Source organism: Arenibaculum pallidiluteum (genome assembly GCF_017355985.1).
In the GTDB taxonomy this organism is placed as follows: Bacteria; Pseudomonadota; Alphaproteobacteria; order Azospirillales; family Azospirillaceae; genus Arenibaculum; species Arenibaculum pallidiluteum.
In genome coordinates this window covers 115,344-172,595 of sequence record NZ_JAFIQU010000002.1, presented here as the reverse complement: position 1 = coordinate 172,595, position 57,252 = coordinate 115,344, and the positions used below count along the sequence as shown (strand labels likewise).

49 protein-coding genes (2 of these 49 running past the window's edge) are annotated in these 57,252 nt (G+C 69.6%); 27 read left to right on the top strand and 22 right to left on the bottom strand.

What is annotated here, in order from left to right:
* Positions 1-25, top strand: partial view of a sulfotransferase family protein gene (locus JUB13_RS04840; RefSeq protein ID WP_207477592.1) — the 3' portion only. Its footprint begins 731 nt before the window's first position; 25 of the gene's 756 nt are visible here — the last part of the coding sequence; its start codon lies off the left edge, out of view; its stop codon occupies positions 23-25.
* Positions 26-65: 40 nt separating this feature from the next.
* On the opposite strand, the gene JUB13_RS04835 is transcribed toward JUB13_RS04840, so the two are convergent.
* On the bottom strand, positions 66-1,067 hold the full coding sequence (locus JUB13_RS04835) for a Gfo/Idh/MocA family protein (RefSeq protein ID WP_328702884.1): 1,002 nt from the start codon (positions 1,065-1,067) through the stop codon (positions 66-68).
* A gap of 313 nt (positions 1,068-1,380) precedes the next feature.
* Here JUB13_RS04835 and JUB13_RS04830 point away from each other — a divergent pair, with 313 nt between their 5' ends.
* A complete protein-coding gene (locus JUB13_RS04830) occupies positions 1,381-2,025 on the top strand; it encodes a class I SAM-dependent methyltransferase (protein WP_207477590.1) in 645 nt (214 codons plus the stop codon).
* A gap of 186 nt (positions 2,026-2,211) precedes the next feature.
* Here JUB13_RS04830 and JUB13_RS04825 read toward each other — a convergent pair whose 3' ends face one another.
* The 6 genes from JUB13_RS04825 to cysD all read right to left on the bottom strand — a co-directional run bounded on the left by JUB13_RS04825 (position 2,212) and on the right by cysD (position 8,321).
* The gene (locus tag JUB13_RS04825) at positions 2,212-3,015 is read right to left on the bottom strand and encodes a polysaccharide deacetylase WbmS family protein (protein WP_207477589.1); all 804 of its coding nucleotides are present in this window, start codon (positions 3,013-3,015) and stop codon (positions 2,212-2,214) included.
* Complete coding sequence (locus JUB13_RS04820) at positions 3,012-4,625, bottom strand: tetratricopeptide repeat protein (protein ID WP_207477588.1); 1,614 nt, start codon at positions 4,623-4,625, stop codon at positions 3,012-3,014. The genes JUB13_RS04825 and JUB13_RS04820 overlap by 4 nt, the downstream gene beginning before the upstream one ends.
* Positions 4,622-5,626 (bottom strand): NAD-dependent epimerase/dehydratase family protein, encoded by a 1,005-nt coding sequence (locus tag JUB13_RS04815; protein ID WP_207477587.1) that lies wholly within the window; start codon positions 5,624-5,626, stop codon positions 4,622-4,624. The genes JUB13_RS04820 and JUB13_RS04815 overlap by 4 nt, the downstream gene beginning before the upstream one ends.
* A complete protein-coding gene (locus tag JUB13_RS31980) occupies positions 5,623-6,102 on the bottom strand; it encodes an acyltransferase (RefSeq protein WP_207477586.1) in 480 nt (159 codons plus the stop codon). The genes JUB13_RS04815 and JUB13_RS31980 overlap by 4 nt, the downstream gene beginning before the upstream one ends.
* Entirely contained in the window at positions 6,102-7,364 is a 1,263-nt protein-coding gene (locus JUB13_RS04805; RefSeq protein ID WP_207477585.1) for a DegT/DnrJ/EryC1/StrS family aminotransferase, read from the bottom strand. Before JUB13_RS04805 ends, JUB13_RS31980 begins: the two co-directional genes overlap by 1 nt.
* 165 nt (positions 7,365-7,529) lie before the next feature.
* Entirely contained in the window at positions 7,530-8,321 is a 792-nt protein-coding gene (gene cysD / locus JUB13_RS04800; RefSeq protein WP_207477584.1) for a sulfate adenylyltransferase subunit CysD, read from the bottom strand.
* 133 nt (positions 8,322-8,454) lie between these two features.
* Between cysD and lptE the strand changes: the two genes are divergently transcribed.
* Positions 8,455-8,955, top strand: coding sequence for an LPS assembly lipoprotein LptE (lptE, locus tag JUB13_RS04795; protein WP_207477583.1), 501 nt, complete (start codon positions 8,455-8,457; stop codon positions 8,953-8,955).
* Between the two features lie 180 nt (positions 8,956-9,135).
* Positions 9,136-9,987: an AraC family transcriptional regulator gene (locus tag JUB13_RS04790; protein ID WP_207477582.1), complete on the top strand. Its 852-nt coding sequence runs from the start codon at positions 9,136-9,138 to the stop codon at positions 9,985-9,987.
* Positions 9,988-10,039: 52 nt separating this feature from the next.
* Here JUB13_RS04790 and JUB13_RS04785 read toward each other — a convergent pair whose 3' ends face one another.
* The gene (locus tag JUB13_RS04785) at positions 10,040-10,222 is read right to left on the bottom strand and encodes a hypothetical protein (RefSeq protein WP_207477581.1); all 183 of its coding nucleotides are present in this window, start codon (positions 10,220-10,222) and stop codon (positions 10,040-10,042) included.
* 38 nt (positions 10,223-10,260) lie between these two features.
* Here JUB13_RS04785 and JUB13_RS04780 point away from each other — a divergent pair, with 38 nt between their 5' ends.
* Entirely contained in the window at positions 10,261-11,049 is a 789-nt protein-coding gene (locus JUB13_RS04780; RefSeq protein WP_207477580.1) for a class I SAM-dependent methyltransferase, read from the top strand.
* 167 nt (positions 11,050-11,216) lie between these two features.
* Here JUB13_RS04780 and JUB13_RS04775 read toward each other — a convergent pair whose 3' ends face one another.
* The 5 genes from JUB13_RS04775 to JUB13_RS04755 form a co-directional block, all read right to left on the bottom strand.
* Positions 11,217-13,478: an LPS-assembly protein LptD gene (locus JUB13_RS04775; protein WP_207477579.1), complete on the bottom strand. Its 2,262-nt coding sequence runs from the start codon at positions 13,476-13,478 to the stop codon at positions 11,217-11,219.
* A 106-nt stretch (positions 13,479-13,584) separates the two neighbouring features.
* Positions 13,585-15,507 carry a polysaccharide biosynthesis protein gene (locus JUB13_RS04770; RefSeq protein ID WP_207477578.1) on the bottom strand — a complete coding sequence of 641 codons (1,923 nt, stop codon included), beginning with the start codon at positions 15,505-15,507 and terminating at the stop codon, positions 13,585-13,587.
* 59 nt (positions 15,508-15,566) lie between these two features.
* Positions 15,567-16,547: an NAD-dependent epimerase/dehydratase family protein gene (locus JUB13_RS04765; RefSeq protein WP_207477577.1), complete on the bottom strand. Its 981-nt coding sequence runs from the start codon at positions 16,545-16,547 to the stop codon at positions 15,567-15,569.
* A 1-nt stretch (position 16,548) separates the two neighbouring features.
* Entirely contained in the window at positions 16,549-17,559 is a 1,011-nt protein-coding gene (locus tag JUB13_RS04760) for an MraY family glycosyltransferase (RefSeq protein WP_236024743.1), read from the bottom strand.
* A 13-nt stretch (positions 17,560-17,572) separates the two neighbouring features.
* Positions 17,573-18,556: an SDR family NAD(P)-dependent oxidoreductase gene (locus tag JUB13_RS04755; protein ID WP_207477576.1), complete on the bottom strand. Its 984-nt coding sequence runs from the start codon at positions 18,554-18,556 to the stop codon at positions 17,573-17,575.
* 421 nt (positions 18,557-18,977) lie between these two features.
* On the opposite strand from JUB13_RS04755, the gene JUB13_RS04750 reads away from it, so the two are divergent.
* From JUB13_RS04750 to JUB13_RS04725, 6 genes are all read left to right on the top strand, one after another.
* Complete coding sequence (locus JUB13_RS04750) at positions 18,978-19,259, top strand: hypothetical protein (protein WP_207477575.1); 282 nt, start codon at positions 18,978-18,980, stop codon at positions 19,257-19,259.
* 321 nt (positions 19,260-19,580) lie between these two features.
* A complete protein-coding gene (locus tag JUB13_RS04745) occupies positions 19,581-19,850 on the top strand; it encodes a DUF1127 domain-containing protein (protein ID WP_207477574.1) in 270 nt (89 codons plus the stop codon).
* Between the two features lie 373 nt (positions 19,851-20,223).
* Complete coding sequence (locus tag JUB13_RS04740; RefSeq protein ID WP_236024772.1) at positions 20,224-21,150, top strand: cytochrome-c peroxidase; 927 nt, start codon at positions 20,224-20,226, stop codon at positions 21,148-21,150.
* On the top strand, positions 21,150-23,684 hold the full coding sequence (locus tag JUB13_RS04735) for a two-component system VirA-like sensor kinase (protein ID WP_207477572.1): 2,535 nt from the start codon (positions 21,150-21,152) through the stop codon (positions 23,682-23,684). The genes JUB13_RS04740 and JUB13_RS04735 overlap by 1 nt, the downstream gene beginning before the upstream one ends.
* 113 nt (positions 23,685-23,797) lie before the next feature.
* A complete protein-coding gene (locus JUB13_RS04730; protein ID WP_207477571.1) occupies positions 23,798-24,517 on the top strand; it encodes a response regulator in 720 nt (239 codons plus the stop codon).
* A gap of 219 nt (positions 24,518-24,736) precedes the next feature.
* Complete coding sequence (locus JUB13_RS04725) at positions 24,737-25,084, top strand: cytochrome P450 (RefSeq protein WP_207477570.1); 348 nt, start codon at positions 24,737-24,739, stop codon at positions 25,082-25,084.
* A gap of 229 nt (positions 25,085-25,313) precedes the next feature.
* Here the strand turns inward: JUB13_RS04725 and JUB13_RS04720 are convergent, their stop codons facing one another.
* Positions 25,314-27,467, bottom strand: coding sequence for a hypothetical protein (locus JUB13_RS04720; RefSeq protein ID WP_207477569.1), 2,154 nt, complete (start codon positions 27,465-27,467; stop codon positions 25,314-25,316).
* Between the two features lie 201 nt (positions 27,468-27,668).
* Entirely contained in the window at positions 27,669-28,991 is a 1,323-nt protein-coding gene (locus tag JUB13_RS04715; RefSeq protein ID WP_207477568.1) for an MATE family efflux transporter, read from the bottom strand.
* Between the two features lie 344 nt (positions 28,992-29,335).
* Between JUB13_RS04715 and JUB13_RS04710 the strand changes: the two genes are divergently transcribed.
* Positions 29,336-30,436: a glycosyltransferase gene (locus JUB13_RS04710; RefSeq protein WP_207477567.1), complete on the top strand. Its 1,101-nt coding sequence runs from the start codon at positions 29,336-29,338 to the stop codon at positions 30,434-30,436.
* A gap of 6 nt (positions 30,437-30,442) precedes the next feature.
* Complete coding sequence (asnB, locus tag JUB13_RS04705; protein ID WP_207477566.1) at positions 30,443-32,401, top strand: asparagine synthase (glutamine-hydrolyzing); 1,959 nt, start codon at positions 30,443-30,445, stop codon at positions 32,399-32,401.
* Here asnB and JUB13_RS04700 read toward each other — a convergent pair.
* The 5 genes from JUB13_RS04700 to JUB13_RS04680 all read right to left on the bottom strand — a co-directional run bounded on the left by JUB13_RS04700 (position 32,398) and on the right by JUB13_RS04680 (position 36,624).
* Positions 32,398-33,561: a glycosyltransferase family 4 protein gene (locus tag JUB13_RS04700; RefSeq protein ID WP_236024742.1), complete on the bottom strand. Its 1,164-nt coding sequence runs from the start codon at positions 33,559-33,561 to the stop codon at positions 32,398-32,400. The genes asnB and JUB13_RS04700 overlap by 4 nt on opposite strands.
* 4 nt (positions 33,562-33,565) lie before the next feature.
* Positions 33,566-34,246 (bottom strand): hypothetical protein, encoded by a 681-nt coding sequence (locus JUB13_RS04695; RefSeq protein WP_207477565.1) that lies wholly within the window; start codon positions 34,244-34,246, stop codon positions 33,566-33,568.
* Between the two features lie 227 nt (positions 34,247-34,473).
* Positions 34,474-34,923, bottom strand: coding sequence for a GtrA family protein (locus JUB13_RS04690; protein ID WP_207477564.1), 450 nt, complete (start codon positions 34,921-34,923; stop codon positions 34,474-34,476).
* Complete coding sequence (locus tag JUB13_RS04685; RefSeq protein WP_207477563.1) at positions 34,924-35,649, bottom strand: glycosyltransferase family 2 protein; 726 nt, start codon at positions 35,647-35,649, stop codon at positions 34,924-34,926. It abuts the gene before it with no gap.
* Positions 35,650-35,784: 135 nt separating this feature from the next.
* Positions 35,785-36,624: an FkbM family methyltransferase gene (locus JUB13_RS04680; protein ID WP_207477562.1), complete on the bottom strand. Its 840-nt coding sequence runs from the start codon at positions 36,622-36,624 to the stop codon at positions 35,785-35,787.
* Between the two features lie 226 nt (positions 36,625-36,850).
* Between JUB13_RS04680 and JUB13_RS04675 the strand changes: the two genes are divergently transcribed.
* The 13 genes from JUB13_RS04675 (at position 36,851) to JUB13_RS04615 (ending at position 54,727) form a co-directional block, all read left to right on the top strand.
* A complete protein-coding gene (locus tag JUB13_RS04675; RefSeq protein WP_207477561.1) occupies positions 36,851-37,732 on the top strand; it encodes an FkbM family methyltransferase in 882 nt (293 codons plus the stop codon).
* 184 nt (positions 37,733-37,916) lie between these two features.
* Positions 37,917-38,783 (top strand): ABC transporter permease, encoded by an 867-nt coding sequence (locus JUB13_RS04670; protein WP_207477560.1) that lies wholly within the window; start codon positions 37,917-37,919, stop codon positions 38,781-38,783.
* Positions 38,784-38,786: 3 nt separating this feature from the next.
* The gene (locus tag JUB13_RS04665; protein ID WP_207477559.1) at positions 38,787-39,554 is read left to right on the top strand and encodes an ABC transporter ATP-binding protein; all 768 of its coding nucleotides are present in this window, start codon (positions 38,787-38,789) and stop codon (positions 39,552-39,554) included.
* A gap of 171 nt (positions 39,555-39,725) precedes the next feature.
* Positions 39,726-43,064 carry a hypothetical protein gene (locus JUB13_RS04660; RefSeq protein WP_207477558.1) on the top strand — a complete coding sequence of 1,113 codons (3,339 nt, stop codon included), beginning with the start codon at positions 39,726-39,728 and terminating at the stop codon, positions 43,062-43,064.
* A gap of 139 nt (positions 43,065-43,203) precedes the next feature.
* The gene (locus tag JUB13_RS04655; protein WP_207477557.1) at positions 43,204-44,493 is read left to right on the top strand and encodes a glycosyltransferase family 4 protein; all 1,290 of its coding nucleotides are present in this window, start codon (positions 43,204-43,206) and stop codon (positions 44,491-44,493) included.
* Positions 44,490-45,827 (top strand): FkbM family methyltransferase, encoded by a 1,338-nt coding sequence (locus JUB13_RS04650; protein WP_207477556.1) that lies wholly within the window; start codon positions 44,490-44,492, stop codon positions 45,825-45,827. The genes JUB13_RS04655 and JUB13_RS04650 overlap by 4 nt, the downstream gene beginning before the upstream one ends.
* Positions 45,828-45,969: 142 nt before the next feature.
* Positions 45,970-46,845, top strand: a complete 876-nt coding sequence (locus JUB13_RS04645; RefSeq protein ID WP_207477555.1) for a class I SAM-dependent methyltransferase — start codon at positions 45,970-45,972, stop codon at positions 46,843-46,845.
* 41 nt (positions 46,846-46,886) lie between these two features.
* Positions 46,887-48,350 carry a UbiA family prenyltransferase gene (locus JUB13_RS04640; protein ID WP_207477554.1) on the top strand — a complete coding sequence of 488 codons (1,464 nt, stop codon included), beginning with the start codon at positions 46,887-46,889 and terminating at the stop codon, positions 48,348-48,350.
* Complete coding sequence (locus JUB13_RS04635) at positions 48,347-48,799, top strand: GtrA family protein (RefSeq protein WP_207477553.1); 453 nt, start codon at positions 48,347-48,349, stop codon at positions 48,797-48,799. Before JUB13_RS04640 ends, JUB13_RS04635 begins: the two co-directional genes overlap by 4 nt.
* Positions 48,796-49,542, top strand: coding sequence for an SDR family oxidoreductase (locus tag JUB13_RS04630; RefSeq protein ID WP_207477552.1), 747 nt, complete (start codon positions 48,796-48,798; stop codon positions 49,540-49,542). Before JUB13_RS04635 ends, JUB13_RS04630 begins: the two co-directional genes overlap by 4 nt.
* A gap of 54 nt (positions 49,543-49,596) precedes the next feature.
* Positions 49,597-50,601, top strand: coding sequence for a sulfotransferase family protein (locus tag JUB13_RS04625; protein ID WP_207477551.1), 1,005 nt, complete (start codon positions 49,597-49,599; stop codon positions 50,599-50,601).
* Between the two features lie 111 nt (positions 50,602-50,712).
* Positions 50,713-51,801, top strand: coding sequence for a CgeB family protein (locus JUB13_RS04620; protein WP_207477550.1), 1,089 nt, complete (start codon positions 50,713-50,715; stop codon positions 51,799-51,801).
* A 67-nt stretch (positions 51,802-51,868) separates the two neighbouring features.
* Positions 51,869-54,727 (top strand): hypothetical protein, encoded by a 2,859-nt coding sequence (locus JUB13_RS04615; protein ID WP_207477549.1) that lies wholly within the window; start codon positions 51,869-51,871, stop codon positions 54,725-54,727.
* Between the two features lie 11 nt (positions 54,728-54,738).
* Here the strand turns inward: JUB13_RS04615 and rfaE1 are convergent, their stop codons facing one another.
* Positions 54,739-56,223, bottom strand: a complete 1,485-nt coding sequence (gene rfaE1 / locus JUB13_RS04610; protein ID WP_207477548.1) for a D-glycero-beta-D-manno-heptose-7-phosphate kinase — start codon at positions 56,221-56,223, stop codon at positions 54,739-54,741.
* 10 nt (positions 56,224-56,233) lie between these two features.
* A complete protein-coding gene (locus JUB13_RS04605; RefSeq protein ID WP_207477547.1) occupies positions 56,234-56,809 on the bottom strand; it encodes an SIS domain-containing protein in 576 nt (191 codons plus the stop codon).
* Positions 56,810-56,946: 137 nt separating this feature from the next.
* Here JUB13_RS04605 and rfaD point away from each other — a divergent pair, with 137 nt between their 5' ends.
* A protein-coding gene (gene rfaD, locus JUB13_RS04600; protein ID WP_207477546.1) for an ADP-glyceromanno-heptose 6-epimerase crosses the window boundary here: on the top strand, positions 56,947-57,252 show its 5' end (the start). Its footprint extends 678 nt past the window's final position; the window shows 306 of its 984 coding nt (coding positions 1-306); it begins with the start codon at positions 56,947-56,949; the stop codon falls past the right edge of the window.

Genomic DNA, 57,252 nt, shown 5'->3' with positions numbered 1-57,252 from the left:
GCCGGATTTCAGGATCTGGACCTGAGCGATCCGCAGCGCGGGCGACCCGCGGGCCGCGATGACGCCTACTGGGCGGCCGCGACGCGGCGGAGGCTTGCGTCGAGCGCCTGCTGGGCACGCTCCAGCGTGCGCACGACGCGCAGGCCCATGTCCGCTCCCATGATCGGCTGCTCCTCGCCACGGATCACGCGCGCGAAATGCTCGACCGCCGCCGCCAGCGGTTCGTGGCGCGGCAGGCGCGGCGAGAAGACGTCGCCTGTGCGATAGTCGGGAACGATGATCGACCGCTCACTCGGCGGCTGGAAGCTGATACCGCTGTTGTAGACCTTGAGTTTCTCGTCCGGGTTCAGGTCGTCCCAGACGAGCATCCGCTCGTTTCCGCCGATCACCATGCGACGGACCTTCACCGGCGACATCCAGCTCAGGTTCAGGTGGCAGACGGCCTGGCCGAAATACATCGTCAGGTAAACGATGTCGGGCAGGTCGGGGTTCACGTGGCAGTAGCCGGAGGCTTCCACGTGCTGTGGGTCCATCCCAAGAAGATGGTCGAGGATTGCAAGGTCGTGCGGCGCGAGGTCCCACAGAACGTTCACGTCGGGCTGGAAGAGGCCGAGATTGACCCGCATGCCGTCGATATAGCAGATCTTTCCGAGCTGACCCGAAGAGATCGTGGATTTGATGGCTTGGACGGCACCGGTGAAGAGATACGTGTGATCGACCATCAGCGCGCGGCCGGCGCGGCGGGCGCGTGCCGTCAGATCCTCGGCCTCGAGGCTCGATGTGCACATCGGCTTCTCGACGAGAACATGCTTGCCGGCGTCGAGTGCCATGGCGGCAAGCTTGTAATGCGTACTGACCGGCGTCGCGATCGCGATGGCGTCGATGTCGGGCGACCGTATCAGTTCCTCGGCATCCTCCACGATCCGGAGGGGGCGTCCAATGTTGGCCCCTGCGGCCCGACGCGCGGACTCGCTGCGGTCCGCGGCCGCGACCAGCGTATAGCTTGAGCTTGCGGAAAAATTCCGGACGAGATTTGGGCCCCAATAGCCAAGACCGGCAACCGCCACCCTTATGCTCAAGCCCGTCTCCTCTGCCTAAATTTGACCGAAGGTGGCCATTAACTGGCACTTAACCGCTTTCTAGCCACGATCCCTGCCGATCTGTGGAGAGTGTGCTGCATGGTCCTTCAACAACTCGTTAATCTGCGTTGCCCGGCCTGTGCGCCTGCAGGGGGAGGGGCGCTGAGTGAGGTGGCGGGTGACCTCGCCTGCAATGACTGCGGGCAGACCTATCCCGTGGTCGAGGGCGTTCCGGTCATGCTGACCGAAGCCACGGACCACTTCGGCCTGCTCAAGGAAATCGCGAATACGAGGGGGAGCAATGGGACGTCAGCTTAACCTGCTGGTCGATCTTCCCCGCAAACCGCCGTCGGGAAAGCCGAAGGCGTCCGAAGACGACGTGCGCCTGGCCCAGCAACTCGGCGAGGCCTATTTCGACGGGACGCGCGAGCAGGGCTACGGCGGTTATCGGTATGACGGGCGCTGGCGCGCGGTGGCGCGGCGCATGGCGGCCCATTATGGTCTGGGGAAGGGGAGCCGGATCCTCGATGTCGGCTGCGCCAAGGGTTTCCTGGTCAACGACTTCCTGGAGGAGGTTCCCGGTATCGAGGCCATGGGCGTGGATATCTCGCTCTATGCGCTGACCCACGCGGTGGAAGGGGCGAAGCCGCATCTTGCCCTGGCCAACGCTGCGAAGCTTCCCTATCCGACCGGCCACTTCGATCTCGTAATCTCGATAGGGGCCCTTCACAACATCCTGGATCCCAAGGGCGCCAAGGCCGCGCTGGCCGAACTGCAGCGCGTCTCCCGCGGCCCGGGCTTCCTGGTGGTTGGTGCCTGTCGGAACGACGAGGACCGCGCGCATTTCACGGTGGCGCAGTCCGTCCTGTCCCCTGATGACTGGGTGTCATTGTTCGAGCAGGCCGGGTACACCGGGGACTATGACTGGTGGTTCCCCGCCGGGTGAGCGTCGCGAGCGCCGAGCGGCCCGCCCGTCTTTCCGGCGCAACCGCATAAGGATCCCTGGTCCCACCGCCTTGCGCGGCGGGACCAGTGCGCCACCGAAGGGCAAAACCGAACCGGGCAGGATCCGGGATAGCCGGTGTGTGTCCGTGACTGGAGGGCGCCTGAAAGGGAAGGGGGCGAGTGCGGCTCAGCGCGATCGTGGCCAGGGGGCGACCGATTGGCGCCATTTCCGCGAGACGTCACCCATCAGCAGGCAGGGCAGCTGTTCGGATACGAGCCTGTCCAGCAGGTCGAGTACCAACGTGCGGATCCCGGGGCCGTCATGGCGCGCTTCGAGCAGCCGTGCACTGTCGTGATAAAAGGATTTGGTCTCTAAGTAATGCGCGTTGTCGCGCGCATTGATGAAGACCATGTTCGGGTGCAGCTCGATGATCTTCAGGCCGGGTTGGTCGAGTTGCAGCGCTGACGCATCGAAACCCGTGGCGCCCGTCTTCAGGTCGAAATGATCGTTGTAGTAGACGGGCATTTCGAGGACGCCATACTCCTTCCAGATCGGGTGAAGGCCGTTCGTCAAGGGCAGGGCGTAAGTTCCGTCATATAGAAGGCCGAGCGTGGAATAGATTTCCAGGATCTGGGAATCGTAGAACAGGCTGTGGCTTCGCACGCCCTGCGCCTCGGGGGCAAAGGTCTTCGTGATCTCGAGAACGCGTCGGTAGATGTACTCCTCGGCATCGGGCGCCCCGGCGGCGATCTCCTCTCGGATTCGGCGCATGGTATGCCCATTGCGGCGGTAGTTCGGATGGAGGCCACGCTCATGGCCGGACCCTACATGCACACCGTCGTGGGTGCAGAAGAAGGTCGCCGGCAGTCCGCGCTCGTCGAAGAGCCGGATGAGGTCCTGCAGCACGTCGGCCGCGGCCCACTCGACATCGACGCTGAGGCAGACGGTGCGCGGATCGAGGTCCTTTGGCCAGTCGGTCGGACCCATCATGCTGCTCCCTCCAGACGCCGGCGAATAAGGTCGAACCAGATCGCTTCATAACGGGCCACGCTTCGCCAGGGCTGGCCGTAGACTTCATGCACCTGGCGCTGGCAGGCCTTTCCGAGCTCGGTCCGGAACGCAGCATCGCTGCCCAGGCGATCAACGAGGCTGATGAAGGCGTTCCGATCGCCCAGCGGGACGCGCAGCTCGGGCAGCTGCAGCACCATCCCGTTGTCGCCGTGATCGTTGTGGTCGTAGAAGATCATGGCCGGCCGGCGGAAGCCGATGCACGGCTTTCCGAGCGCCATGGCTTCCGCCAGTGTTGCACTCCCGCCGATCGGGAAGGTGTCGACGACGACATCGGCCAGGGAGATGAACGACAGCGGCGTCGGGGTCCAGGGAAGGAACCGGATCCGCGTCAGCACGTCTTCGGGAGCGGAAAGGGGAACCTGGGGCGTGGAACCGTCCGGCGTTCCTGGACCGATCGCGACGAACCAGGCATCCGGCCGCCGCATCAGCGCGCCGGTGATCATGTCCCAGTATTGTGGCGAGGCGAACTTGACCGTGCGGCCGCTTGCCGCAATCACGAAGGCATCTTCGGGGACGCCGATATCCCGCCGGCTTGCCGGGTGGACCGAGGCGAGGTCCGGCAATTCCATCTCGTGCGGGATATGGGCGCATTCGCACGGACAGTCGAGCGCGTACTCGGCGCGGCGAAGAATTGCAAAGTCAGTTTCCGGCGACGTGTAGATCGGTATCTGCCCTTGGACCAGCGCGACGTTCACATGAGCGGGGCGCAGGGACTGGACGAAGTAGAGTGCCGTGGATGCGAGCACCGCCGTCGTGAAGAGGATGTCGGCGCCCCAGCGCGCGATGCCGTGGCCGAGTGCGACGAGAGCCGTGTCGCCTGCGTCCGATGGCGCGAACTCGACCGCGACGCCCTGTTCCGCGGCGCGCGCAAGCTCGGCGAGGGAGGAAGGCGAGACTCGCTCCCGGGGGACGGGCACGTAGAAGCGCAGGTCCACGCGGTTGCGGTCGTGATGCGATGCGAACGCGACGGCCTCGCGCGTGATGATCGAGCCCACATGGTCCGCACCGTAGATGAGTATCGCGACTTTGAGACGGCGACCCTCGAGCGGCTCTATGGGGCGCCTCGGGCAGGCCCACCTCTCGGCGAGCGCGCGCAGGGATGCCAGGGCGTCCCAATCGAATTCGTACCAGTTGTCGTGCCCGTTGATGGCACGAAAGTGGGTGTAGTGGTCGAGGAGCCCGATCGTAGCGCCGATCTGCCCTTCCCTTGCCGTCCGTCGCGCCGCATCGCGCAGCGACTTCCGTTTTGCCTCGAGGTCCTGCCCGAGCGTCGCATGAAACAGGTCGAGAAGCTGGGGCGCATGCCGAGAGAGGGTCCATGCGCGCTCGGCGAAACGGCGCGCGTCGGCAGCCCTCCCGCTGGCAAGAAGCGAAAGAGCGATCCGTGCATTATTGGCGATACGTTCGCCCGGCGGGCCCACTGTCAGATGCAAGGCCATGTCGTCGGGCGATACGGGGGCGCCCGACTGGAGCCGATCCAGAATTTCATCCAGGGATGGAGGAGGGGCTGCAGGTTCGGGGCCGCTCATTCCGGCATCTTCCAGTTCGCGACGTCTGCTTCGAGCATTTGCGAGGGATCGGGACGGTGCGCCCGGAACCAAGACACATAATCGCGCAGGCCATCGTCGAAGCCGACACGAGGGGCGAAGCCGAGGGTCTCCGCAGCGCGCTGCGTGCCGGCCGTCAGCCGGTAGACGTCGCCGGGGCGCGGAGCGGCGAAATCCACTGCAAGATCATTGCGGCCACAGGCGCGGATCACCGCTTCTGCGACCTCACGGACCGTGACGAGGCGGCCGTGGCCGATATTGACGGTCCGGCCGGTCAGCGCCGCGCAGTCCGCCGCAAGGCGCAGCCCGCGCGCCGTGTCGGTCACGTGCGTGAAGTCGCGCCCCTGGCTCCCGTCGCCGAAGACCACCGGTGGCAGGCCATTCAGGACGCGGATCACGAAACGGGGGATCACCTCGGCCATGTCGCCGCGGTCGTGCTCGCGCGGGCCGAAGGCATTGAAAGGCCGGACGACCACGGTCGAAAGGCCGTAGGTCTGCCCGTAGGCCAGCGTGTAATGCTCGCCGGCGAGCTTTGCCGCTCCGTAGACGGTAACGGGAGCGCAGACGGTGCGGTCCTCCTCGAGGATGCCGTCCGAGGCGTTGCCGTAGACCTCCGAGGACGAGCAGTAGACGAAGCGGCCGATCCCGTGCCGCCGCGCCGCCTCCAGCGTCAGCAGCGTTCCGGTGGCGTTGACCTCGTGGTTCTCCACGGGCCGGCCGAGCGAACGCCGTACCGATTGCACCGCCATGTGGAAGACGGCTCCGCAGCCCTCCATGGCCGCGTCCAGCGCATCCTGCCGGAGCACCGATCCCTCGATCAGCCGGACGTCGCCGCGCGCCTGCGCCTCGGCCAGGTTCTCGCGCTCGCCGGTCGAAAGGTCGTCCAGGACCGTGACGGCCCGTCCCTCCGCAACGAGCTGGTCGACCAGGTGGCTGCCGATGAACCCGGCGCCGCCGGTGACGAGGATGCGGTCACCGCTCATGATGCCCCCGCAATCCGGCGCAGCATGGTCCGCGCGGGCACGCCCGCGACGGTCGTCCCTGGCGGCACGTCCTCCGTCACCACGGCGCCTGCGCCCACGAGGGCGCCTGCGCCCACGGTGACGCCGCACAGGATCACGGCGCCGCTGCCGACGGAGGCGCCGCGGCAGATGCGCGTCGTCTCCATCGTCCAGTCCTCGGCCGTCTGGAGGCGCCCGTCCTTGGCCGCCCGCGGATGGCGGTCATTGATGAACATGACGCCGTGCCCGACGAAGACCTCGTCCTCGATGGTGACGCCCTCGCACAGGAAGCTATGGGACGAGATCTTGCAGCGCGCTCCGATCTCGACGCCGCGCTGGATCTCGACGAATGTCCCGACCTTCGTGTCCGGGCCGATGCGGCAGCCATACAGGTTGACGAGGCTCGGATGGGGAATCGCGACGCCATCGGCGAGGACGACGTCGGGAGCGATCGGCATCAGGCCGTCTCCATGGTGGGGGCGAGGACTTCCCGAAGGGCGGCAGCGACCCGGCGCTGGTCGTCCGCGCTCAGGCGGTGGTGGATCGGCAGCATCAGCCCCTGGTCACGCCACGCCACGCTCTGCGCCAGGGCCGCGCAGGCGCGTTCCTCCGAACATCCGCAGCCGTAATGCCCGGTGCAGCGCCAAGTTCCGCTGGGCCAGGCCGGTTCCAGATGCGCGCACATGACACCACGCCGCGTGCTGATTCCGCGATCCAGCAGCGCCTGCATCACGCGTCGCTGGTCCTGGCCGCCGCTGAGGCGGACGCAGTAGCTCTGCCAGTTCGTCCGTGCCCAGGACGGCTCACGGGGCAGGTCCAGGCCGGGGATCCCGGCCAGCAGATCGGCGTAGCACGCGGCTTGCTCCCGCCGCAGCGCCAGGAAATCCGGCAGCCGTGCAAGCTGCACCCGGCCGATGGCGGCCTGGATGTCGGTCATCCGGTAGTTGTAGCCGACTTCGTCGTAGCTTTCGAAGACGACCTCGCGCGAGCCATGGCGCGCCAGGTCGTTCACGCTCATCCCGTGCTGGCGGAGCAGGCGGAAGCGCCGGTCGAGTTCGGGATCCGCGGTCGTCAGCATGCCGCCGTCGCCCGTGGTCAGCATCTTGCGGGGATGGAAGGAGAAGCAGGCGACATGGCCGAGCGGACGGCCGATCCGCACCCATTCGCCGTCCCTCAGGATCTCGCTGCCGATGGCGCAGGCCGCATCCTCGATCACGGGGACGCCACGCTCCGCCGCGATGGCGAGGATCCTGTCGAGATTGCAGGGAAGGCCGATCTGATGCACGACCAGGATGGCCCGGGTGCGGGGACCGATGGCGCGCGCGACCTGGTCCGGGTCGATGTTGCCGCTGTCGGCCTCGACATCCGCGAAGACGGGGATCGCGCCCACGTACCGGACGGCGTTGGCCGTCGCGATGAAGGAGCTGGAGACCGTGACGACCTCGCTCCCCGGTCCGACGCCCAGCGCGGCCAGGGCCAGATGGAGGGCGGTCGTGCAGCTGGAAACGGCACAGGCATGGGGCGCGCCGACGAAGGCGGCGAACTCCCGCTCGAAGGCGGCGACCTCCGGTCCCTGGGTCACCCAGCCCGAAAGGATCGCGCGGCGCGCGGCCGCCGCTTCCTCTTCGCCGAGCTGCGGGAGGGACATCGGGATCGAGGGCGCGGGAATGGGAGGCGCGGGGATCAGGGGCGCGTGTGTCCGGTCGTCCGTATCCGGCATCATTCCCTTCCGGAGGCTCTGCGCCGAATCCGACGGGCGGCCGGGAAAAGTGGCCGGGCCGCGATGCGTTCCATTCTCCGGGCGAAAGGTAAATGCATCGTAAAACGGCCCGCCGACGCCCTCCCGGACGAGCCTTCGCGCGGCGCAGGGGCCTTGCTGCGCCCCTTACATGTACCCGCTGGAACGCAGGCGTTCGAAGCTGTCCTCGGCCTCGTGGTCCATGGCGCGGCCGGCCCGCTCCGAGACCTTCGTCGTCTCCAGCTCGGCGATGATCTCCTCGATGGTCGAGGCGGTGCTGGCGACGGGGAAGGTGATGTTCTTCTCGCCGAGGGAGCGGTAGCGCTTGCCTTCGCGGGCGAAGTAGAGCGGCACGACGGGGATGCCCTCCCGCTGCGTGTAGCGCCAGATGTCGATCTCGGTCCAGTGCAGCAGCGGGTGGATGCGCACGTGGGTGCCCTCGGGGAACTCGGTCTTGTACTGGTCCCAGAACTCCGGCGGCTGGTCGCGGAAGTCCCAGGCGCCGTCCAGCGTGCGCGGCGAGAAGACGCGCTCCTTGGCGCGGGTGGCCTGCTCGTCGCGCCGGATGCCGGCCAGGATCCCGCGGTAGCCTTGCTGCAGGACCTGCTTCAGCCCCTCGGTCTTGCGCGCGGCCGCCCGGGTCGCGGGCGGCAGGGTGGGGTCCATTTCGCTCTCGGGCGGGCAGTCGTGGACGATCAGGTTCAGCTCCCACTCGGCGGCGATGCGGTCGCGGAAGGCATAGACCTCGGGCAGCTCCATGCCGGTGTCGAGCTGGATCAGAGGGAAGGGGACGCGCCCGAAGAAGGCCTTGCGGGCCATCCACAGCAGGGCGTTGCTGTCCTTTCCGATCGACCAGAGCATCGCCAGCGGATCGACACGCGCGAAGGCCTCCCTCAGGATGTAGATGGTCCGCGCTTCTAGCTGATCGAGGTGTTGCATGGGTTGGCCCGCGCTGCGTGAAGGCCGGGGACGCTACCCGATTTTCCCCCCGGCCGGAAGCCTCGGTGCCCGGCGGCTTGCCGCACAACGGCGTTGTGGCTAAGTTCGGCCGGTCCTTTCCTCGAGGTTCCCCATGACGTCCTGGCGTCGCGGCGCCGTCATCGCGCTCTGTCTGCTGCTGCCGGCCTGCGGACTCCGGCCGATCTACGGCGACCAGGGGACCACCGCGAACGCCGACCTCTCGCGCGTCGAGGTCGCCACCGTGGAAGGGCGCGTCGGCCAGCGGCTGCGCAACCAGCTGATCGACCGGTTCCAGACGACGCCCCGTTCCGCAGCAGGACCGGACTACGTCCTGAACATCCGGCTGAACGTCTTCGACAACCTGTTCGACGACTCGCTCGACAGTGCCCAGCTTGCCAGCTCGGTGTCCCTGACGGCGAGCTACCAACTGGTCGACCGGACCGGACGCGCGGTCAATGTCGGGACAGCCAACGCGGTGATCTACAAGACCCCCGTCAGCGGCCAGTTCGCGCTGTTCGTGAACCAGCAGGATGCTTACGACCGTGCCATCGATCAGGTCGCCGGCGACCTGACGCGCCGGATCTCCCTATTCCTGGCCCGCGACGCCAGCTAGCCATCCATCGGGCTTCCGGGGCCTGTTGCGCTCTGCAAAGAAGGGCCTGCCGCGACAGGTCACCCGGCGCCAGGCCGGCATGATGGTAACCTGCGGTCAGGAATGCCGGCCAGCGTGGTGCCCATGCCAGTATCCCAGCCGCGGGCGGACGCCGCGATACGGTTCGTCGCCCCCTCGAGCATGGTCGTCGTGCCGCAGGGCGGCGGCCGGGTGAAGGTTTCCGTCCAGTCCTGCCCGACCGAGAAGTACGGCGTGGCGGTCGCGCATGTCTCGTTCGGCGGCGGAACGTCGATCAGCGGCACGACGACGCATCACATGATCGGCGTCGTGTGCTCGGACCCGGTTCCCGCAGAGCACATGATCGATGGCCGGCGCGTCCATCATCGAACCGGTCCCGGCGGCCTGTGCATCTGTCCAGCTGGCGCACGGCATTTCACGGCGTTCGGCGGTCCCATGGACGGCATCGTCATGCAGGTCTCGCCCGAGTGCCTGGCGCTCGCCAAGGCGGATCTCGCCGTGTCCGGCGCCACGCTCATCCCGCGGGTGGAGGGTGCGGACCGCGTCCTGACTCGGATCGCGCGGGTACTCGAGGCCGAAGCCGCGGCGGATCATCCGAATGGCATGCTGTTCTGGAGCAGCGTCACCGACGCGCTGCTGGCGCATCTGGCCGCGCACCACGTCTCCGCGGCGCCTGCACCGCGGCGCGCGCCGATGAACGCTTCGGCGCTGAAGCGTCTGGAGGAGTATATCCACGACAATCTGGCCGAGCCGCTCGACCTCGACAGCCTTGCCGCCGTCGTCGGCTGCAGCCGCTTTCATTTCGCCCGCCTCTTCCGCGCAACCGTGGGCGTGAGCCCGCACCGCTACGTCGTCCGCCGGCGTCTTCAACGGGCTCGCGCCCTGCTGCGCGTGGGCGAGGGGCCGCTTGCGCAGATCGCTGCGGCAACGGGCTTCAGCGACCAGAGCCACCTCAGCAACTGGATCCGGCGGGTCTATGGCGCCTCGCCGATGCAACTGGCTGGCGGCCGCTGAAGTCGCGCAAGAATCTACACGATCGCCGCCGCCTGCCCCGATTAGCCTCCCCTCACTTGCCTCCGGCACATGCCAACAGCACGAGGGGAGCGACGCATGCAGCAGCCATCGGCAGCGGGAAATCCATCAGCGGGAAATCCATCAGCGGGAAATCCATCAGCGGGAAATCCATCAGCGGGAAATCCATCAGCGGGAAATCCATCAGCGGGAAATCCGCCACCGGGAAGCGCGGCATGGATCCCGAAAGGGCTGTCGCCAGCCGAGAACCCGCACATGACCGACGACTTCGCGCGAATATACGAGCGGACGGGCAATCGCATCACCGCGCCGATCGCCATGGAGGGCTTCCGCCGGGTCGGATCCATCGGCGAGGGCACGCGCGTGCTCGACATCGCCGCCGGTGCCGGCGCGCTGAGCGTCCCGGCGGCCTACAGCGGCGCGTCCGTCCTCGCCGTGGACATCGCCCCGGGCATGGTGAACCTCCTGTCGGAGCGTCTGGCGCCATTCCCCAAGGCGGAGGCGCGCGTGATGGACGGGCAGGACCTGCAGATCGCGGACGACAGCTTCGATGCCGCCTTCTCGATATTCGGCGTCAGTCTCTTCGCGGATTGGCGCAGGGGATTGCGGGAACAGGCGCGCGTCGTCCGGCCCGGCGGCATGGCGTGCGTCGCGACCTGGCAGAGGCCTCCGGGCGGCGGGCCATTCATGATCATGGCGCAGGCCTTGCGCTCCGTCTTTCCCGACCGGGCGCCGCCGGCGCCAGCAGAGGGTTTCGTCGCCCTGTCCGATCCATCCCGGCTTGCCGCCGAAATGCGATCGGCCGGCTTCGCCGATGTCGAGGTCGAGGAGATCCAGGCCGTCTGGCATGGGCCGGCAGGCCCGGCCTATCTCGAGGAGGTGCGCGCCCTGAATCGCTACATGGCGCCGTATGTCGCGCTCAGCGATGATGAGCGGAAGAAGGTGGAGGATGCGATCCTTCGTGTCGTCGGGGATCTCGCCGTGGGCGACCGGCTCCGGATCGTCGCGCCGGTCCTTCTCGCCGTCGCCGGTCGCAGCTCCTAGCGGATGACCGCCGCCATGAAGCGGCACAGGCTCAACGCCTGACAGGGCGCCTCATGGCCGCGTCTCGCCATGCGGCGCCCCGGCGCGACATTCCCGTCCCGAGCGTTCCGCCCCCGGCGCGATGCGCTTCGGGCTTTGCGGCGCGGCGTTCGCGCCGGTGCCGGGCCTCAGAACTGCGGGCTGCCCGGGTCGACCCGTGTGCCGCCGGTCAGCGGAGCTTCGAACTCGCCGAGGTTCTTGAAGATCAGGCGGAAGAACACGGCGGTGCCGGTGTCGGACTCGACCCGTCTCAGCGTGTGATTTCGCGAGGCGCTGATCTGGAAGATCAGGCACTCGTCCGCATAGGTTCCCACCAGGAGGGATTCCACCGGACGCTCCTGGTCCAGGTCCCGGCTCTGCGCAACGCCGACGCTCCAGTACCGGTTCAGGCGCGAGGTCGCGTTCACGATCAGGCTCTCGTCCTCCGGCCGGCCGGCCGGCCCCGTGACCTCGTCGGTGTAGCGGTAGACCACACCGACGCGCAGCGCCGGCACGCCGCCCGACGCCGTGACCTCGGTCAGGCGCTGCTCCAGGTTGTCGGAATCCAGCCGGAACCGCGTCGTGGTCCGGAAATAGTCGTTCGGCTGGATCCGCAGGCGACCCACGAAATCCGAGGCCCTGTCCTCCAGGCCCGATCCCCGCGGGAAGCCCTGCTCGTCGATAAGCCGGTAGCTCTGCCCCAGGAACAGGTCGGAGAAGCCGGAGCCGAAGCCGTAGACGCCGGTCTCGACGCCGTAGGTGATGCGGCTTCCGGTCTCCAGCCTGTCGATGCCGGCATAGCGGCTGGCCCGGAACAGGTTGGTGTCGGCGAAATCGACGGTGGCGCTGTCCTCGTTCGGGATCGCGGGATCGGTGCCCAGTCGCGGGGCCACGGTGAGCTGGACCACCGGGTCGACGACGGCCTGCACCGTCCCGATCTCCGTCGCCATCGGATAGCGGGTCGTGATCTGGGCCTGCGGGAAGAGACGCAGGGTCTGATCGTCGCCGTTCTCGCCCGGCGCGCGGGCCTGGTTGACGAGCTCGACGTCGTAGAAATCGGCGCGGGTGCTGGCGGTGATCGTCGTGACCAGACCCGTCCCGGAGATCATCGTGCGCTCCCAGCCGGCCTCGCTGGACAGGCGCCGCACATTGGTGCCCTCGTCGCGGTGCAGGCCGAGCATCCCGAGGTCGAGCGACCAGCGACCGCCCAGCGCCGACCCGGGGTCGCCAAGCAGGCTGACCTCGCCGAGCGGGAGGATCAGCGGCTCGTCGCTGCTGGTGACGAAGGGGCGCAGGTCCTGGAAGTAGTAGCCGCTGGCCGCGGCGTAGTTGCGCCCGCGGAATCCTTCGATAATGGCGCTGGAGCGCAGCAGCGACTGGCTGGAGACGCCGTAGCGCTGCAGATAGGTGTCGTCGCTGGTCCGCTGGATCTGCGCTCCGGCCCGCCAGGTGTCGTCGAGGTCGACGCGCGCGTTGCCGAACAGGTGGCCGCGCCACTGATCCTCGCGCCGCACGGGGGTGCCGGTGATCGTCTCGATGCGGTCGGCGTTCAGGATGCTGCCGTCCAGGCGCAGCTCGCCGCGCCCGAAGCGCTGGCGGTAGGTTCCGGCCAGGCGCGGGCCGTCCTCGCTGCTGTAGCTCGGGGCGAGCGTCAGATCCTTGTCGGGCGCGATTCCGATGTAATAGGGGACGCTGGCGTATCCGCCGAGGTTCCCGCCCAGCGAGAAGGTCGGGGCCAGGAACCCGCTGCGTTGCTCGACCGAGGGGTCCGGATGGGACAGGAAGGGCGTGTAGAAGGTCGGGACGCCGAACATCTCCAGCCAGGCGTCGCGGTAGTAGACGTTCTTCTCGTCGCGGTCATGGACGACGCGGACCGCCTTGACCTGCCAGAGCGGCGGCCTGGTCGGGTCCTTCGCGCAGAGATTGCAGGGCGAGTAGACCGCATTGTTCAGCCGCGTGTAGCGGCCGTCCTGGGTGCGCTCGCCCTCGGGCGCGGCCATGCGGGAATTGTCCGAGAGCAGGGCGCGCACGCCCTGGATGAAGCCCTCCTTCATGTCGCGCGTGAGCTCGACATAGTCCGCGAAGTAGACCTCGGCCGTCGGCTCCAGCATCACCACGTTGCCGGTCGCCGTGACGACGTCGGTGCTGCGGTTGAAGGTGACGGAGTCGGCGAGCAGCACGCGGTCGCCCTGCGCCATCTCGACCTTGCCCGAAGCCACGACGACGTTCAGCTGCTCGTCATAGGTCAGCGTGTCCGCGTTCAGCAGGACGGGCTCCTGGCTTCCGGGCGCGCCCGCGGGGGGCTGCGCCGGTGCCTGCGCCTGGGGCTGCTGGGCGCGGGCGCCGGCTGCGGCGAGCGCTCCGGCGACGATGAGGCCCGACAACAGGGCGAGGCGGAACCTGGAGGACACGATGGGGCGGGGCTTCCGTGGAGGGAGCATCAGCTATCGTTACCCTGGGCAGGACGAAGGGAGCAAGGCGGAGTTGGCGAAGGGGGCCACGCCGGCAGCGCGCCGCTCAGGGCGCGGAAGCCTGCGTCTGGAGGACGGCGTGCTTGAAGTCCGGGACGAGCGTGCCGACCAGGGCCAGGGCGCGGTCGACGTCGCCGGCGCGGGCGGCCGCCTCCAGGTCGCGCAGCGCCTTCGAGATCAGCGCGTAGTCGATGACGCGGGGGGAGGCCCGGAAGATCCCGTCGCTTTCCGTGCGGCTGAAGGATTCGCTCGGCAGGAGGATCTCCTCGAACAGCTTCTCGCCTGGGCGCAGGCCCGTGAACTCGATCCGCACGTCCTTGTCCGGGCGCAGGCCCGCCAGGCGAATCATCTGCCGGGCGAGGTCCACGATGCGGACGGGTTCGCCCATGTCGAGGACGAAGACGCGGCCGCGCTCGTCCGGATGGCTCCAGCCATAGGCCGAGGCCTGGAGCACCAGCTCCACCGCCTCGCGCACGGTCATGAAGAAGCGCCGCATCTCGGGATGGGTGACCGTCAGCGGGCCGCCCGCCGCGAGCTGGCGCTGGAACAGCGGCACCACGGAGCCGGAGGATCCCAGCACGTTGCCGAAGCGCACGGTCATGAAGCGGGTCGAGCCGCCGGAGCCGTCCTGCAGGCCCACCATGTCGAGAGCCTGGCAGTAGGCTTCCGCGATGCGCTTGCTGGCGCCCATCACGCTGGTCGGGTTCACGGCCTTGTCGGTCGAGATCAGGACCATGGCCCGCGTGCCGACGGCGCTCGCCGCGTCCGCGACATTGCGGGTGCCGATGGCGTTGGTGAGGATACCCTCGTCCGGGTTCAGCTCGACCAAGGGGACGTGCTTGAAGGCGGCGGCATGGAAGACGAGCTCGGGCTGCGCCTCCTGCATCACGCGCAGAACGCGCTCGCGGTCCCTGACGTCGCACAGCACCGTGCGGCAGGCGAGGCCGGGATGGCGGCCGCGGATCTCCTGGTCGATCGTGTAGAGGTTGAACTCGCCGAAATCGACCATGGTCAGCTCGGCCGGACCAAGCGCCGCAATCTGCCGCGTCAGCTCGCCGCCGATCGTGCCGCCCGCTCCGGTGACCAGGACCCGGCGTCCGGCGACGAGATCGCTGATCGCGCCGCGGTCCAGCCGCGCCTGCGGGCGGCCCAGCAGGTCCTCGACCGCCACGGGCCGCAGCTCGATCTTGCCCTCGCCCAGGGCGTCCTTGAACTCGGTGAGCGATGGCAGGCGGCTCAGGGTCAGGCCCAGCTCCTCAGCCTTTTCCAGCAGGCTCCGGATCAGCGCTCCCTCGCCGTCGTCGTGCTGGCGGGTGAGCACCAGCCGCTGGGGCTGGATTCCCTTGCGCCGGAGATCCTCGACGATGCCGGCAAGCGACTCGACGGTCCCCAGCACCGGAACGCGCTGGATGGTGCGCCCGACGCGCCGTCCCTTGTCGTCGACGACGCCAACCACCCAGTAGGGAGCGTGCGGGTTCCCGGTCAGGGCGCGGATGAAATGGTCCGCCTCGTCGCCCGCGCCGACCAGGAGCACGGGGACCCGGCCCTCGCGCCGGGCGGAGTCGTTGAAGCTGATCCGGCCGTCCTTCAGGAGCCGGTAGCCGAAGCGCGGCCCGCCGAGCAGGGCGATCAGGACGAACCACTGGATCAGCGGAACCGACCGCGGGAAGGCGTCGAGGCGGCTGGCGAGGAAGGCCACCAGCACCGTGGCGAGGCAGACCGCCGAGGCGGCCTTCACGACCTGGGTCAGATCCGGCATGGAGGCGTAGCGCCAAATTCCGCGATAGAGCCCGAAGACGCGGTAGATCAGGGCCCCACACGCCATCGAGACGGGAATTCCCAGCAGCAGCGCCTGCCTGAACTCGCCCCACATCTCGCTGCCGACGCGCAGATACATGGCGAAGGCGAAGGCCAGGCCCGTCATGGCCACGTCGTGCACATAGGCGAGGGTGGCGCGTCCGGATCTCATGGGCCTGGGAAGTCGGTCTCGCAGCGGGCGGGGACGGCCGGACGGCCATGCGCCGCCCCTCAGGAAGGGCGCTCCGGCTGTCCCGATCGGGCAGTCATGAACCATTCCGCCGTGGCGCGCAAGCCGTCCTTCGCCGCCACCGGAGGCTGCCAGCCGAGGATCGTCCTGATGCCGGAATCGTCGACCTCGTAGGAGCCCAGCAGCCGGTCGGCGGCATCGCCCCGGCCAAGCAGCCGCGCGCCGGCCCGGATCAGCGCGGGCGGCACGGGAACCAGCCGTGCCGGCCGGCCCATCGCCTGCGCCAGCGCCTGCACCAGATCGGGCGTCGAGAGGGCGGGCCCGTCCTGGACGAGGAATGCATGCCCCGGCGCGCGGGGATGCTCGGCTGCGAGAGCCAGCGCGTCAGCGAGGTTCTCCACATGCACCAGCGAGCGCCGGTTCGCCACGGCCCCGAGCGGCAGCGGCATTCCTCGCCGGACGGTGGCGAGCAGCCTCAGGAAGTTGGCGCCGACACCCGGCCCGTAGACCAGGGGCGGGCGCAGCACCACGGCCTCGAGCGCGGAGGCGGAGGCGACGTCGAAAAGGCCGCGCTCGGCCTCCAGCTTGGAGATGCCGTAGGGGCTGGTCGGTGCCGGCACCGCCGCGTCGGTCAAGGGAGCCGCAAGCGGCCCGTCGGCCACCGATTTCACGCTGCTGGCCAGGACCAGCCGGCGCACGCCCACGGCGGCGGCGGTCCGGGCCAGCGCGACGGTGCCTGCGGCGTTTACGTGGCGGTATGCCGCAAGCGGATCGGTGTCGTCCTCCCGCATCCGGTGCACGCGCGCGGCCAGATGGATCACCGCGTCGACGCCCGCCAGCGCGGCGCTCCAGTCGGTCTGAGGGCCGATGTCGCCGACCACGGCGGCCTCGTGCGCCATGGCGGGGGTGCCGCCGTCGGGCGGGCGCCGCAGCGCTGCGCGCACGACATGGCCGCGGCGCGCGAGGGCGGCAAGCGTGGCCCGTCCGACGAAGCCCGTGGCGCCGGTGACGAGGACCCTCATGTCAGCGCCCGGCCCGCGCCAGGGAGCGCAGGAGGGCGAGCACGACGGCGGCGCCCGGCAGAAGCATGGCGGGTCCGGATGCGACCGCGGCGAGCGCCAGCGCCACGAGGGCGGCGTCGGCCGCAATCACCCGCCGGACCACCCGGGCGTGACTTAGGCCCGCCTGCACCGCACGCTGATAGAAGTGCTCGCGATGGGCCTTCCAGACCTGTTCGCCTCGGATCAGCCGGCGCAGCAGCGTGATGGTGGCGTCGGCCAGGAAGTAGGACGGCAGCAGCACCGCCGCCACCCATTGCCCACGGCCCGCCAGCGTCAGAAGCAGCCAGCCCAGCACATAGCCCAGCGGCACGCTGCCGACATCCCCCATGAAGAGCTTCGCGGGGTGCCAGTTCCAAACGAGGAAGCCGAGCGCAGCGCCTGCCGCAGCGGCCCCGATCCAGCCGGGCCCCGGCTCGAGCCCCGCGGCAAGCGCCACGGCGGCGACGCCGATGCCGACGGCCGCGGTCTCGGATCCCGCAATCCCGTCGATCCCGTCCATGAAGTTGTAGAGGTTCACGAACCACACCCAGGCCAGCCCCGCCACGAGCCGGTCGCCCCACAGCGGCAGCAGGCCCTGCAGGATCAGCGCGTCGGCAGGCATGGCCGCGAGCCCCGCGGCAACCGCCGCGGCCTGCGTCAGCAGGCGCAGGCGTGCGGTCAGGTTGCGGCGATCGTCGGCCCAGGACACGGCAAGCAGCAGGCAGCAGCCGCCGAGCACCGGGAAGGCCGCCGGAGGGGCTCCGCCCGCCAGCGCCGCGAGCACCATGGCGGGCAGCAGGGTCAGCATGATGCCCCAGCCGCCGCCGCGTGGCGTCGGCACGACATGGCTGCTTCGTTCGTTGGGTAGGTCAAGGATCGCCCGCCGGCGCAGCCAGGCGAGCACGAGGCGGGTCAACGCCGTCGAGACCAGGGCGCATGCGAGCATGACGGCTGCCAGGGCGAGCGCCTGGCCGGGCGGCGTTTCCAGGAGCAATCTCGAAGGAGCGTCAGTCGATGCCGTGGTAACGCTTGTACCACGCCACGAAGTTCGGGACACCGATTTCGATCGGCGTGCGCGGCTCGTAGCCGAGGTCCCGGCGGCTCGCGTCGATGTCCGCGAAGGTCGCCCGCACGTCGCCGGGCTGCATGGGCTCGAACTGAAGCTGCGCTTCGCGGCCCATCGCCTGCTGGATCAGCTCGATGAACCGCATCAGCTTCTCGGACCGGTTGTTCCCGAGGTTGTAGAGGGTGTGGCGCACGCCCAGGGCGTCGGGTTCGGCGGGCCGGTCCAGCGCCGCCAGCACGCCGGCGACGACGTCGTCGATATAGGTGAAGTCGCGCTCCATCTGGCCGCCGTTGAAGACACGGATCGGCCGGTCGTTGGCGATGGCATCGCAGAAGAGATAGAGCGCCATGTCCGGGCGTCCCCACGGCCCGTAGACCGTGAAGAAGCGCAGGCCGGTCGCGGTCATGCCCTGCGTGTGGCAGTAGCTGTAGGCGATCAGCTCGCCCGCCCGCTTGGTCGCGGCGTAGAGCGAGATCGGCCGATCGACGCGGTCCTCCACCGAGAAGGGCAGCCTCTCGTTGGCGCCGTAGACCGAGGACGTGCTCGCATAGACGAAATGCTCGAACCCCTTCATCTGTCGGGCCGCCTCCAGCATGACGACCTGGCCCATGACGTTCGCTTCGGCATAGGCATAGGGGTTCTCGAGCGAATAGCGCACGCCGGCCTGGGCAGCCAGATGCGCGACGCGCCGAACCGGCCCGGCGGCGGCGAAGGCGTCGGCGATGGCGGCGCGGTCCGAGACGTCGGCCTGGAAGAAGCGGAAGCCAGGCCGGTCCGCGAGACGGGACAGGCGGGCCTTCTTGAGGTCCACGCTATAGTAGTCGTTCAGGTTGTCGATGCCGACCACCGACTCGCCGCGGTCGAGCAGCGCGGCCGCCACATGGAACCCGATGAAGCCTGCCGCGCCGGTCACGATCGTCGTCATGCGGGGTCCTGAGCTGACAGAAAGCCTAGAGCCCGCTGGAACGGGCTGCCTTCTGGCGGCATACCGCATTTCCGGTGGTGCAGGCCATAGCGAATGAGCGAGGGGCGCCGGGCGCGGGCGCCTTGCACCTAAGGGGTTGCGCCTCGCCGAAAGGGCGAAGCCTGCCGTGAGTTGCCCCCTGCCGGATGGCCGGAGGGGAGGGCGGCCCCAACGCCCGAAAGTGCCCGATCGCCTGCGGGTGGCCGCCCGAGGCCGAGCACCGTCTCGGAGGCTCGATGGCCACCATTTTGCGGGCGTGGAAAAAATTTCAAGTGTAACGAATTATTCCGCACTGCACATAAAGGAGAAACATGCTGGTTCGATGTTCCCGGCTGCGACCGAGAAGTCGCTATTCTGCTAGAGTAAACGATAGAGGTTCATCATGAAGATTATTCTGCGCGCTTCTGCCCTGGCGATCTCTCTTGCGGCCGGTGCAGCCGTCGCAGACGAGCCGCCTGCCCAGGGGAACTCTTCCCGCGGCGCGGTTCAACTCTCGCAGCGGGGTGATGCATATGCCAATGAAAAGGCGCGGGACGTGCGCCCCGACACCTCGCCGACCGTCGACTCCATGCGGCGCCGGTCCTACGCCCGGAGCGGTTCCGACGACACAGTCGCAAAGAACAATTTCGACCAGGCCGTGACCGGGCCCTTCTCGCGCCGCTAATGACGACAAGCATTTAATCGGCAAAGATTAGGCATCGAAGGTGCGGCACGATGTGTCGCGCCTTCATTTTTTATGCAGATCTCTGAACCGGGCTCGAATATTGTTTTACGATTTCTGTGACATTGCCGCCGCACGGGCGATTCACGTTTCGGATGTAACCGAAAAGTCCGGCTTTGAAATGCGGCATTCACGGGCTGCCGACATCTAGCTAGTCGCGCGGGACAGTGCGTACACGGTGCAACGGCATCTTCGATGCCGGCTTCTCCAGGCCCCGTCCCGACGCACTCAGGCGCCGAGAGCTCGCATGATCGGAGGGACGCCATGTATGAAATGCATTTCCTGACGACACCCGAGCGCACCGGCCCGCGCCGCGGGACCGGGAACCTGCGCCCGCGCCGCGACGGCAATGGCGGCGGCGTGGTGCTGGTCAGCGAGGCATTGCGCGCACTCTGGTGCCGGTTGATGGAGTACCGCCGCCAGCGCCTGGACCACGAGTGCCTCCTGAGGCTGTCGGATCACCACCTGCGCGATGTCGGCCTGCGCCGTGTCGAGCTCGAGGGGACGGTCCGGTTCGTCCAGGTCGAGCGATGATGCCTGGGATCACAGGCGGCTTCGCGGCCAGGGCAGGGGGCGGGCGTGATCGTCGTCCCCACCCCGTCGTGCCTTGGCCGGCATGTCGGTTCTCGGCCGCGCTGCGGGCCGGGTGGCGGCATGTTCCTACGGCGGATGGAGGCGCAGGGCTGTGGATCCTTTGAGCCGCACCCGTGTACACTGGTCACGATCTTTGGTTGCTCGTGAAAGCGGCGGCGTCATGCTCGCGTTGCCAGGGGATTGTCCGCAGGAACGAGAGGGCAGTCGCGCCGGCAGGATATTCGCCGGGAGGCGCGCTGCCCTCGTCGGCATCGCATGCGTGGGGCTTGCGCTGCTCTCCTTGCCCGCCGGCTCCGACGGCCGCTTGGCGCACATGTCGGAGATCGAGCCGGTGACGCCGGTCGCCTCGGCGGAGAACCTCGACCCCCGGAAGGTGGAACTCGGCCGCAGGCTCTTCGGCGATGTCAGGCTGTCGCGCGACGGAACCCGGTCCTGCGCGTCCTGCCACATCCTCGAACAGGGTGGGGACGACGGCCTCGCGCGGGCGGTCGGTGCGGACGGCAAGGCACTCGACTTCAACACGCCGTCCGTGTTCAACGCCGCGCGCAACTTCCGGCTCAACTGGCGCGGCAATTTCCGAAGCCTCGAGGAGCAGAACGAGGCCGTGCTGACCGACCCGCGCCTGATGAACGCGCGCTGGCAGGACGTTCTCCCGAAGCTGCGCGCCGACAGGGGCTACGCCGCCGAATTCTATCGCATCTATGGCTCGGTGCCCTCCCGGGAAGGCGTTCTGGATGTGCTGGCCACCTACCAGCGCTCGCTGGTGACACCGAACTCCCGCTTCGACCGCCGGCTCAACGGCGAGGCCGCCGCCATCACGCTGGACGAGGAGCAGGGCTACCAGCTCTTCAAGACCTATGGCTGCGTGGCCTGCCACCAGGGGGAGAACTTCGGCGGCAACCTGTTCCAGAGGTTCGGCATCTTCGCCCAGGCCTTCGGCTTCGGAAACGGCGAGGTTCCGACCGATGCGGATCTCGGACGCTACAGCATCACCGGCCGGGACGAGGATCGGTTCGTGTTCCGCGTTCCCAGCCTTCGCAACGTTGCCGTCACCGCCCCGTATTTCCACGACGGGCGTGTGGCCACGCTGGACAAGGCCGTCGACGTAATGGCGCGCAAACAGCTCGGCCGGGAGATCCCGCGCCAGGATGTGACCCTGATCGTCAAGTTCCTGGAGACGCTGACCGGCGAGCATCCGGACGGTCCGCAGCCGCAGCCTCTCAATTTCGGGCTGCCCTGATGTTCATCCGGGCGCCATTTCCGTTCCTGATCGTCTTCGGGCTGCTGCTGGGCCTGACAATCCTGCTGGTGCACAGCGCGACGCCCAACGAAAGGCAGCATGCCCGCATCCTCGACGCGCTGCGGGCGCTCGACCTCGAGAATGCGTCGCTGCAGCGCGACGCGCTGCGCGCCCGGGCAGGAATGCTGCGCAACTACGATCCGCTAGTGCGATCCATCGATACGCTGCACCACGCTGCCAAGAGCCTCCAGGCCGCCGGGCAGATCGCGGAAGGGGACGCGCGCGTCGCGATCGAGCGCGAGGTCTCCGGGCTGATGGGCGCCATCGACGCTCTCGAGACGGCGACGGAGGAGTTCAAGTCGCGGAACGCGCTGCTCCAGAATTCGCTGGGAGCGTTCAGCAACATGCTCGGTCGTCTCGGACCGATCGCGGCGGATGGCAGCAGAGCCGCGGCCGAACTCGGCGAACTCGCCAATGCGATGTTCCGCTTCTCATTGGATTCACGGAAGGAGTCGATCCCCGAGATCGCCGCGCTCCTGCAGACGCTGGGCTATCATTCGGTCGAGGGCGTGCGGACGCTGATCGCGCACGGGCAGATCATCGTCGCGCTCCAGCCTGCGGTGGACGAACTGCTTGTGCGGCTGCAGGCCGTGCCGATGATCGACAGGGCCCAGGCCCTGCAGGAACGGTACCTCGATGCCTATGGGCACGCCGCGGCGCGCGCGGGGTTGTTCCGGATCTGCCTCTTCGCCGCGGCCTCGGCGCTCGCGGCCTATGTCGGCTACCTGGTCCTGAAGCTGCGCCGGAACGCCCAGACCCTGGAGGAACGCCTCAAGGTCGAAGGCGTGATCGCGGCCATCTCCACGCGGTTCATCAGCGTCCCGCTGGAGCACATCGAGGAGGAGATCGCCGACGGGCTCGCCAGGCTGGCTGAGCACGCAGATGTGGACCGCGCGCGCATCCTGATCGGCCCGGCCGGGGAGGAGTCCTCGGTTCGGCGGGAATACGCCTGGCAGCGGGACGGAACCGTGGATGCCACCGGCGAGTACTGCGATCTTGTGGCCCTGGCCACGGATGTTCCCGGCTCGATGGCGGGGCTCCACGGGATGGTCTACGCGCCGCGCGTGGCCTCGCTCCCGGATGGGCCTAAGAAGGACAGCCTGATCTCCCGCGGGATGAGGAGCTGGCTTTCGATCCCGCTGGGCCACCCAGATAGGCGCCTGGGCTATCTGATCTTCGAGACCTTCAGGAAGGAGAAGTACTGGCCCGAGGACGACCTGGCCCTGCTGCGCATGGCCGGCGAGATCTTCGCCAACGCGATCGAGCGCCAGCGCAACGAGCAGGAGCGCGAGGCGCTGGAGGCGCGGCTGGCTCAGGCCCACCGCCTGGAGTCGCTGGGAACCCTGGCGGGCGGCATCGCCCACGAGTTCAACAACATCCTCGGCGCGATCCTGGGCTACGGCGAGCTGGCGCTGTCGGCGATGCACCGGGATAGCACGACGCGGCGACACGTCGAGCAGATCATGCGTGCGGGCACCCGGGCGCAGGCGATCATCGACCAGATCCTCGCCTTCAGCCGCCGCCGCGAGCGCCAGTACCGGCCGATCGCCGCCGCGCCGGTCGTTGCGGAGGCGATCGAGCTGATCCGCGCGTCCTTCCCGGCGACGCTCGTCCTCGAGCTGCGCAAGGGGGCTCCGGACGCCACGATCATGGGCGATGCCACCGAACTGCAGCAGGTGGTCATGAACCTGTGCACCAACGCGGCGCATGCCATGGACGCGCAGGGAACGCTGGAGGTCGGGCTCGACCGCATCGACATCATAAGGGACCAGGTGCTGTCGCACGGCCGGCTCGCGCCGGGAAGCTATGTCCGCCTGACGGTGAGGGACACGGGCCATGGAATCGCGGCGGGCGCCATGGAGCGCATCTTCGAGCCGTTCTACACCACGAAGGCGGTTGGAAGCGGCACGGGACTCGGCCTGCCGGCGGTGCACGGGATCGTCACGGGCCATGGCGGGGCACTGAACGTCCGCAGCCGACCCGGGGCAGGGAGCACGTTCGAGGCCTATTTCCCCCGGACCGATGATCCCGCGGTCCTCGATGACGATGTCGTGGACACGCCTACCCCGCGCGGAAGCGGCGAGACGATCCTGATCATCGACGACGAGAAGCAGCTCGTCCTGCTGGGCGAGGAGATGCTGGCCGCGCTCGGGTACGAGGCGGTCGGCTTCGACAGCCCCAAGGCGGCGCTTGCCGCCTTCCGGGCCGCTCCGCAGCGGTTCAACATCGTACTGACGGACGAGGTCATGCCCGAGATGACGGGCACCGAGCTGGCGGGTCGTCTCCACCGCATCAGCCCGGATGTGCCCATCGTCCTGATGACGGGGTATTCGGCGGCCAGCAGCACGCCGCGCCGGCAGGCCGCTGGCATCCGGGAGGTCCTGCGCAAGCCACTGCGTTCGCGACCGCTCGCGGAGTGCATCGCGAGGCAACTTGCGGCCGTCCAGAAATCCCGGAGCGAGATCCCGATATAGCGGGATGGTCAATTCGTAAACGCCGGGGCAATGCCACGGGACTCCAGTTGTAAATCTGCCGCGGCACCGACCGGAATTCGCTCCGGTGGCGCGGAGCGTGAGGTGCAGAAGACATGGCGACCAAGCACGTGCTCATCGTGGATGACGATCCGGCGATGCGCGACATGATCAGCAATTATCTAGCCAGCCATGATTTCGAGGTGAGCACCGCGGCTGACGGCAGCTCGATGGCACGCATCGTCGCGCGCAAGCCCGTCGACTTGATCGTTCTCGACCTGAAGCTGGCCCACGAGAACGGCCTGGATCTCATGCGGGAGCTCACAGGCGCGACGGACGCCCCCGTCATCATCGTCACGGGGCATCGCGGCGAGGAGGCGGACAAGGTCGTCGGGCTCGAACTCGGGGCCGACGACTACATGACCAAGCCGCTTGGCCTGCGCGAACTCGTCGCGAGGATCCGGGCCGTTCTGCGGCGGGCCGAGCGCATGCAGCGGGTGAGCCGCAGGGCCGAACGGCACACCTACCGGTTCGCCGGGTGGCAGCTCGAGACGCGCATGCGCCGCCTGATCTCTCCGACCTCCGAGGCGCTGCGGCTGACCGCGGGCGAGTTCAATCTCCTGATGGCCTTTCTGCGTTCGCCCCAGCAGGTCCTGACGCGGGAGCAGCTTTTGGCGGCGAGCCGGGTGCACGACGAGGAGGTCTACGACCGCAGCATCGACGTGCTGATCCTGCGCCTGCGACGCAAGCTCGAGGCCAATCCGAGCGATCCGACGCTCATCAAGACGGAACGTGGTGTCGGCTACGTGCTCGCGGTTCCAGTGGAGGTCCTATAATCGCCCGCGGCGCGGAACCGCCTCCCTGGCGCGGAGGCGCGCCTTCGGATGTAACGCGATCCCGGAGGGCTGAAATCGGCGGATAACATGCTCGGCCTAGTTTCCTCCGGACCAAGCGGTCGGCGCGAGGCCCGGCATGTCCCGGACCAGCGCCTCGGCGCCGCGCAGGATCCGGGTCCGGGAAAGGGATCGACGATCGTGTCCGAAGCCCAAGCGCACATGCAGCGATTCACCCTCGAGGACCGCGAGATCGGCGAATACGTCACCCCGGCCGGAAGCCGCCTCATTCCCTCCACGTTGCCGGCCATGCGGGATCCCGCCGTCTATGCTGATCCGGATCGCTACGACAACAGGCGCACGGACCATCCGCGCGCGCATATGGCGTTCGGTGCCGGGCCACATCGGTGCCTCGGCGAGGCACGCGCACGCGCGGAGCTGCAGGAAGGGCCGGCCGCGCAGGCGGAGCGTCGGCCGCAGCTCCGCCCGATCGGCGCCCCGTTCGTGATCTCCGGGCATTCCGGCATCCGTCGCGTATCGGAACTGCGCGTCGGCTGGTCCGTGTCCTGAGGCGGCGCGCTGGCACCGCTTTTACGTGCCGGGACGAGGGGGCGGGCGTGTTCCTGAACCGCATCCGGAGGGCCCTAGGGCGCCTGCTCCGGCGCCGGTTCCGGCGCCGGTTCCGCCGGCTCAAACGCGCTGACGCCTTCATGCTCGACGATATCGGCCTTGCGCGCGGCGAGCTCCGGAATGCGCTGCGACACGGGCGGGACTGCGGGATCCTGTAGGCTCACCCGGCCTATTTCCGCGAGACAACCACGCTCCTCACGACGAGGTCAGCCTTCCCCTCGCACCACAGCCGGATGTTCTGGTCGGCATCCGTGGCCTCTCCGGCGATGGTGAATGTGTGCGAGAGGACAATCTCCGCCCGCTCCGCGGCCTCGACCGAATTCAACGGAGCCGAATAGGTCACGGCCTCTCCCCGCCCGCTGCCCGACAGCGCCTCGAACTGGCAGAGCTGCGTCGGCTCGCTCGGGACATTGGCGAAGGACAGCGTCACCTTCCACTCGTAGCTTCCTGGGCCGAACCGGAAATAGGGCCCGAAGAGGACGTGTGTGGGCTGATGGCCGGCCTTGGCGACCAGGATGGCGTCGGGAAGGATCGGAAGGGGATCGACGAGTCGCGAGCGCAGGTCGGAATGCCGCAGCGAGACCTCGGGTCGCGCCGCGGGCAGGCGCTTGGCGAGGCCGAACGGCGATCCCTCCGGCGCCAGGCGCTTGATGAAGGCGCGGATCTCGTCCTCCGTCGCGCCGGCGGGCGCCAGATGCACCCGGTTCCCGTTCAGGTCCCAGCGGCCCATGTCGACGAGGCCTTCGAAGGCGTAGTTCGTCCGGTAGTCGAAGAACCGGTTGTAGTCGCGCCCCATCTCGCCCGACGGCCCGACCCAGGAAGCGAAATAGGTCGGCTTGCGGTCGAGGACGTATTGGGGATCGCCCTTCTCGTGTCCCGCGGCCCCCCGGCCGAGATTGGGAACCTTCTTGTGGGCGATGTGGATGTCGCCGAGCCCGAGCGTGTCGATCGAGGGCAGTTCGCTGAAGTACGGGATGGCGCCGGCTGCGTCCGTGGCGACGCTGGCGCCCTGGGGGGCGTTGTTCTTGAGGTAGACGCCCAGGGAGGCCCAGCCGATCAGTCCCGGCATGTCCCCGAAGCGGTGCGGATGGGTTGCGAGGCCATGGAGGACCACGGCCGCCACCACGCTGGCAATGGTGGTCCGGAGGACCGGGCGTGCCGCCTGGATCCCCTGGTGGCGGGACGAGAGCGCGCGGGCGGCCTGGTCCACGGCGAAGGACAGGGCGACGACCGTGCCGACCAGAACGATGACGAGAGCGTGATAGATGAACCTCTCGCCGAAGTGGTCTCCACCGACTGCCACCGTGTAGGCGAGATAGACGAAGAGCATGGCGATCAGCAGCAGCCGGTCGCGTTCCTTCTGGTCGGCCGCCAGGGGTTCGATCGCCAGGGCCTGGCGGTGGCGGCGGATCGCGCGGACCAGCAGCCACACGCCGATGCCTGCCGCGAGCGCCAGGGCGAGCATGACGACGCCGAACAGGCCCATCCGCGACAGCATCTCGTGGATGTACTTCAGTCCCCGCGCGGCGCTGTTCCAGGGCGTGCCGACCTTTGCATAGAATGTGTTCGGCAGCATGTAGCCGTAATAGGCCCAGCGCAGCGCGAAATACGTCCCGAAGATGGCCGCGAATACCCCGGAGAAAACGAGGAAGCGGCGGGTCCAGGGCATCAGCGTCCGGAGCTCGAGCCAGCCTGAGGAGGGCGCGAGATGCCGGTCCGACCACAGCAGGTACAGCGCGGAGAGGCCGACCAGGAGGACGCCCTCGATCCGGGTCATGCATGCGCCCGCGAACAGAAGCGCAGCCAGCACGGTCCTGCCGGTGAGCAGCGCGTAGATCGCGAAGCCGTACAGCATCGGATAGAAGGTGATCTCGAGCCCCCAGGTGGACAGGACGGCCAGCCGCGGATCCAGGGCCAGGGCGGCGGCGAGCAGGATGCCGGGCAGCGTGCCCACCGTGTGACGCGCGAGCAGGAAGACGGCGACGATGATCCCCACGGCCGACAGGATGCCGAGCACCTTCACCAGCGGCTCCGCCGGATAGCCGAAGTAGAGCGGCGGCGTCATCAGCAGGGTCCACAGGAAGTTCGTGTATCCCTCGACCCTCTCGTCAGCGTTGAAGTTGAAGCCGTGCCCCAGGACGAAGTTCTTGGCATGACGCAGGGAAATGTAGGCGTCATCGATGATGAAGCCTTTGTGCATCAGCTGTTCGTAATAAAGCGCAAAGAAGCAGAAGGTGACCGCCGCGAGGAACAGCAGCGTGGCCGCGGCCCACCCCTTGACGGCATTCCAGCGCAAATGGGGGGAGGCGGGCGAAAGCGGCATATCAGACTGATCCCGTGGTGACGCGTGGACCCGGCGAGTGCGGTGGGCCGGCCTGCGTGCTGCGATGAGGACTGGCCCCAATTGTGCGTGCGGCCGTTCGGACGAGGCGCGAGCGCTTCGGGCGGCGCTTCTTAATATCGAACGGGCTCCCGATGTCAATCGAACCCGGGGCGGGCGGAGGCGGTGGGCAGGAGCCCGCGACTATGCCGGCCTCCCGAAGCCGAGGGCCTGGGCTGGGGTGATCCCGAGCCTGCGTCTCGCCATAACGGCCATGGTCACGGCAACGCCCAGGCTGGCTGCTCCCGTGGCCAGCGCCGCCCCCAAGATCCCCAGCGGAGGGATCAGCGCCAGGTTCAGGATCACGTTGGCGAGGGCCGAGGCCGCGAATGACCGCGCCGCGTCCCGTTCGTGGCCGGTCATTGTCAGCAGCAGCGCGACCGGACCCATGAAGCACCGGATCGCGAAGGCGACGGCAAGGATTCGCAGCGCGATGGCGCCCTCGTCGAAGCCCGGGCCGAACAGGTCGAGGATCCACGGCGCGAAGGCGATCAGCGGGATCGCCGCAGCGATGCCGCCTCCGGCCCCCAAGCGCGCGGTGACCCGGAGGGCCTGCAGCATCTCCTCGCGCTCGCCGCGGGCGAAATGGGTTGCAAGCACCGACCCGAAGACCGAGCCGACAGCATTATGGGTGAAGTAGACGAGGTCGGCCAGCGCCGCCGCGACGGTGTAGATCCCGACCCCCGCGACCCCGTCCAGGGCGCCCAACATCACGATGTCGGTGCGCTGCATCACGAGCTGCGTCCCGGCCATGGTCCCCAGTGCCAGCGCGGAACCCAGCCAGGCGCGCGGGCGCGCCTCACGGGGCGTTCCCGGCAGCGCGCCGCGGATCGTCGCTGGCTCCATTGCCACCACGGCGACCAGCGCGGCGAGGATGCCGATGGCCGTGAAGGTCATGGCGAGCTGAGGCGCCGGCGCGAGCCCCCCGAGAGCGGCCGCGCCGAGCAGTGACAGGACGATCGCGTCGCGACCCACCCGCTCCGGAAGGATTCCGTGGATCACGCGGCCGACCCCGCACAGGAGCGCCGCATGGAGCCGCAAGAGCGCCATGGGCACCAGCGCGGCGAGGCCGACGAGGAACGTCGCCTTCAGCTCCCGATCCGGGGCGAATTCCGAGACCAGCATGGCACCGCCCGCCGCGAGCGCGACGCTCAGGCCCGAGACCAGGAGGCGGACGTGGCGGCGCAGGCCCAGCAGGAGGGCCCAGGCTGCCGTCGCGCGCAGGGCCGCAACCTCGCGCAGGACCAGCATGTCGTGCCCCATCACGGCGGCCCAGGCGAGCAGGTTCAGCCAGGTCCAGACATAGGCGTAGACGCCGAAGGTCTCAGCCCCGAGCCAATGGGCCAGGGTCACCTGCAGCAGGAAGCCCAGCGCCATGCCGACCGCGTTCACCAGAAAGGTGGCCGCGCCGCCGCGGAACAGGCGGCCCGCGACGCCGCCGAGGAGCGGCGCGGCCGCGGCTCTCATGCGTTCCGGCGTCAATCCCGCCCGCCTGCTGCCGGGCGCACGGCCGCCGGGAGGCGCAGCAGCGGCCGGCGGTCACGCGGACCGGATTTCCGATTCGGGGTTCTTAGGCTGTTGTAAACTCGGATCGGCGTACGAACTCTTGTGCAGAGGTCCATGAGGACTTCGCACATGCTGCGTGCGGAACGGCATCGGTCGTGCCAGCCCCGCACCCCGGAGGGCTGGGCACAATGGTTCATGGAATTTCGGTGAGCTTGGAGCGCCCCGATGTGGGCGGCGGCTGCCCGGCAGTGGCGTTTTCGTCGCGGCCGAAGTATGACCTTTGGGCTCAGCCCCTCGCAAGCAAAATGATCCTCCACGTCATCACGACCATCAACCGCGGCGGCGCCGAAAACCATCTGGCGGAACTCGTCCGGGGACAGGTCAAGCGTGGCCAGGACGTGGCGGTGGCGTTCCTGAAGGGCGACGGGTACTGGGCCCGGACCTTCGAGGAGATGGGCGTTCGGGTCTATCCGCTGAAGCTCCTGCATTACGGCGATATCGCGCCTCTGAGAACGCTGCGCCGGCTGATCCGCGAGCTCGATCCCGACATCGTGCACGCACATATGCCGCCTGCCGAGGTGTATGCCCGCCTCGCCCTGATCGGAGACCGGCATACGCGCTTCGTGATCACGAAGCACAACGACGAGCCCTTCGCCCGTCTTCCCGGCAGCACGCGTCTGGCGCGCTGGACGGCGGCGCGCGCGGCCCGGATCATCGTGATCTCCCAGGCCGTCGAGCGCTACTTCGCCGACCGCCCGTGGCGCCTGCCCTCCGAGCGTATGAGCGTCATCCCCTACGGCCTCGATGCCGAACCCTTCGACACCGTCGGCCACGACCAGGTTCAGGCTCTCCGGCAGAGCTGGGGTGTGGCCGAAGGCGTTCCGGTCTTCGGCACCGTCGCCCGCCTGGTCCGCCAGAAGGGGCTCGACGTCCTGCTCACCGCCTTCGCCCGCGCCTGCGCGGAGCTTGGGCCCGGAGCACGCCTCGTGATGGTCGGGTCGGGGCCACTGGAGGGCGAGCTGCGCGCCCAGGCCGACGGGCTTGGCGTCGGGTCCCAGGTGATCTGGGCCGGGCAGCGCACCGACGTGCCGCTCCACATGAAGGCCTTCGACGCTTTCGCGCTGTCCTCGCGCTGGGAAGGCTTCGGTCTCGTCCTCCTGGAGGCCATGGCCGCCGCGCGCCCGGTGGTTGCGAGCCGCGTCAGCGCCATTCCCGAGCTCGTCGAGGACGAGGTCACGGGGCTGCTCGTTCCGCCCGAGGACCCCCAGCGCCTGGCAGCCGCCATGCTTCGCCTGCGGGACCCGGCGCTACGCAACCGGCTCGGCGAGGCCGGGCGCAGGAGCTTCGATCTCGGCCTGCGGATCGACGACATGGTCGAGCAGACGCTCGACGCCTATGGCATGTGAGGGCATATGTGCGGCTTGACCGGCATCTTCGAGCGCGATGCCGCCATGCCCGCCGAGGCGTTGGAACGGCGCGTCCGGGCCATGGCCGGTGCACTGAGCCATCGAGGTCCTGACAGCGCCGGCGCCTGGGCCGACCCGCGCGTCGGCGTCGCGCTGGGACACCGCCGCCTTGCGATCGTGGATCTGTCGCCGGCCGGCCATCAGCCCATGACCTCCGCCGACGGCCGCTGGACGACCGTCTACAACGGCGAGATCTACAATTTCCGCGAGCTCGCCCGCGCGCTCGAGGCCGCGGGAAGGCCGCCCCGCGGCGGCTCGGACACGGCCGTGCTGCTGGAGGGCTTCTCCCTGTGGGGCGTGCGGGAGACGCTGGAGCGCGCGAACGGAATGTTCGCCGTGGCGCTGTGGGACAGGCAGGAGCGCTGCCTGTACCTCGCGCGCGACCGGCTCGGCATCAAGCCGCTGTACTGGGCGCGGCAAGGCGAGTCCTTCTTGTTCGGCTCGGAGCTGAAGGCCCTGCGCGCCGGCTCCCCCGGCGCCTTCGGCATCGACCCCGCCGCGGTCGCTGCCTATCTGCGCTTCGCCTACGTGCCTGCGCCGAGCAGCATCTATCACGGCGTCCACAAGCTGCCGCCCGGCCACATCCTGACGATACCCGCGACCGGCGAACCCCGGCTCGACTGCTTCTGGGACCTGGCGGAGGTCGCGGCAGCGGGGCAGGGGGACCCGCTGCGGGCGCCGCCCGAGGAGATCGCCGACAGGCTCGAAGCGCTGCTGCGCGATGCCGTCGGCCTGCAGCTCGTGAGCGACGTGCCCCTTGGCGCCTTCCTGTCGGGCGGAATCGACAGCTCTACGGTGGTTGCGCTGATGCAGGCGCAGGCCGACAGGCCCGTGCGCACTTTCTCCATCGGCTTCGGGGAGGCCGGCTTCGACGAGAGCGCGCATGCCCGCGCCGTGGCCCGCCATCTGGGAACCGACCACACCGAGCTGATCGCTACGCCGGGTGACGCGCTGGCCCTGGTACCCGAGCTGCCGCGCCACTATGACGAGCCCTTCGCCGACATCTCGCAGATTCCCACGCTGCTGCTCTCGGCGCTGACGCGCCAGCACGTCACCGTCGCCCTGTCGGGCGATGGCGGCGACGAGCTGTTCGCGGGCTATTACCGCCACGCGGCGGTGCCGGCGATGTGGCGCCGGCTGGCGCCGATCCCGCGTCCGCTGCGGTGCCTCGCCTCGCGCGCGCTGGGCGCGCTAAGCCCCGACGTCTGGCAGGCGATCGGCCGTGCCATTCCCGGCCGGATCCGGCCGGCGCAGCTTGCCGACCGCGCCCACAAGGCGCTGGACGCGCTGGGCGCCGACGGCCCTGACGCGATCTATCGCCAAGTCGTCAGCCAGTGGCGAGCTCCGCTGGATCTCGTGCGCGCCGAGGCCGAGGCGCCGAGCCCCGTGATGGCGCAGGGCGCTGCCGGCTTCCTCGCCGACCCCGTCGCGCGCATGCGCTACCTGGACCTGCTCACCTATCTGCCGGACGACGTCCTGACCAAGGTGGACCGCGCCAGTATGTCGGTCGGGTTGGAAGCCCGCGTGCCGCTCCTGGACCACAGGGTGGTCGAGTTCGCATGGCGCCTCCCGCGCGAGGCGCTCCTGGGTCCCAATGGGGGCAAGCTGCCACTGCGCCGCGTGCTTTACCGCCACGTGCCGCAGGCGCTGGTCGAGCGCCCGAAGATGGGCTTCAGCGTGCCCCTGGCGGCCTGGCTGCGCGGGCCGCTCCGCGACTGGGCGGAATCGCTGCTGTCCGAGAGGCGTCTGGCGGAAGGCGGGCTGATCGATCCTGTACCCGTGCGGGCTGCCTGGGCGCAGCATCTGTCGGGCCGGCGCAATCTCCATCAGCCCCTTTGGACAGTGCTGATGCTGCAGGCTTGGCAGGAGGCCCAGAAGGGGGCCGGCATCAGGGCGGCTGCCTAGCCGGAGCCCCGCTCGGGCGCTGCCGGTCCATCCAGCAGACGCCGGTAGAGCGCCACCGTCTCGGCACCGATCGCGGCCGAATCGAAGCACTCCTCGACCAGGTGTCGCGCCGCCGCGCCGAACCGCGCCCTGAGTGCGGTGTCGTCAGCCAGGGTCGCGATGGCCGCCGCCAGGGCGTCGGGATCACCGGGGGGCACGCGCAGCCCGTCGACGCCGGGGAGCGCGATCTCGCGGCATCCCGGAACGTCGGACGCGATCACCGGCCGGCCGCAGGCAGCGGCCTCCAGCAGGCTCTTGGGCAGCCCCTCGCCGCCCAGCGAGGGCTGCACGGCGATGTGGGCCTCGGCCCAGACGGTGCGGATGTCGTCCACATGCCCGCGCCAGGTGATGCCCGGCTCCGCGGCCAGGCGGCGCAGCTCGTCCTCCGGCAGCGATCCGGGATTCTCGGGATCGGGCGCACCGGCCAGCAGCAGGTGCGTATCCGAGCCGCGGGCGCGCAGAAGCCGGTGCGCTTCGACAAGCGTACGCAGGCCCTTGATCGCGATCATTCGCCCCACATAGGCGACAGTGACGGGCCCGGATGGCTCGGGCAGCGCGGGATAGCGGCCGAGATCGATACCGGAACCGCGTATCACGGCGGTGTGCCCGGGCACGGCGGCCCCAAGCGCCAGCAGCCGCTCCAGGTCATCCCCGTTCTGCAGCAGCAGGACCGTTCCATGCCGCCGGCTCAGCAGCCGCAGGACCGCCGTGATGGCGGTGCGGATCACTGCCGCGCGCGGCCCGGGATCGGTGAAGGCGAAGCCCAGGCCGGTCAGGGCGCCGACCACGGCCGGGATGCCGGCGATCCAGGCCGCGATGCCGCCGAGCACCGCCGGCTTCAAGGCCACGTGGTGGACGATGTCCGGCCTCTCCCGCCGGTAGAGGCCGGCAATCTCGGCGATCGCGGCAAGAGCGGCGAAGGGGTTGTGGCTGCGCCGGCGCCAGCGCAGGGGGTGAAGCCGGAATCCCTCGGCAGCAATCCGCTCGCCATGGGCTGCAACGCGGGTCGCGACAGCCACGTCGAAGCCGGCCTCGCGGGCCGCCCGCGCCATGGGCAGGCGGTGGGACCAGAAGTACCAGTCCTCGGTGACGAGGTAGAGAAGCTTCGGGTGAGACGGCAAGAGGCTATTCCTGACCCTGTCCGGTGTGATCGGCGGGCCCGCCCTCCGGGTCGCTCTCGGCGGCCGGAGCCGGGCCCGAGAGCTTGGTCTGCATGGCGGTCGCCGCGTCGCGCAGCGCCGAAAGCTCGCGGAGATAGTCGGGAATGGAGCCTGGCATCGGCTGATCGAGGAAGCTGATCGTCAGGGTCTGCGGGTCGATGGCGCGCAGGTACGACGCCTTCTTGCCCTGGATCCGGATGAAGCCGGGCGGCACGATGGCCTTGTCGATGATGTCGAAATGCGGAGCCTGGCCCCAGACGTCCAGGGCGTGGACGTGTTCGTCATAATGCTCGAACCGGTTTCGCACCTGCTTGCTCAGGATGATGCTGTCGTCGGAGATGCCGAGCTCGGTACGCAGGCTTGCGGCGCGGCGCTCCATCTCCTCGGTCCGGCGCTCGGCCTCCTGGCGGGGCAGGGTGCGCGTCGCGCGGACCGGCCTGGGATTCAGGATCTTCGCAACGTTGCCCACGGCGACCACGAAGGCCTGAACATGGAACCAGATCAGCAGGTGGCGCCGCTTCGCGTCCTCGGGAGAGGCCGGCTTCCACTGCCGCAGGGCCGAGACGATGTTGGTCCCGGCGAGGAGCGCGTAGTCGCACTGCTCGATCACGCGAGCCAGCAGCACGTAGCGGGTTATCACGTTCATCGTGCTGGGACTCGTCCTGAACCGCGCCACGGCTTCGGGGCAACGCGCATTTCCATACTAGCACGGCGCTGCACAAAAGGGGTAGACGATCCCCCCGGCGGTGGGTTGCTGAGCCGAAACGAATTTGCCAGCCGCCGGGCACCATCAGGGCGCTCCTGTCAGGACATGGGGCTACCACCCCGCCCGTTGAAGTGGCGCACCCCGGAAGAGGCGGCCGCCGATCCCTCTCAGGGCTGGCGCGGCGCTGGGGTGGGAGCTGCGCTCCACCGCGGCTGGCGGGAGAATATGTAGAACTGGCGTGCGCCGTAGTTCCAGAGGAATGCCACGCCCGTGCCCGCGATCTTGGCCAGCATGGTGTGCAGGACCGCCCATTCGACCAGCAACGCCATGGTCGCCAGATTGATGGCAAGGCCCACTCCGCTGACGATGTAGACCAGCGCGAACTCCTCGGCGGCCGACCTGCCCCTGCGCAGGAAGGCGACACGCGTCGACAGAAGATAGTTGACGAGCGTCGCGACCGTGAATCCTGCGAGGGACGCTGGAACATAGTGGATGCCGGTCGTGGTCGAGACGGCCAGGAAGACCGCCCACTCGACCAGCGCGCTGACGCCGCCGACGCCCACATAGACCGCAAAGGCGGGAACGTAGTGTCCGACGCTCCGGATCAGCTCGGCCATCTACCCCGCCAGCGAGTACTTCGCGATGCAGTACAGCGCTCGGAAGCCGTCCTTGACCCCGATCTTCTTGCCCTGCTCGTAGGTGCGGCCATGATACGAGATGCCGACCTCGTAGAACACGTAGCGCTTCCTGGCGAGCTTGGCCGTGATCTCCGGCTCGACGCCGAAACGGTCCTCCTCGATCCGGATCGACTGGATCACCTCGCGGCGGAACGCCTTGTAGCAGGTCTCCATGTCCGTGAGATTGAGGTCGGTGAAGGCGTTGGAGAGCAGGGTCAGGAACCGGTTGCCCATCATGTGCCAGAAATAGACCACGCGGTGCGCCTCGCCGCCGACGAAGCGCGAGCCGTAGACCACGTCGGCTCCGGCGTTCAGGATCGGTCCCAGCAGCTTCGGGTAGTCGGTGGGATCGTATTCGAGATCCGCATCCTGGATCAGCACGACATCGCCGGTGGCCGCCGCGAACGCCGTGCGCAGCGCCGCTCCCTTGCCCTGGTTCCGCTGGTGGTAGATGACCCTGTCCACCAGCGGCTCGATCTCGGTCCGCAGGATGTCGCGGGTGCCGTCGACGGAACAGTCATCGACGATGATGATCTCTTTGCGGGGGACGTTCGACGACCGGACTCGTTCGACGATCTCGCGGATGCTGCTGCGTTCGTTGTAGCAGGGGATGACGATCGACACGACGTAGCTGTCGGGATTGATCGCCTGCTTGTCGGCTGTCATCGGATCCAGTCGCCGGGAGGAGGGGTCGGCCGGGGAAGATATGTGTTCTCTGGGGCGGTTATTACGCCAGGATGCAAGGCGGGCGCAAATCCAATCGCCGGTGCGACCGGACGCTGCACGATGCAATGCGCCGGGTCAGCGGGTGCACATGAGCTCGTACTGGCGGCGGGCGTCGATCTCGCGCCATGCGATCCTTCGCGGCTGGCGCGCATGCGATATCTCGAAGACCTCGAAGCCCTGGTCGACCAGCGAGGAGACGAGCTTCTGCGGATCCTCGAAGTTCGCCACCATGGGCCCGTTCAGTTCCATCACGATTCGGAGATTCCGGTTGTTCCGGATCAGGTCGCGGGCGCCGGCAAGGATCAGGGGCTCGGCCCCTTCCGCGTCGATCTTCAGCACGTCGACGCGGCCGGTGCCGGCCAGCCGCTCGTCCAGGGTGATCGCCTCCATCACGATGGTGGTCTTCGTGTCGGCATGGGCATCCAGATAGTCCTTGCCGAAGTCGGCGATCGAACCGGAACCCAGATGACGGCCGAGGCAGTTGAACTCGATGCTCCGCTTCCGGTCGGCGACGAGGCTCTGCTCTGCCGTCACGTTCCACAGCAGGTTCAGCGCGATGTTGGACTTCAGCAGTCCGAAGGCGGCCGGATTGGCCTCGAACGCGAAATACCTTCCCGCAGGAATGCGGCGGGCCATCGCCACGGTGAAGTAGCCGATATTGGCGCCGACCTCGACGACAACGTCGCTGTCGGACCGGATGCAGCGCTCGAACGCGCGGGTCACGCGCGGTTCCCAGATTCCCGAGAGCGCGAGGCCCGGCGACACCGACTGGTCCGCTGCGAGGCAGTACAGGGGAAAGCCCTGCGCTGTCCTAACGAGCCATCGCCCGCCGTCGACAGGAAGGCAGGCGGGATGGAACAGGCCGGATCGGTAGGCCAGGGTCCTGATGCTTCTTGCAACGCGTCCTGCCAGCATGGTCCCGTCCAGGTGGTGCAAGCCCGAGGGGGCCCTGGATATCGGCTCGCGCGGCCGCTCACAAGGCCGTGCGAAGCGGCCTGCACCGATGCGCCCTGCGCAGGTGGAACGAGGGACCACCCGAAAGGAGCCTTGGGCAGGATTGCGCTTGCGGATAGAACCAGCCCCGATGACCGCAGGAGACGGGGCGAGGAGGCTCCGTCGCTCGGTTTGTTCCGGAGGTGGAATGGTCCTGAAATCCGTGCTGAGCCGTCTTGCGCGGAGCTATCTCGCCGCCCCGCCCGAGCAGGGTCCGAGGGAGCCGCGGCAGCCGGGCCAGCCGCCCTATCGCTATCTCGGGAACCGCTCCGCCCTGGTGCAGCTCCATGACGGGTCGCATTTCGTCGTCGATACCGACAGCCTGGACATTTCGGTGAGCCTGATGGTCCACGGGCGATGGGAGCCGTGGATCGAGCCGCACATCACGGACGTTCTGGCGCCAGGCTCGGTCTTCGTCGATGCCGGGGCGAACATGGGCTATTATTCGGTGATCGCGGGCCGCGTCGTCGGCGCGTCGGGCTTCGTGCACGCCTTCGAGCCGAACCCGCGCCTTCACGAGCTCCTGGCGAAGAATCTCTCCATCAACGGCCTGGCGGGGCGCGCCCATGCCTGCGCCCTCGGCTCGCGGCCCGGACGGGCCAGGCTCTGGACCTCGCGCAACGCGGCAGGCGGCGGCTATATCACCAACGATCCCGCCGCGGATGCGACGGCATCCGGGCTGGTCCCGGTCGAGGTCGAGGTCAGGACGCTGGATGGCGCCCTGGCCGAGGTTCCGGAGGTCCATGTGATGAAGATCGACGTGGAGGGCTTCGAGCCGGAGGTCCTCGCCGGTGCCCGGGCAACCATCGAACGGTCGCGCCGCCTCCGACTCGTCATTGAGCTGAGCCCGTCGGGCTGGGCGGGGCAGGGGCATTCCGCGAAGGAGGTCCTGGACGGGCTGGGGCAGCTCGGCTTCCGCTTCCGGCTGCTCCTGCCCGAAGGCGCCAGAGCGATGTCCGTGGCCGAGCTGCTGAGCACGGCCGAGACGCTGCCCTACGTGACCTGCATCTCGGCCGAGCGCGCTTCGTGACCGGGACGCCAGCCAAACGGCGACCCCGGGCACCATGCCGCATGGGGGTGCCGGCGCTTGACAGGTGGGGCCACCCGGCTAGAGTCCCGCCCTCTGTTGAGGCTCGTCGGTCCGCGGCCGCGCAACGAGGCATCGCTCGTTCCGGCTGGCCGAAGGTGTCCTGACGCCGTAAGAAAACCACATCATGAGCAGACTGACCGCCGCCGGCGCAGGCGCTGCATCCCAGGCCGGCCGCGACGTGGCACCCGGGCAGGCACCGAAGCGGACGCCCATGCGCCTCGCGCTCAACGACATCACCGACGGCATGTCCCGACGGTGGCTGTGGAGCGCCATGGCTTGGCAGGACGTGATGCAGCGCTATCGCGGATCGCTCCTGGGGCCCTTCTGGCTGACCATCAGCACCGCGATCATGATCTCCACGATGGGGGTCCTGTACTCGGCGCTGTTCAAGATGGAGATCGGCGAGTACCTGCCGTTCCTGACGCTGGGGCTGCTGGCCTGGAACCTGATCTCGACCCTGATCACGGACGGCTGCCAGACCTTCGTGGCGGCCGAGAACATCATCAAGCAGATCAGGCTGCCGCTCTCCACCCATGCCTTCAGGCTGGTCTGGCGCGCCCTGATCATCGCCGCGCACAACTTCGTGGTCTATGTGGTCGTCCTGTTCCTGTTCGACGTCCCGGTCGGCGCGGTCACCCTGCTGGTCGTGCCGGGCATCGCGCTGGTGGCGGCGAACGGGATCTGGGTCGCGCTGCTGCTTGGAATGCTGTGCGCGCGCTTTCGCGACATTCCGCAGATCATCGCCAGCCTGATCCAGATCGCCTTCTTCATGACACCGATCCTGTGGAAGCCCGAACTGCTGGGCCCGAACGAATACCTGGCGCATCTGAACCCGTTCTTCGCCTTCGTCGACCTGATCCGGGCGCCGCTGCTGGGGCAGGCGCCGCACGCGATGAGCTGGGTCGTCGCCCTCGCGGTCAGCGCGGGCGGCTGCGCCCTGGCGCTCGCGCTGTTCGCGAAGTTCCGCTCCCGCATCGCATACTGGGTCTGAGACGTGCAGGCATCGATATCGCTCCAGAACGTCTCGGTCGAGTTCCCGATCTACCAGGGCGGCAGCCGGTCCCTGAAGAAGGCGCTTCTGCGCGCCGGCACAGGCGGCGGCATCGCGCGCGACGCGGCGAACAGGGTCACCGTGAAGGCCCTGAACGGGATCAGCGCGACCATCGAGCATGGGGACCGGGTCGCGCTCATCGGCTCCAACGGCGCAGGCAAGACGACCCTGCTGCGCGTGATGGCGGGGGTCTACGAGCCGACCTCCGGCCAAGTCGCCATCGAGGGGCACGTCTCGCCGCTGTTCGACGTGGGGCTCGGCCTTAACCCAGATGCCACGGGACTCGAGAACATCCGCATGCGCGGGCTTCTCATGGGGATGCACCCCCAGGAGATCCGTGAGCGCATGGAGGAGATCGCCGAGTTCACGGAGCTCGGCGACTACCTGTCCATGCCGGTCCGGACCTACTCGGCCGGCATGACGCTGCGTCTCGCCTTCGCTGTCGCCACCGCCTCGCACCCCGAGATCCTCCTGATGGACGAATGGCTGCTGGCGGGGGACGCGCATTTCCTCGAGAAGGCGCGGCGCCGGCTTACGGATTTCGTCGAACGGTCCAGCATCCTGGTTCTCGCCTCGCATACCGAGACGCTGCTGACGGAATGGTGCGACAAGGCGATCCTGATGGAGCGCGGCGCGATGCTCGCCTTCGGCCCAGTGCAGGAGGTGATCGCCCTCTACCACGGTCGTCAGGCCGGGGAACACGTCGGCTAGGGCAGGGCGCGGTCCGGATGGGATGCCGGATAGCGAGCCGCCCCGGCCTCGAAAATTCGAGGCGGTCCCGTCACGGCATCGGACGCAGCGAGACCGTGCTGGATCAGGAATGGAAGCAGCTCGCGGGTCGGCGTCAGCCTCGGGCTGCACAAGGCAGTTCGCGGGAAAGGCATGCTCTCCATCGTCGTCTATGGTCGCAACGACAGCCACGGCTACAACCTGCACAAGCGTGCCGTCCTCAGCCTGAACTGCATCGCGGAACTGCTGGACGACCCGGGCGACGAGATCCTGTTCGCCGACTACAACACGCCCGACGACCACCCGACCTTCGTCGAGGCGGTCCAGGACATGCTCACCGAGCGCGCGCTCTCGCGCATTCGGGTGCTGCGGATCCGTCCCGAACATCACGCCCGCTTCACCACGCGCACGCATCTTCCGGTCCTGGAGGCGATCGCCCGGAACGTGGCGATCCGGCGCTCGAATCCCGATAACCGCTGGATCCTCTGCACCAACACGGACATGATCTTCGTGCCGGCCCGGCCCGGCCGCTCCCTCGGATCCATCGCGGGCGGCCTCGCCGACGGCATGTACCACCTGCCGCGCTACGAGCTGCCGGAATCGCTGTGGGAGGGTTTCGACCGGCGCGATCCCCAGGCGATCCTCGGAAGCCTGGACGGGGTCGCGCAGCGGCTTCACCTGCGCGAGATCGTCCGCACGTCGCCCCCGCATCTCGTGGATTCGCCCGGCGACTTCCAGCTGATCCTGCGCGAGGACCTGTTCGCGGTGCAGGGCTTCGACGAAGAGATGCTGCTGGGCTGGCATCTGGACCCGAACATCGCACGTCGCATCTCGCTGCTGCGTGGCGGCGTCACGCTGCTGGAGCACGAGCTGTCGGGCTACCACTGCGGCCACACGCGCACGGCTACCGCGACCCATGGCGGCAGCCGGACGGAGAACGACTGGGTTCGCTTCGTCGAGGAGGTCACCGAACCCGGTCTGCCGGACCAGGCGGAACGCTGGGGACTGGCCGACTGCGAGATCGAGGAGTTCCGGCCGAGCCGGGCGCGCGCGTCCGCCTTCGCGGAGGTCCTGGCCGCCGTCCTGTCCGAGGCGCCCGCGGACGCCTACGTGACGCAGAAGGACGAGCGCACCTTCGACGACCGCCGCTATGTCCCCGAGCACGTGCTTCCCTATCTCGCCGATCTCCTGAACCCGTTCCCGCGCGGCCTGGCGCTGGCATGGTACGGGTGCCGGCCGCGAACCCTCGCCCTGTTCCGCAGGGTGTGGGATGCCATGGGCTTCACGGGTCCCATCATGGTCGAACCCGCCTTCGCCGCGCTCGGCGAAGGGGCGGCGGTCGATCCGCATGCCCTGGACCGCGCAGGGCTCCTCGTCTTCGAGGTCGGCAACCCTTCGGAGGATGGCGGGGCGGAGCCGGCGGAGGACGCCGAGCGCCTGGCCGGCCTTCGGCTCGCCTTCGAGCGCGCGGTCCAGGCGGAGCGGGAGGCGGTCGCGGGCGGGGCGACGCCGCGGCGCTTCGTGATCGTCAACGCGATCCACAACGCCTTCGAGCCGGTCGCGGCCGGGGCGCTGTCGCTGGTCCAGACCCCCTTCTCGACCCGGGTGCGCCAGGGATTCATCCAGATGCCCGACGTGCCGCAGGGCGGGCGCGGGAGCAATCCGCGGGAGGCCTTCGGCGCCTGGCTGGCCGAGCGGCAGGGCCGTGCCCGGCCGGTGCGATCCGAGGTTTCGACGGTGGAGCGCATGGTGGCGCGCCTGCTGGCGGACGCGGCCGCGGGGCGCCCGCTCGCACCCGACCTCGCGGCGGCGGCGACTCCGCTGCGCGCCGCGCTGTCCTTCCCCGGCCTGGACTCGGTGGTGCCGCACGCGCCCGAGGCGGCCGGAGCCGCCAGGGATCTGCTGGGTGCGGCCGAGGTGCAGAAGCCGCGCCAGTGGTCCGCAACCGCCATGGCGGATGTGCTCGACTGGGAGGATCCGGAATGGGTCGGCCCCGTCCTGAGATTCTTCGGCCCCGGCAGCGCCGATTATTTCGAGCGCACCCGATGGCTCTGGGAGCGTGGGCAGATGCTCCGCGTCCTCGGCGAAGAGGGTCTGCTGCGCGAGAATGCCCGCGTCCTGATGGTCGCCGCCGCGCCGGAACCTCTTGCGGGGGCGCTCAGCGACAGCATCGGGCAGGTCAGAATCCTCCCGATCGGCGCGGTCGAGGCCGAGGCGCTGCCGCGCTGGCGCGCGCCGCTTTCCATCGGGCGGTCCTCGCGGGTCGAACTGGTCCAACCCGAGCTCGACGCCGTCCATGACGCCGTCCTCCTGCCGCAGAACGTCATCATGGCGCATGGGCCGGGTGGGATTGCGGGGATCCTGTCCTGGGCGGATGCCCATCTGCGCGTCGGAGGGCTGCTCGCGATCGCCGCGGATGTCGTCCTGGGGCAACCCTCCGCCCTTCCGAGGGCACTGGCCGAGCTGACGGGGCTCCATCCGGTCGGGGAGGAGGCGGCCGCCGGCCCGCCGACGCTGGAGCGGCTGGACGTCCGGTCCGACGGGCGCGGCGCCTTCGTCTTCCTGGGAGAGCACGGGCATGTGACGGGCGCGGTCTGGACGTTCCGCCGCGGCCGTGCGACGACCGCGCGGGAGTGGCTCGCCCTCGCCGAGCGCCTCGGCACCATGTCGAGCCGGATCCTGCCGCAGATGCGGCTCGGCCCTGCGGCGCAGGCCGGGACGGAAGGGACGATCCAGGTGCCGGCGGGCGGGGCGGACGGGCATTTCCTTCATGGCGCCTATCTCCGCCTTCCGGGCGGGCGCTACCAGTTGACGGCGCGCGGCCGCGCCGATGGCGCGGCGCCGGACGTGCCGGCGGCTACCATGGAATGCGTCGTCGGCGGCGAGCACCAGCTGGGCCGGACCTTGGTCACGGGGGCGGACCTCGCCCAGGGACAGGCGCGCCTGTGCTTCTCGGTGCCTCACCATCAGGCGCTCCGCATCGGCGGCGCCGGAGAGGCCGAGTTCCGCATGGCACGGCTGGGAGTGTCCGGTCTCGAGATCTCGGCGGTCGATCTCGCGGCGCTAGACGGCGACCCGGCACCGGCGGAAGGCGGGCAACAGGACGGGCCCGGCCCCATCCTCGCGAGACTGTCGCGCACCGGGATCGCGCGGGACGAGGCGGGAGCGGTCGTCGTCGATGCGGCGGCTCCGTCCGGGCACGTGCTTTATGGCCCCTACGTGAAGCTTCTGCCCGGGCGCTATGCCGTGAAGCTGGAAGGCAGCGCGCAACGGCCGTCGATACCAGGCATCCCGGTGCTTGCGCTCGAGGCGGTGGCCGACGGCCGCATCGTCGCACAGCGCGAGGTGGGACGCTCCGAGCTGGAGGCGGGGCCGGTCCGCCTGGAGTTCAGGGTCGGCGGCGGAGACGCCGAGGCGACGGTCGAGATCCGGATCTCCCATCTCGGCGCTGCCGGCCTGCGGATATCCAGGGTCGACCTGAACCGGGCGTGAGCCGGGCGCGCGTTGGGATGGAAGCGATCGCGGCGGAGCCGTGAAGGCCCGCACGGTTGCATTCGGCTCCACCTGTCCGTATCCCTTCTCGCCGGACAGGTGCGAAGCGCCGTCCCAATCAAGGAAGCCGAGGTCGACGATGAGCCTTCAGGGTGCGCGGGTGCTGGTCGATGCCTTCAACATCCAGCTGCCGCAGGGGACCGGCATCAAGACCTACGGACAGACCCTGATCGAGACCCTGGACGCCCTGGGAGCGGAGCCGAGCCTTCTCTATTCGCGCCCGACGGGCAAGTACGAGGACGACTACCTGACGGAGCTGGCGTTCTTCGATGCGCAGGTCCATCCGTCACGCTGGGGCGCTCGCCTCCGGGCGATCACCCTGGGCATTCGAGGCCTGCTCGGCACGGCGGCAAAGGCCCGGCACGTGCCGATCAGCGACATGGTGCTCACCCGAGCGATCCCCCCGGGCGTGTCGGAGATCCTGAACGCAAGGCACTGCTACTCGCTGGCCTTCCGCGCATTCCGCAGCTTCGGACGCGGCGTCAGCGTGGGCGTGCCGAAGCCCTTCGACGTCTGGCACATGACCTATCCGATGCCGCTGCGGATTCCCGGCGCGCGCATGGTCGCCACCATCCACGATCTCGTTCCCATGCGTCTCCCGACGACGACGCTGGACGACAAGGTCGAGATCTTCAGGCGGCACCGCTGGGTCGTCGAGAACGCGGACCTGATCCTGACGGTGTCCGAAGCCTCAAAGCGGGACATCGTGAAGTACCTGCGGGTGAACCCGGACAGGGTGGAGGTCACCTACCAGCCGGCCCGGCTGAGGCCGGCGACTGTCTCGCCGGACGTGCTGGCCGCGCGGCTCGCGCCCTATCGGATCGAGCCCGGCCGCTACCTCCTGTTCGTGGGCGCGATCGAGCCCAAGAAGAACGTGCGCGGCCTGATCGACGCCTACATGCAGATCGACACCGACATGCCGCTGGTGATCGCGGGCAAGAAGGCCTGGATGTGGAAGAGCCAGATCGGCGATCTGCATCTCGCTTATGGAGAGGCGGCCTGCCGGCACAGGCTGCGCTTCGTCGACTACATGCCCGAGCTAGACCTGCCGCTGCTCTACAAGGGCGCCTACTGCTTCGCGTTCCCCTCGCTCTACGAGGGCTTCGGGCTTCCCGTGCTGGAGGCCATGGTGTCGGGGATCCCCGTCGTAACGTCCAATGTCTCCTCGCTGCCCGAGGTCGCCGGCAGCGCGGGACTCCAGGCGGATCCCTACGACGTGGCGGACATCCGCGCGAAGCTCGAAGCCGTCATCGGCAGCCGGCAGCTGCACGCGGACCTGTCGCGCAGGTCGCTGGAGCAGGCCAAGCTCTTCAGCCGGGAGCGCTATGCCGAGCGCCTGGCCGCCGCCTACGCGAAAGTCCTGGGATGAGACGATGGCTGATGGGGTGGCTGTCGGCATCCGGTAAGCGCGGCGCAGCCGGTGCCAATGTTAGCCCGCCAGCCACGATCTCGGATCTCGCGGAGCGGCTGGTGCACCTCGAGCGCATGGCCGCTGCGTCCCGCGACGGTGCGCGGCCGGTCTATGCCTATCTCGGGGGCGGGCGTGCCGTCACGCGCACGCACCGCGGCCATCTTCTGTTCATCGACACGGCCGACCTGACGATCGCACCCCACCTAGCCCTGTCGGGCGTGTGGGAACGGTCCACCGAGGATGTGGTGCACCGCCTGCTGCGCCCGGGCGACCTCGCCATCGAGGTCGGTGCCAACATGGGCTATCACACCGTCGCCATGGCCGAGCGCATCGGCCCCGACGGCTGGCTCTACACCTTCGAGGCCAACCGGAAGCTGATCCCGCTGCTGCGCGCCTCGCTCGCGGCCAACGGCCTCTCGGACCGTGTCACGCTCGTCCCGAAAGCTGCGCTCGACAGGGCCTGCAAGCTGCTCTTCGAGATCGATCCGACCGCGGTGGGCGGTGGCCACGTACTGGATGCGGATGCGCTGCTCGGCGACGGGACGGGGCCGTGGGGGTTCGCGGCCGATCGGCTGGGCGCCGCCACCTGGCTGAAGACGCGCCGGATCTGGTCGGGCCTGAACGCCGGAATGCGGGAGGTGGTTGCGCGTCGCCTGGGCTCGGAAGGCACGGCGGACGCCGAGCTCGGGCGCTGGCTGGCCGTGGATTCCGTGCGGGTCGAGGCGTGGTCCGCACTGGTGCTCCGGCTCGGGCGCGCCCTATCCGCGTGGGAGCGCCTGCCGCTGGCGGTCCGCGACCGCGTCGGGCGTGCCATGGGCTTCGACGGCGCGGTGGGCGGCGGACGGCTCGGTGGTTGGCTCGATCTCGATCCGACAGGCGAGCGCTGGGTGGTCTGGGGCGAGCAGGTCGAGGCCGTGGCCGCATCCTTCGATGTCCTGCCCGAAAGCGAGGAGATCGTCCCGGTGGAGTGCGTCGCGCTCGACGACATTGTGCTCGACACCCGGCCGGTCGCTCTCCTGCGCATGGATGTGGAGGGAGTCGAGCCGCTGGTGCTGCACGGCGCACGGCGGATCCTGCGGAATTCGCCCGATATCGTGATCGTGGCCGAATGGGCCGTTTCCATGATGAAGGCCCGGTCCGGCGACGTGGCCGAGCATGTGCGCGACCTCGAGACGCAGGGCTTCCGCTTCTGGCGCATCGCGGAGACCGGCATGCTCGACCCTGTCGGGCGCGAGACCCTGATGGGCCTGCCGCTCTGCGACGTGGTGATCGCGCGGCGTGACGTCGCCTGAGCCCGGCGGCACCCTGCGCGGTGGCCGGTCCACGGGGTGTGCTCATGGACGGGCCCATGGACGGGCCCATGGACGGAGAGGGCGCAACTGGGCTAAGCACCGGCAGCGGCGCCGGCTGCCGCCCCGAGCTCTGGAGTAGGTGATGTCGACCCAAGACTTTCTGCGCGCGACCTTCGATGACCGCTTCTCGGCTCGGAGCCTGAGCCCCGAGCGGACCGCGGCGCTGAAGCGCTACATCTCCGAGCGGATCGGCACGGTCGACGGACGCGGCGAGGGTTTCGTCGACCACACTTTCCAGCGCGACCTGTCCGTCAAGTACCACTGGGGCCACAACCACCGGCTCGACGACGAGTTCACCGTCCAGGGCCGGATGGGCGACCGCCACATCGACATCGTCGCCCGCTTCATGGACAGGTTCGGCCTGGAGCGCGATCTGTCGGGGCTCACGATCCTGGACATCGGCTGCTGGACGGGCGGGGTCTCCCTCCTGCTGACCGCGCTCGGAGCCAGGGTGATCGCCATCGACGAGGTCCGGAAGTACGTCGACACCGTCAACGTCCTCGCCGAGACCTTCAGCCTCGGCGACCGGCTGGTCGCCGTGCCCGAGAGCCTCTACGACTTCCTGCCGAAATATGCCGATCACTTCGACATGGTGATCTATTCGGGCGTGATCTACCACGTGACCGACCCGCTGCTGTCCCTGCGCCAGATCTTCTCGGCGCTCAAGGACGGCGGGCGCTGCTTCATCGAGACCGCGGGGACGGACGCGCCGGGCAGCCTGTGCCGCTACGAGGGGCCGAGCCGCTTCTACCGGATCAACGACGAGGAGCTCAGCCGCGGCGGCTGGAACTACTTCCTGCCGACGCCCGAGTGCCTGCGCGACTGGTGCCTGGACGTGGGTTTCGCCGAGGCCGACATTGGCGAGGTCGTCCGTGACGAGCGCATTCACGGCGTCGCGCGCCGCGGTGCTTTCCGCGACTTCCTGCGTGCGGGCCTCTCCGCGCGCAACACCCGCTGACCGGCGGACAGGGGGCAGCAGCAGGCGGGGGCCAGAGGGGCATGGACGTCATGGAACCGCAGGGCGGCGCCGTCGCCCCTGAGAAGCGACAGCTTCCGCTCGTCGTCGATCTCGACGGGACGCTGCTGAAGACCGACCTGCTCTTCGAGGCGCTGTTCGAGCTGCTGGCGACGGCGCCCCTGAGGGCGCTGCGCACGCCGCTGTGGCTGCGCGGCGGCAAGGCGGGCTTCAAGATCCGCCTCGCGGACGTCGCGGTCCTTCGCCTGCACGAGATGCCGCTGAACGAGGCCGTCCTCGACCTCGTCCGCACGGCGAAGGCCGAGGGCCGACCGGTGTACCTGGCCTCCGCCTCGGACGCGCGCTACGTCAGGGCGCTTGCGGACCATCTCGGCCTGTTCGACGGCGTGTTCGCGACCGATGCGCACACCAACCTCGCGGGCGCCGCGAAGGAGCGCGTGCTGGTCGAAGCCTTCGGCGCCGGCGGCTTCGACTATGTCGGCAACGCCACGGTCGACCTCGGCGTCTGGCGCTCCGCGCGGACGGCCTATGTGGTGGACGCTGCGCCTGGCCTGATCCGCGCGGCGAACCGCGTGTGCGCCGACGTGCGCATCCTGTCCCCGAGGGCGCGGCGCGTTTCCGACTACCTGCGCGCGCTGCGCATGCACCAGTGGCTCAAGAACCTCCTGATCCTGGTGCCGGGCCTGGCGGCGCACGTGCTCCTGGATCCCGCGGCGATCCTTGCCGCGCTGCTGGCGTTTCTCAGCTTCAGCCTGTGCGCCTCCAGCGTCTACCTGCTGAACGACCTCCTGGACCTCGGGAGCGACCGCGCCCATGCGACCAAGCGGCACCGCCCCTTCGCCGCGGGCACCGTGCCGCTGGTCCACGGCGTGCTGATGTTCCCGGTCCTGCTGGCGGCGGCCCTGCTCCTGGCGGTCGCGGTGTCGCCGGGCTTCCTGCTGGTGCTGGTCTGCTACTACGCGCTGACGCTCGGCTACTCGCTGCTGATCAAGCGCAAGCTGATGGTGGACGTCGTCGTCCTGGCCTGCCTCTACGGAATGCGCGTCGTCGCGGGCGCGGTGGCGCTGGGGCTGCCGCTGTCGAAATGGCTGATCGCCTTCTCCATCTTCCTGTTCCTCAGCCTCGCCCTGGTCAAGCGCGCGGCGGAGCTGGCCAACCGCCTGAAGGAGGGGCGTCCGGATCCCGCGGGCCGGGCGTACCGGCTGCAGGATCTTCCCGTGCTCGAGATGCTGGCGACGGCCAGCGGCTTTGCGGCCGTGCTCGTGATGGCCTTCTACGTGGACAGTCCCGAGGTGCTGCCGCTGTACCGGCATCCCGAGCTGCTGCGGCTGGCGGGCCTTGTCCTGATCTGCTGGATCGGGCGGATCCTGATCCTGACGCATCGCGGCGAGATGCACGAGGATCCCGTCGTGTTCGCCATGACCGACCGGTCCAGCCTGGCTGCCGGCGCGGCGCTGGGCGCGATCGTCGTGGCGGCGTCGCTGTGACCTCCGCGCCGTCCACCCCGGTCGGCATCGCCGCCCGCTACGTCGCCTTCGCAATCATCGCGACCGCCATCAATCTGGCGAGCCAGTGGGCCACGCTGGCGCTCTATGGCGGCCCGCTGGCCCTGGGCGCGGCCATGGCCGTCGGAACGCTGGCCGGGCTGGTGGTGAAGTACCTGCTGGACAAGCGCTGGATCTTCGACGACCGCTCGACCGGCGCGGGCGCCCATGCCCGCAGGTTCTCGCTGTATACGGCCATGGGGCTGGTGACGACCGCCGTCTTCTGGGGCACCGAGCTGTTGTTCCACGCCTTGTTCGGCGAGGGCTGGGCGCTGCCGGGCGGTGCGGTCGGGCTCGCGATCGGGTATTGGCTGAAATACCGGCTGGACCGCCGCTTCGTCTTCGATCCCGCGCCGCGCCCGGCCGAGCTCTGCCCCCCCGGAGGACCATGACAGCCGACCGCGCCGACACCGTCCTGATCCTTGGCGCCACCTCGGACATCGCGCGTGCGATCGCGCGCCGCTACGCCGCGGCCGGCAGGCCGCTGATCCTCGCCGCCCGCGATCCGGCACGGCTCGCCCCCGATGTCTCGGACCTCGAGATCCGCCATGGCGGCCGGGTCACGGCGGTCGCCTTCGACGTGCTGGACACCGCCGGGCACGGGGCCTTCCTGGACGGGCTGCCGGGTCTGCCGGCCACGGTCGTCTGCGTCGTGGGACTGATGGGCGAGCAGTCCGAATCGGAGCGCGACGCCTCGCAGGCGGCGCTCGTGCTGCGGACCAACCTGGAGGGACCTGCCAGCATCCTGGGCGAGGTCGCGAACCGGATGCAGGCCCGCGGCTCCGGCACGATCATCGGCATCAGCTCGGTGGCGGGGGATCGCGGCCGCGCCAGCAACTACGTCTACGGTGCCGCCAAGGCGGGGTTCACGGCCCTCCTGTCCGGCATGCGCAACCGGCTGGCGCGCCACGGCGTCCATGTGATCACCGTCAAGCCGGGCTTCGTGCGCACCCGCATGACCGCCGGCCGGGACCTGCCGGGCGCCCTGACGGCCGAGCCCGACGAGGTCGCTCGCGCGGTCCTCGCCGCCGAGGAGAAGCGGCGCGACATCGTGTACGTACGGCCGGTCTGGCGCCTCGTGATGGCGGTGATCCGCGGGCTGCCGGAGCCGGTGTTCAAGCGGACCTCGCTGTAGGGCCGGGCCGCCCGGAGCCCCAAGCCGGAGCCACCAGACCGGAGAATGTCGCTGATGATCGGATCCACGGGACAGGGCCTCGGCTTCCTGCTCGGCGTGCCGCGTTCGGGCACGACGCTGCTCTCGACGATGCTGGAGCGTCACCCCGCCATCGCCTCGCCCGCGGAGCCCTGGATCATGCTCGCGCTGGAGCAGCTCGGCTGCGTGGACGTGCGCCATCCCGCGAACGCCCAGCTCGTCGGCTCCGCGGTCGGCCGCTTCTGGATCGAGGACAGCCGGCGCGCAGCGATCCGCGGCGCGGCCTCGGCCCTCTACGGCGCCGCGCTGGAGCGGACGGGAAAGACCTTCCTGGTCGACAAGACCCCGCGCTACTACCTGATCCTCGACTTCCTGGCGGAGATCTTCCCCGAGGCGCGCTTCATCTGGCTGAAGCGGGATCCGCTGGATGTCGCCGCATCCTACCGCACGACCTGGCAGGTGAACCTGGCCTCCGCGATCGCCGAGGGGCTGGACGAGCCCGCGGTCTTCGATCTCGTAGCCGGCCTCGACCGCCTGGAGCGGTTCGCGGCCGCGCGGGGCGAAGCGGTCCTGACCGTCGGCTACGAGCAGCTGGTCGCCGAGCCCGAGGCGGGGCTCGAGCGGATCCTTGAGCATCTGGGCCTTGCGCCGCCGCCGGAGGGAACGGCCTCGCTGACCCGCTTCGGCGCGGGCGGGGGCAGGGGGCAGGGCTTCGGCGACAGCAAGATCCTGGAGACGGACCGGCCGCACCAGGATTCCGTGGGCGGGTGGCAGGGCGTCTTCGACGACGGCGAGCTCTCGATCCTGCTGGACGCGCTCGGGGCCGAGCGCCTGCGCCGGCTGGGATATGGGGGGACGGTCGATGCCCTGAACGCGCGCGGCGTGACCTTCCGCGGCGAGGAGGGCGCGGCGCGCGAGCTCGCGCGGATCGAGGGGCTGATCGCCGACAGGATGGCGGATATCCGTCTGGTCACCAGCCTCGACCAGCCGCTGCATTCCGCGGTGCAGGGGCGCGTCCGGCGCGCGCTGCGCGGCGATTGATCCCGCCGCGGCGTGCCGCCCCGCCCTTTGACCCACCCTTGGCCCCGCCCTTGACCCCGGGGCGCGGCGCCGCCGATAAGGGGGCCCGCCCGCCCGCGACAGGATGAATCCGTGACCGCCTCCCCAGATCCAGCCCGCATCGAGGACCAGATCGTCCGCGTCGAGGAGACGATGCGGCGGCTGCAGCAGCTCGAGGACGATCCGGACCTGGCGGAGTTCAAGGCGGCCCGCCGCCAGGATGCGCTGCGGCGCCTGCGCGGCACCTTCGCGCGTCCGGTTGTGCGCCTGCGCATCCCGACCGAACGCGGCAATTTCCAGCCTGAGATCGTCGAGGACGTGCGCCGGCTCGGCGGGCCGGCGATCGAGGCCGATGCCGGCGGGCCCGCCGACCTCCTGCTGGTGCAGAGCAATTGGGCGCTGTTCAACGACTACCGGGCGGTGCTCGCCGATCTCAGGGCCGCGAACCCCGACGCGCTGAGCGTGATCCTGCTCGTCGACAACCATCACCTGTACCGCTACAGCGCCGAGTTCGCGCGGGACTTCGACATCGTCTTCTCGGCCCACGACATCGGGACGCGCTATCTCCACGCCTTCAACGATCTCGTCTTCAGCGGCGTGCCCTGCGGCGTGAAGCAATGGTCGGGCTCCCAGGCGGCCGAGTATTTTGGCCGCTTCGAGCACGAGCCGCGGCTGGACGCGCTCTACGGCCGGTTCGTCGCCCATGAGGGGCAGCCGCGCAACGCGCTGGTCGAGAGCTACGTGGCGGCGATCCCGGGCGGTGCGCTGCAGATCCGCAGCTTCGCGGAGGCGCAGGCGGACTATTTCTCGATGGGACCGGACGAGCGCTTCCGGGAATGGATGCGCTACAAGGTCTCCATCAGCGTCTCGGTCCGCCAGGACATGCCATACCGCCTGTTCGAGGCGCTTCTGGCCGGGCAGATCCCGCTGGTGGCGTCCAACGTCCATGGCTTCGACGCGCTGATCGGGCCCGAGCTGCAGCGCGACCTGCCGGTCGTTCGCTATGCCGATCCGAGCCCCGAGGGCGTGATCAGGGCCCACCGGCGCGCGCTGGAGCTGTTCGATGCCGGCGGCGCCGGCGCCGCGCGCCGACGGCACCTGCACGCGCTCGGGAACCATCTCTTCGCGCACCGGCTGCTCCGCATCGTGCGGACGCTGCGCTGGCTGTCGGGATCGACCTGAGCCGGCGGCGCACGAGCATGGCCGCATCACTCCCCGTACAGGCCCGGGCTTCGGGCACGAGGCGCCGATGAGCACGCCCATCCCCACGCCGCTGGCCGCGTTCACCTCGATCCCGCCGCGCCTGCGCCGTCCGCTGCGCGACGGCGGCGATGTGGGCCCGGAATACCTGCGCGCCTGCATCGCGTCCTGGCGGCGCTGCGGGCTGGAGCCGCACTCCGTTCATTACGAGGACGAAAGGGCCCTTATCAGCGATCCGCTGCCGGGGGTCGTCTACCATTTCCTGCCGCGCCGTCCCGAGGACGGCGCCAACAAGAAGCCACGCATCGCGACCCTGTTCGCCGCGATCGCTGCGGCGGGCGTGCCGCGCGCAGGCATCGTGAATGCCGACATCCTCCTGGCGGGCGGGCCCGGGCTCGGCGCCGCCATGGAGGCCTCGGCCGCGGGCGGGCTGCTGATCGGCAAGCGATGCGACGTCGCCGACCCCTTCGATGACGCGGGGCTGGCCTACGAGCTCGGCGTCGACCTCTTCGTGTTCGACGCGGACCTGCCGGGCCGCATCGGCGACATGGGGCTGATCCTGGGCGAGCCCTGGTGGGACTACTGGGTGCCGCTGGCCGCGGCCTTCGCTGACGTGCCGCTGCGCCAGGTCCAGGGGCCGCTGGCGCTGCACTTGAAGCACCCGCAGGCCTACAGCCAGGCGCTGTGGCTGGCCTTCGGGCGCGGTCTTCACCGCTATGCGCTGGACCGCGCCCGCGGCGGGAACGGCACCGCGGAAGCCTTCGCCGCCGCTCGCGATGCGGCGCTGGGACCCGTTCCGGCGGAGCTGGACGATCCCTACCTGCTGCGCTTCGCCAATTTCTGCGTCCGCTGGATCGACGCGCGCTGCACCCCCGTTCCCCTGGCCGAGGATCTCGGGTTCGGGCAGCCGGCCTTCACGCCGATCGGCGCGCTGACCGATCCGCCAGCCTGGCCGCTCGGCGGCGACGGCGCGGCGCTGCTGGAACGGCTCGGGCGCCGGGCGGCCGGGCGGTCCGGCCGCAGCGCCCCCAGGCTGCGCGAGACAGCGCTGCTGCTGCGGACGCTGCGCGGCGCGCTGGACGGAGGCGCTAGAGACGGGGGCGCCGAGACCGACGCCGCGGCGCTCGCCGCGCCCCTTCTGGATCTGATGGACGCCGATGCCGGCGAGATCGCAGCGCTGACCGGCGCCGGTGCCCCGGCGCTGGCCGCGCTACGCGCCCGGCTGGAGGGCGGCCGTGCGGCGCCGCGGCTGCAGGGCATGCTCCGCCTGCCTCTGGCGGCGGATCCCGGCGCCGAGGTCCTCAACGGGATGGCGACCGTCCGGGCCTGGGAGCGGCCGGACTGGCGCCACTACGACGAGGCGCATTTCGGCCGGCTGCTTGCCGCCGACATCCAGCACCGCAGCGGCTGGGCCTGGGAGCACGCGCAGCTCCTCTGGGGCGCGGAAAGGCTTGGCGCGTTCGGGCCCGGCCGACGCGCGCTGGTGGTGGCGCGGCTGCCCGACCCACTCTACGTCGCTCTGACGGAGCATGTGGCGGCGGTCGAGGTGCTGAACATCGGCGATCCCCCTGCCACGCCGGAGAAGGTCGCCGAGTGGTGCCAGACCAGCGAGCTTCCCGCCCTCGCCAAGCTGCGGCTCGTTCATGGCGCGGAGGACGCCCCGGATCGCGGTGCGGATGGCTTCGATCTCGTCGTGATGCCGCACAACACGCTCTTCGCGGAGGGGTGGGCCGGGGCCGGTGCGATGCTGGAGCGGGTGGTGCCGCTTCTCGCCCCCGGAGGCGTCCTGGCGATCGGGGCCAACGCCCTGGTCACCGGGACGCGGCAGGGCCCCTGGATCCCCGCGGGGACGCTGTCCTCGGGGCGGCTGGACGCGCTGCTGGCCAGGGCGGGCCTGCGGGCGGCCGCGCCGTTCTCGGCCGCCCTCGATCCCGCCACGCTCGACCGCGTGGGACCGGATGCCGCGGCGCCCATCGCGCCCTTCGCGGCGCCCGACGGCCCCGACCTGCTGATGCCCTGCACCTGGTTCGCGCGCAAGGAGGCGGCGACCGGCGCCGAGGGCTGGCGCGAGTTCCGCGAAGCCTGGGGCGAGGAGCTGCTGGGCCCGCAGCTCGGCGCCATGCGCCTGGTAGGGGGCGGGCACCCCGCCGGTCCGGTGCGTGCCGAGCCCGGATATGCGCCGGGGCTGCTGCTCTTCGGCCCGTATCTGCGGCTGTCGCCCGGCAGCTATCGCCTGCTGCTGTCGGCCGTGCCGCTGGACGGGCAGGGCGGACCTGAGCGGCCGGCCCTGTCCGTCACCGTGACGACGCCGGACCGCCGCAGCTTCGGCAGTCGCCGGGTCAACGCGTCCCTTCTGGGCGGAGAACCCGTCGAGATCGGCTTCGGGATCACCGAGGTGGATGCGCCCGGGGGGCTTTCCGAGCCGCTGGAATTCCTGGTGAGCGCCGAGGGCGATGCCGGCTTCGAGATCCGGGCGCTGGACCTCGCCCGGGCGGCGGAGGGGAGCCAGGCCCTGGGCGTCGACCTGCTGCCCCAGCTCTCGCTGGCGGGCTCCGCGCGCCGCGAGGGGGATGCGGTCGCGGTGGATGCCCAGGCTCCTTCGGGCCACGTGCTCTATGGCCCCTACCTGCCGCTGCCGGCCGGCGCTTACGCGGTCGAGCTCGCGCTGCGCGCCCATGGCCAGCCGCGGGCGCACGCCGTGGCGGTCGAGATCGTGCTGGGCGGCGAGGTGGTGGCCGAGCGCCGCGCCCGCGTCGCGGACCTGGCGCAGGGCCCGCTGCGGATGGAGTTCCGCGTCGGCCCCGAGGAGATCGGGCCCAATGGGACGAGCGCGCCTTTCGAGCTGCGGGTCAGCCATCTCGGCGAGGCCGGGCTGCGCGTCGAAGGCGCGCGGCTGACCGGCGGCTGACCGGCCGCCGGTCAGCCGCCGACGGCGCCGGGCTGCCGGCGCATGCGCGCGACGAGGCGGGTCGTGCTCTGCTGGGGCACGAGCTCGGCCAGCATCACGCGGCCGCCATATCCCTGCACGACGTCCGCGCCGACGACCTGCTCCACCGTGTAGTCCGATCCCTTGACCAGGACGTCCGGGCGCAGCGTGCGGATCAGCTCCAGCGGCGTGTCCTCGTCGAAGACCACCACCGCGTCGACGCTTGCCAGCGAGGCCAGCACGGTGGCCCGCGCGACCTCGTGCTGGACCGGCCGCTCGGGACCCTTGAGCCGGCCCACGGATGCGTCGCTGTTCAGCCCGACCACCAGCCGGTCGCAGGCGCGGCGCGCCTGCTCCAGCAGCGAGATGTGCCCGGGATGCAGGAGGTCGAAGCAGCCGTTGGTGAAGCCCACCCGCAGCCCGGCGCGGCGCCAGCGCTCGACGCGGTCCACGGTCTCCGGCAGCGTCATCAGCTTGCCGCTGCCCTCGTGGGCTTGGCGGTCGACGAGGGCCTGCATCAGCTCGTCCGGGCGGACGACCGCCGTCCCGACCTTGCCCACGACGATGCCGCCGCCGAGATTGGCGAGCCGGGCCGCCGCGGCGGCCGGGGCGCCGGCCGCGATGGCGGCCGAGAGCAGGGCCACCACCGTGTCCCCGGCACCGGAGACGTCGAAGACCTCCCGCGCCTGGGCCTGGATGTGCTCGACCTCGCCGGCGGCGGTGACAAGCGTCATGCCGTCCTCGCTGCGCGTCACCAGCACGGCCGCGACGCCGCACTCGGCGAGCACCCGGCGCGCCGCCGCGACGACCTCCTCGTCCGTCCGCGTGGGCAGCCCGGTGGCATGGGCGAGCTCGGCCCGGTTGGGCGTCAGCAGCGCGGCCCCGCGGTAGCGCGCGAAGTCCCGGCCCTTGGGGTCGACGATCACCGGTACGCCTGCCTGCGCCGCGGCCTCCATCACGGCCGCGATTAGGCGCGGCGTCAGGACACCCTTGCCGTAGTCCGACAGCGCGACGGCGCCGCAGCCGGGAAGCGCCTGCGCGCAGGCGGCGGCGAGCCGCGCCTCGGCCTCGGCGGCGAGCGCCGCGGTGGTCTCGTCGTCCACGCGCAGGAGCTGGTGGCCGCCGGACAGGAACCGGGTCTTCACGGTGGTCGGACGCGCCGCCAGCCGTTCCAGGCGGGCGGTCACGCCGGGCTCGGCGGCCAGGAGCGCTGCCACCTGCTCGCCCGGTCCGTCGGTCCCGACGACCGCGACCACGGTCGAGGAGGCGCCGATGGCCGAGAGATTGCGCACCACGTTGCCGACGCCGCCCAGCATGGCAGCCTCGTGCCGCTTGCGCAGGACCGGGATCGGCGCCTCGGGCGAGATGCGCTCGACCGTCCCGTCCACGAAGCGGTCGAGCATCAGGTCGCCGATGCAGAGCACCTGGGCGCCCGTGCAGCGGCCGATCAGGGTGGTGAGGTCCGAGAGCTCCGTCATGGGCGGGTCCTCAGGCCGCGGCCTGGCGTTCGAGCGCCGCGCACAGCATGTGGCCCAGCGTGATGTGCATCTCCTGGATGCGGGCGGTGCTGTCGGCGGGAACGATCAGCAGCGGGTCCGCGAGCCCGCGGAGATCGCCGCCGTCGCGTCCGCTCAGGCCCGCCGCGACCAGCCCGCGCTCGCGCGCGGTGCGCAGCGCCGCGGTGATGTTCGCGCTGCGGCCCGAGGTCGTGATGCCGACGGCCACGTCTCCCGGCGCGCCGATCGCCTCGATCTGGCGCGCGAAGAGCCGCTCGAAGCCGAAGTCGTTGCCGATCGCCGTCAGGGCCGAGCTGTCGGTGGTCAGGGCCAGCGCCGCCATGGCCGCGCGGTTGCGCTCGAACCGGACCGTCAGCTCGGTCGCGATGTGCTGGGCGTCGGCCGCGCTGCCGCCATTGCCGAAGAACAGCAGCTTGCGCCCGTCACGAAGGGCGCCGGCGCAGACATCGACGAACCGTGCGAAGGGATCCCTCAGGGTGTCCGCGCAGGCGCGGGCGACGGCCATGTGCTCTTCGAAGGTCTGATCGAACAGGAACTTGCTGTCCATCCCGCGCATCCCGCATCGGGCCGGTCACCGGCCGTGGCGGCCCGTTATAGTGCATGGGCCTGGACCTGTCGAAGGTGTTGCCCAGGAAGGCTGGTATCATTAAGAGACCCGGGGTCAGGCAGACGCTGGGGTGAAGAATGATCGTGGTTACCGGCGGCGCCGGCTTCATCGGCTCCAACCTCGTCGCGGCCCTGAACGCGCGCGGCGAGCGGGAGATCCTCGTCTGCGACCGGCTGCGCTCGGACGGGAAGTGGCGGAACCTCAGGAAGCGCGTCCTTGCCGACGTGGTGGCGCCGGAGGCGCTGCTGGCGCATATGGAGGCCGGCAGCGGGATCCGGGCTGTCTTCCACCTGGGCGCGATCTCGTCCACCACCGCGACCGACGGGGACCTGGTCTTCGAGACCAACTTCCGCTTCTCCCACGCGCTCTGGGACTGGTGCACG

Excerpts from the sequence above, each read along its gene's own strand:
- JUB13_RS04825 (WP_207477589.1), bottom strand. The coding sequence starts at position 3,015 with ATGATGGGTCCGACCGACTGGCCAAAGGACCTCGATCCGCGCACCGTC.
- JUB13_RS04685 (WP_207477563.1), bottom strand. The coding sequence starts at position 35,649 with ATGACAGCCGACAAGCAGGCGATCAATCCCGACAGCTACGTCGTGTCG.
- JUB13_RS04725 (WP_207477570.1), top strand. The coding sequence starts at position 24,737 with ATGCAGCGATTCACCCTCGAGGACCGCGAGATCGGCGAATACGTCACC.
- JUB13_RS04790 (WP_207477582.1), top strand. The coding sequence starts at position 9,136 with ATGGTCGTCGTGCCGCAGGGCGGCGGCCGGGTGAAGGTTTCCGTCCAG.
- cysD (WP_207477584.1), bottom strand. The coding sequence starts at position 8,321 with ATGCAACACCTCGATCAGCTAGAAGCGCGGACCATCTACATCCTGAGG.
- rfaE1 (WP_207477548.1), bottom strand. The coding sequence starts at position 56,223 with ATGACGGAGCTCTCGGACCTCACCACCCTGATCGGCCGCTGCACGGGC.
- JUB13_RS04770 (WP_207477578.1), bottom strand. The coding sequence starts at position 15,507 with ATGAGATCCGGACGCGCCACCCTCGCCTATGTGCACGACGTGGCCATG.
- JUB13_RS04630 (WP_207477552.1), top strand. The coding sequence starts at position 48,796 with ATGACAGCCGACCGCGCCGACACCGTCCTGATCCTTGGCGCCACCTCG.
- JUB13_RS04640 (WP_207477554.1), top strand. The coding sequence starts at position 46,887 with ATGGACGTCATGGAACCGCAGGGCGGCGCCGTCGCCCCTGAGAAGCGA.
- JUB13_RS04670 (WP_207477560.1), top strand. The coding sequence starts at position 37,917 with ATGAGCAGACTGACCGCCGCCGGCGCAGGCGCTGCATCCCAGGCCGGC.
- JUB13_RS04715 (WP_207477568.1), bottom strand. The coding sequence starts at position 28,991 with ATGAGAGCCGCGGCCGCGCCGCTCCTCGGCGGCGTCGCGGGCCGCCTG.
- JUB13_RS04750 (WP_207477575.1), top strand. The coding sequence starts at position 18,978 with ATGAAGATTATTCTGCGCGCTTCTGCCCTGGCGATCTCTCTTGCGGCC.
- JUB13_RS04695 (WP_207477565.1), bottom strand. The coding sequence starts at position 34,246 with ATGAACGTGATAACCCGCTACGTGCTGCTGGCTCGCGTGATCGAGCAG.
- lptE (WP_207477583.1), top strand. The coding sequence starts at position 8,455 with ATGACGTCCTGGCGTCGCGGCGCCGTCATCGCGCTCTGTCTGCTGCTG.
- JUB13_RS04785 (WP_207477581.1), bottom strand. The coding sequence starts at position 10,222 with ATGCCGCGCTTCCCGGTGGCGGATTTCCCGCTGATGGATTTCCCGCTG.
- JUB13_RS04780 (WP_207477580.1), top strand. The coding sequence starts at position 10,261 with ATGACCGACGACTTCGCGCGAATATACGAGCGGACGGGCAATCGCATC.
- JUB13_RS04765 (WP_207477577.1), bottom strand. The coding sequence starts at position 16,547 with ATGAGGGTCCTCGTCACCGGCGCCACGGGCTTCGTCGGACGGGCCACG.
- JUB13_RS04690 (WP_207477564.1), bottom strand. The coding sequence starts at position 34,923 with ATGGCCGAGCTGATCCGGAGCGTCGGACACTACGTTCCCGCCTTTGCG.
- JUB13_RS04805 (WP_207477585.1), bottom strand. The coding sequence starts at position 7,364 with ATGCCGGATACGGACGACCGGACACACGCGCCCCTGATCCCCGCGCCT.
- JUB13_RS04830 (WP_207477590.1), top strand. The coding sequence starts at position 1,381 with ATGGGACGTCAGCTTAACCTGCTGGTCGATCTTCCCCGCAAACCGCCG.
- JUB13_RS04675 (WP_207477561.1), top strand. The coding sequence starts at position 36,851 with ATGGTCCTGAAATCCGTGCTGAGCCGTCTTGCGCGGAGCTATCTCGCC.
- JUB13_RS04730 (WP_207477571.1), top strand. The coding sequence starts at position 23,798 with ATGGCGACCAAGCACGTGCTCATCGTGGATGACGATCCGGCGATGCGC.
- JUB13_RS04615 (WP_207477549.1), top strand. The coding sequence starts at position 51,869 with ATGAGCACGCCCATCCCCACGCCGCTGGCCGCGTTCACCTCGATCCCG.
- JUB13_RS04605 (WP_207477547.1), bottom strand. The coding sequence starts at position 56,809 with ATGGACAGCAAGTTCCTGTTCGATCAGACCTTCGAAGAGCACATGGCC.
- JUB13_RS04720 (WP_207477569.1), bottom strand. The coding sequence starts at position 27,467 with ATGCCGCTTTCGCCCGCCTCCCCCCATTTGCGCTGGAATGCCGTCAAG.
- JUB13_RS04680 (WP_207477562.1), bottom strand. The coding sequence starts at position 36,624 with ATGCTGGCAGGACGCGTTGCAAGAAGCATCAGGACCCTGGCCTACCGA.
- JUB13_RS31980 (WP_207477586.1), bottom strand. The coding sequence starts at position 6,102 with ATGCCGATCGCTCCCGACGTCGTCCTCGCCGATGGCGTCGCGATTCCC.
- JUB13_RS04710 (WP_207477567.1), top strand. The coding sequence starts at position 29,336 with ATGATCCTCCACGTCATCACGACCATCAACCGCGGCGGCGCCGAAAAC.
- JUB13_RS04745 (WP_207477574.1), top strand. The coding sequence starts at position 19,581 with ATGTATGAAATGCATTTCCTGACGACACCCGAGCGCACCGGCCCGCGC.
- asnB (WP_207477566.1), top strand. The coding sequence starts at position 30,443 with ATGTGCGGCTTGACCGGCATCTTCGAGCGCGATGCCGCCATGCCCGCC.
- JUB13_RS04655 (WP_207477557.1), top strand. The coding sequence starts at position 43,204 with ATGAGCCTTCAGGGTGCGCGGGTGCTGGTCGATGCCTTCAACATCCAG.
- JUB13_RS04755 (WP_207477576.1), bottom strand. The coding sequence starts at position 18,556 with ATGACGACGATCGTGACCGGCGCGGCAGGCTTCATCGGGTTCCATGTG.
- JUB13_RS04645 (WP_207477555.1), top strand. The coding sequence starts at position 45,970 with ATGTCGACCCAAGACTTTCTGCGCGCGACCTTCGATGACCGCTTCTCG.
- JUB13_RS04740 (WP_236024772.1), top strand. The coding sequence starts at position 20,224 with ATGTCGGAGATCGAGCCGGTGACGCCGGTCGCCTCGGCGGAGAACCTC.
- JUB13_RS04820 (WP_207477588.1), bottom strand. The coding sequence starts at position 4,625 with ATGAGCGGCCCCGAACCTGCAGCCCCTCCTCCATCCCTGGATGAAATT.
- JUB13_RS04660 (WP_207477558.1), top strand. The coding sequence starts at position 39,726 with ATGCTCTCCATCGTCGTCTATGGTCGCAACGACAGCCACGGCTACAAC.
- JUB13_RS04625 (WP_207477551.1), top strand. The coding sequence starts at position 49,597 with ATGATCGGATCCACGGGACAGGGCCTCGGCTTCCTGCTCGGCGTGCCG.
- JUB13_RS04735 (WP_207477572.1), top strand. The coding sequence starts at position 21,150 with ATGTTCATCCGGGCGCCATTTCCGTTCCTGATCGTCTTCGGGCTGCTG.
- JUB13_RS04650 (WP_207477556.1), top strand. The coding sequence starts at position 44,490 with ATGAGACGATGGCTGATGGGGTGGCTGTCGGCATCCGGTAAGCGCGGC.
- JUB13_RS04815 (WP_207477587.1), bottom strand. The coding sequence starts at position 5,626 with ATGAGCGGTGACCGCATCCTCGTCACCGGCGGCGCCGGGTTCATCGGC.